Consider the following 49,069-nt stretch of genomic DNA (forward strand, 5'->3'; position numbering starts at 1 on the left):
ACAAACCAAAGGCAAAAGGCTCGTAGGGGCCGCCCTCCGTGGCGGCCCGCCAGCCAGTTCCTGCGGATCCCAAGAGGATTTTAACTGAGCGCCCCGGCCTCACAGAGGCCGGCCACAGTTCCGCGGTACTTCGACTCGGGGTCACTTCGTCAGTTTGGCGACGTCGTCCTTGATCGCGGTGGCCCAGATCTCGTACCCCTCGGGGCTGAGGTGCAGCAGGTCGGGCATCACCTTCTTTTCGAGGCCGCCGTCCTTGTTCAGGAAGCCGGCACCGATGTCCTTGTAGAAGACCGTCTTGTCGTCGGCGAACTTGGCGATGATGTCGTTGATCGCCTTGATCTTCGGGTTCAGCTTCTCGGCCGGGGCGACGGTGTCTTCCTTCTTGATGCCGCCGGCCCGCGGGAACACCCCGAGGAGCAGGACCTTCATGCCGGGCTTCTGCTTCTGCAACTCGGCGATGACGGCCTTGATGCCGCCCGCGATCTGCTCGGGGGTGTGCGAGCCGGTGTTGTTGGTGCCGATCATGATGACCGCGAGTTTCGGCTTGAGGGGCTCGATCTCCTTGCCCTCGGTGAGCCGCCACAGGACGTGGCCGGTCTGGTCGCCGTTGATGCCGAGGTTCACCGGCTTGAACGAGGCGAAGTGCTCGGCCCAGGCCTTCTTCCCGGCCCCTTCCCAGCCCTGGGTGATGCTGTCGCCGATGAAGATCACGTCGCCCTCGCCCTTGGCGACGACCTTGAGGAACTCCTTGTGCCGCGGGTTGTCGCGGACGAGAACCTTCGTCGCGGGGTTGTCCCCGGCGTCCTGCGCGCCGGCGGGCGCGGACGCGGCCAGGGCCAGCACGGCGCTGGCGAGGAGGATACGGCGAACGATCATTGTCACTCCCGGAGTGGGTGATTCGTACCGCGTGCGGTGGGTGCGGGCGGTGAGGATCGGGCCGGGTACGGCGGCCCGCACGGGCAGTATCCGCACGCACCGGACCGGCGGCAAGGACGAACTTCGCGGATGGCGCACCGGGGGTTTGCGCTCTAGGTTGGGGGCATGACAGTTCGCCGCCTCGTCACCGTTCTCGCGCTCGCGGGCGTTGCGCTGGTGCTCGCCGCCCAGGTCCGCGACCTGCTCGCCGACCCGACCGTGTGGCCGCCCGACGACTACATCGAGTACTGGGCCGCCGCCACGCTCGCGGTGCGGGGCCAGAACCCGTACGACGGGGCCCTGCTGCTGCCCCTGGAGCGCGCGGGCGGCCGCGACACCGACGAGCCGGTGATGATGTGGAACCCGCCGTGGACGCTCGCGGTCGTGTTCCCGCTCGGCCTGCTCCCGTCGCGGGCCGGGCAGCTCCTGTGGCTCGCGGTGAACTTCGGGGCGGTCGTGTACTGCGGGGCGCGGATGTGGGCGCTGTTCGGCGGCCGGCCCGAGCGCTGGTGGGTCGGGGTCGCGGTCGCGCTGGCCGCCCTGCCGACCGCGTTCGCGCTCCAGTCCGGCCAGATCAGCCCCTTACTCCTGCTCGGGGCGGTGCTGTTCCTCGACTTCGAGCGCCGCGGCTACCCGGCCCTCGCGGGCGCGGCGACGGTCCTACTCGCGATCAAGCCGCACCTCGCGTACCTCGTGTGGGTCGCGATCCTCTGTGAAGCGGTGCGAACCAACCGCTGGCGGGTGCTCGTCGGCGGGGCGGCCGCGGGGGCGCTGTGCAGCGCGCTCCCGCTGCTGTTCGTGCCCGACGTGTGGAACCAGTTCCGCGACGCGATGGCGAACCGCCCGCCCGAGCAGTGGATGTCGCCGACGCTCGGCACGGTGCTGCGGATGCAACTCGGCGAGGGGATGTTCCGCCTCCAGTTCGTGCCGGTGCTGGCCGGGCTCGCGTGGTTCGCGGTCTACTATCCCCGGTGGGCACGGCGCTGGGACTGGGCCGATCAGGTGCCGCTCCTCGTCCTCGTGTCGTTCGTGACCGCTCCTTACGGCGCGTGGCCGTTCGACATGGTGCTGCTCCTCCCGGCCGTCGTGTGGCTCGTCGTGCGTCGCCGGGCGGGGGTGATCGGAGGGCTAGTCGCGGTGAACGTCGGGTGCCTCGCGTGCAACCTGCTCCAGACCGGGTCGTTCTGGTTCCTGTGGGTGTCGCCGGCCGTTTTGCTGATCTACTCTGCCGAGGTCCGCCGCGGTCCCTCGCCCGCACCGGAGAACACATGACGCTTCCGCGGTGGCTCGCGCCGGGAGCGGTCGCGTTCCTGGTGATCTGGTTGGTGCTGATGGCGTTCGGGCCGACCGGGATGCTCCGCGACCCGGGGACGTTCTGGCACACCCGCACGGGCGAAATCATCCTCGCCGAGGGTTTCATCCGCACCGACCCGTACACGTTCACGCACCCCGCGTACCCGGACCGGTGGTGGGTGCCGTACCAGTGGCTCGGCGAGGTCGGCATGGCGCTGGCGCACCGCGTCGCCGGGTTCGACGCGCAGCTCCTCGGTGCGGTCACGATCATCGCGGCCACGTTCGCGTTCCTCGCCGTGCGGCTGCTGGCGACCGGGCTGAACTTCGTCCTCGTCGGGGCGATCATGGGCGTGGCGCTGGCGGCGGCCGGCGCACACTTCCACGTCCGCCCGCACCTCGTCACCACGGCCGGGATGGCGCTGCTCGCAGCGGTGCTGGTCGAGTGCGACGCGGGCCGCGTGCGGGTGCGGCAGTTGTTCTGGCTGGTGCCGGCGTTCGTGGTGTGGGCGAACGTCCACGGCGGCTACCTCGGCGGGTTCGGGACGCTCGTGATCGCGGCGTGCGGGTGGGTGGTGTTCTGGCGGCTGGGCCGCCCGACGCCGGTGAAGTCGTGGGGCGACGCCGGCCTTCTCGCGCTGCTCGTGGCGCTGAGCGGCGCGGCGGCGCTGGTGAACCCCTACGGCACCGACATGCTGAAGGTGTGGCGCGTCATCATGGGCGAGCCGATCCTCCGCGAGATCATCAAGGAGCACCGGCCGCTCGAACTCGACGACGCGAACACGGTCCCGGTCCTGCTCGTCGGGGCGATCTACCTGCTCACTCTTGCGGGGCTGAACTGGCGCGAGGTCCGCGTGTCGTGGCTGCTGCCGCTCGTGTGGCTGGCGCAGACGGTCGAGCGGTGCCGGCACGCGACGCTGTTCGTTGTGGTCACGCTGGTCGCGGTCGCGGCGATGTGGCCGCACACCCGCTGGGCCGCCCGGCTCGCGAAGGACCGCCCGGACTTCTACGACCCGGCCGCCGCACCCGCCGCTCGGCCGTGGTGGGCATCGGTGTGGCTGCCGGCGCTCGCGGTGCTGCTGACGCTCTCGCTCGAAGCGTCGGGCACGCGCGTCCCGGTGATCGGCGCCGGGTGGGCGACGCACGACGCGGAGCAGTGGCCGGTCGAGGTACTCGACGCGCTGAAGGCGAACGAACCGCACCCGGGCGACCCGCACGACCGGATCTTCAACGACTACGCGAACGGCGCGTTCGTCATCTACCACGCGCCGGGGTACAAGGTGTTCGTCGACGACCGGTGCGAGGTGTTCGGCGGGCAGTGGCTTTACGACTTCGTAAAGGCGTCGCACCCCGACACGCCGTCCGCAGTCCGGGCCGCGATGATGGAGAAGTGGCAGGCCGACTACGGCCGGTTCGACTTCGCGCTGACCCGCACCGGTACGCCGTTCGACGACTACTTCCGCACGGCCCCCGGCTGGGACTGCGTGAAGCGCACCGGCACCGCCGCGTTCTACCGCCGGAAGTGACAATCGGGTGTCACGCGCTTTCCAGGGAGTCCCCGCCCAACGCTCCAATCACTTAACACCGTCCGGCAAAGGTACGGCTCCGTCCCCCGCGTTCGCCCGCTTGTACAGGGGCAGGTGTCGGTAGTAGACCTCCAGGGTCAGCACTGCGAACGCCGTGGTGCCGAGGCGGCCGAGGTGCTTGCCGACCCAGGCGGCGTCCGGGTCGAAGCTCCCGGCCTCGTCCCCGTCCATGTGCTGTAAGCCGACGAGCCAGTCGCGCGTCCCGAGAGTGCGAACGCCGAGCGCCCCCTTCGGCCCGCGGTTCCACGTCTCCCACTCGTCCCCCTCGAAGTACCGAACGACCTGCGTTGCGTGGTACAGGAAGTACACGTCATCGATCCGCTTCGGGGCCGAGCCCGGCCCCGCGGCGGGTGCCCGCGGCATGAGCCCGAAAACGCCCTCCATCATTCCCGCGTTGTCTGGTCCCCAGCCGTCGATCAGGTATCGGCAGAGGAGGCCCGTCGCGGTGCAGGTGGTGCCGGGGAACGCCCACGTCTTGTCGAACGGACCATAGGCAGGCTTCCGACGCCCCGCACCGGCGCTGTTGAGGAAGTCGACGGCTTTCTTGAACGTCGCCGCGGGAACGGTGACGGCCCGACTCATCGCGGCCGCCTTCAGCGCCTGGACCTGCCAGCCGACGAGGGAAATGTCGCCGCGCTGGCCCGGTGCGGCTCCCCAGCTCCCGTTCGGTGCCTGCGACGCCACGATGCGGTTGACCGCGACTTGCGCCGCGGCGAGGAGCCGCTCGCGGTCCCGCGTCATGCCGACTGCCTCGCACAGTGCCATCGTGCCGAGCGCGTGCGCGAACGGGTCGGCAGATAGGGGCGGCGGCCCCCGTCGCGGCAGGGGTTGCTGATCGAGGATGTAGCCCAACCCGGAACTCACCACGGCCTTGTATGTGCCGCGGAGGTGCGTTTCGCCGGCCCCGAGAAACGCGAGCAGCGCGAGGGCGGTCGCGCCGATCCGGTCGGGGTGCTCACCGACATTGAACTGCCAACTCCCGTCCGCCCGCTGCTGCCGCGCCAGCCACGCGAGCCCCCGCCAGACCGCCGACTCGCTCTCGACACTTCCGCCAACGTCTTGAAGGAGCCTGCGGCGGGTCTCCCCACGCCGGCCAACGTAATCGGTCAGGAACAACGCGCGATCGGTCCAGTCAGGCGTCTGCGCCGTCGTCGCAAACACCGGTACTCCGTGTGCCCGCACCCACCGCGGGTAGTGGTCCACGAGGTCGGGTGGGTCTTCGTCAGGAGTGCCCGGGTAGGACTCGATGAGGTACTGTAACAGCAGCTGGTTGTAGCTCGGCACCGGCGGGAGACAGCAGAGGTTGCCACACAGCAGGAGCGGCTCCTCCGGACGGAGTTCGATCGTCGCCCTGAGCGGCGCGCCGCTCAGGTTCTCGTCCAGGCCGGGTTCCTCTTCAGCCGCAGCGGGGTCGCCCGAAACCGGCGGCGCGTCGCCGCCCCGCCGGACGCAGTAGGCCGTCACCGCGACGAGGATCAGCAGCAGGACGAGGACGACGCGCGGCATCACGGGAGACTCCGGGGCACACCTCCTGAGACGCACCGGCGGCCGGAAGAGTTCCCGCTCGGGTCACGCCACCGGGCCGCTCTTCTGGTCCTTCAGCAGGTCGCGGATCTCGGTCAGGAGCTTCTCAGTCGCGGTCGGCTCGGGCGCCGCGACGGCAGCCTCGGCTTTGAGGACGTACCGGTGCAGCGCGTTGATCCCCTTCACCACCAGGAACATGCAGAACCCGATGATGAGGAAGTTCAGCACCGACTGCGCGAACCTCCCCCACCCGATGGACGCGTCGCCGTACAGCGTGAGCCGCATCTGCGACACGTCGATCCCGCCCGTCAGCACGCCGACCACCGGCATGAACAGGTCGGCCACGACCGAGTCGATCACCTTCGTGAACGCCGCGCCGATCACCACGCCGACCGCGAGGTCGACGACGTTGCCGCGCAGGATGAACTTCTTGAACTCTTCCAGTACGGGCATTGGCGGGCCTCCGCGGTTTCGGGTGGGACACGGGTGTTGTAGGCCGGCAAATCCCGCAGCGGCACCCGCGGGCCGCGGCCCGAAAGGCCGCCGGAGCGCTTGACTTCCTCACACGGTCGCGCGAAAACGGACTGGGTCCCCACTCCCTCCGCTCAAGGTGACTCGATGACCCGTGAAGCGATGGCCGCCGGTGTACTCGCGCTCGCCTGCGCCGGCACCGCCGCCGCCGGCCCGTACGACGACCTGCTCAAGCACACGTCGCAGAACACGAACACGCTCGTGCTCATCGACGTGAAGGGGGCGCTGGCGTCGCCGCTGGCCAAGGCCGAGAAGTGGAGCGAGAAGGGGAAGGCCGGGGACCGGGCCGGGCTCGGGTTCCTCCCGGCCGACGCCGAAACCGTGGTCATCTCCGCCGAGGTGAACCTGAACTCGCTCGACCGCGACTTCCAGGTCGGGCTCGTCAAGGTGTCGCACAACGTGCCGGAAATGGCGGAGCTGGCCGCCCAGGAGGGCGGCACCGCCGACGAGATCGCCGGCCGCCTCGCCGTGCTGTCGCCGCGGAACGTGTACTTCACGACGCTGCCCGGCGCGCAGTTCGTCGCGGTGTACCCGGCCGACCGGCAGTACACCGCCCGGTACCTCAAGGCGGTGAAGGCCGGCAAGACCGGCCAGCTCTCGCCGTACCTCGCCGGGGCCGTGGGCAAGACGAGCGGCAACGCGGTCACCGTCGCCGTGGACATGGAGGACGTGATCGACAAGACGATGCTCCGGCTGTCGCTCGGGGCGAGCCCGTCGGTGCGGAAGGTGAAGACCGCGGACGTGAACCTGATCGCCGCGTTCCTCGCCGGCACCAAGGGGCTGACGTTCGCCGCCAAGATCGACACCGAGGTCAAGGCGAGCTTCACCGTGGACTTCGTGGGCGACCCGACCGCGTTCCGCATGACCCTCCCGGACCTGTTCCGCGAACTGCTCGAGGACCAGGGCATCGCGATCGCCGGGTTCGGCACCTGGGCCCCGACGTTCACCAACAACAGCATGACGCTGTCCGGCGTCATGACCACGGCCGACCTGAAGCGGATCATCTCGCTGTTCGCGTTCCCGCAGCTCACCGGCGAGCCCGACCCCAAGGTGAAGGGCAACGAGGCCGGCCCCGACGCCACGCGGCGGTACCTCGCCGCCATCGACGTGATCCTGACCGAGACGCGGGCGATGCAGAAGAGCCCGAACTACGACAAGATGGCGACGTGGCACGACAAGGCCGCCGACCAGATCGACCAGTTGAGCCGGCGGAACGTGGACCAGATCGCGGCCGACGCGGCGTACAAGGTGGCGCAGCAACTGCGGGCCATCGCCCAGAGCCTGCGCGGCGTGCCGATCGACAAGAAGGCGCTGGAGGGCCAGCAGTACTACTACACGTCGGGCGGCGGGTACAACGTCGGCGGGTTCGGGTGGTACGGGCGGCCGTTCCTTTACAACAACCCCGGGTACACCACCACGAACATCCCCGAGATCCAGGCGAAGATCGCGAAGGTGGTCGCCGACGACGAGAAGCAGCGGCTCGAATCGTGGTCCGCGATCGACCGCGCCATCCAGGAGGCCCGCCGCAAGCTCAGCGACAAGTACAAGTCGGAGTTTTGAGTGCAGTTCCTGGCGAGCCGGGAACGTCAGTGACCGGAGTAGCGTTGCTCCGGTCGCTCACGCTCCCGGCTCGCCGGGTGTGTTGGAACCACTACACGGCGACACGTCACCCACCCCGCGACTCAAGCAGTTCAACGACCGAGCCCCAACCAAGGTTCTGCGCGAGTTGCCGGGGTGTCAACCCGTTGTTGGTCACGGCTCTTTGGTCAGCCCCGGCTTCAATCAGCACACGGACGGTCGCGACACTTCCAGCCGACGCCTCCGAATGCAACATGGTCCAGCCGTTGTGCCCCCGGGTTGCCACGTGCGTCGGATTCTCCTTAAGGTGGCTCTTCAATGAGCCCGCCAACTGCTCGCTCAGGGAATCGTGAGCGTGCTGGGTCACGAGACGAACCTTGCTCGGATCGCCGAAATCCAGCCCCCAGGCCGCGTCGTGTTGTCCACGTTCGGTGGCACTCATTCGGGAGCGCAGCAGGTTGACCGTAAAGCCGCCGTAAGACTCACCGCTGATGGCGTACATCCAGTCGCTGATCTGGTCGATGGGCAACCGAGCGGGGTCGCCCTCCTTCACAGACCGAAGCCAGTTTGGGGAGTTCACGAGCACCCCGCTAACGTGCTCACCGTCGAAGTCGATCTCGGAGAGCCACATGTGCTCCACTTCGGGGTTCTTTTCGCCCCCCTTCCGCGGGCCGTCGGTGAACGGCGCTTTGACCGCAGCGAGGCCCAGGGCCGGCACGATCCGCTGGCGGTCGCGTGCGATCTCCCGCCACAGGTAGCGGAACGACTCGCGCGCGGCCGCGTACGCCCGTTGCATCTCCGGGTCACTGTTATCGAACAGCAATACGTTTTGTGAGTCGGACTCGCTCATCTTGCGTCCCCCTGCGGTTGACCAACCTCAGCCGTGAAACATCACTCCGCCTCGCCGGTGGCGAGCGCGAGCGCGAGGCGGCAGCCGAGTTCGAACTCGGCCAGGTCCACGTACTCCTTTACCGTGTGGATCTCGTTCTGCCCGGCCCCGAACGTCACGGTCGGGATGCCGTGCTTCACCATCCAGTTCGCGTCGAGCCCGCCGTTGGTCACTCGAACATTGGGTTCGCGGCCCAGTGCCCGCACCGCGGCGGCCGCACGCTTCACCACCGGCGCGTCGTCCTTGAGCCGGAACGGCAGGTAGTCGAGCCGGGACGTGAACTTGACCTTCGCCATGCGGCCCTCGTGGTCCTTGACCCGGGTCGCGGCGTTGGCGAACGCGGCCTTGTACGCGGCGCTGATCTCGCGGACGAACTTCGCGTCGTGGCTGCGGCTCTCGCCCTTCACGTGCACGAGGTCGGTGACGACGTTCGTCGCGTCGCCGGCGGAGCGGCCGTCGGCCGTGCCGATCGGGCCGATGTTGCTCGTGCCGACCTTGCCGTCCTTGGCGACCTTCCCCCACCACCCGCCGGCGTACACCTCGGCCATCGCCAGCGCGACGACCATGCTCGCCGAGATCCCCTTCTCCGGCGCGACCCCGGCGTGCGACGCCTTGCCCTTGATGTCCACGGTCCACCGGTCGGCCCCGATCGCGCCGGCGACGAGGTCGGTCGCGAGCCGCCCGTCGACGTTGAACCCCATCGCGGGGGCGCCGAGGACCGCCGGGTTCAGGTGCTTCGCGCCGAACAGCCCGCTCTCCTCGCGGACCGTGAACAGCAGCGTCAGCGGCGGGTGCGGGAGCTTCTGCCGGAGCAGCTCGGTGACCATCGTGACGAGCACGGCGCACCCGGTGCGGTTGTCGCCGCCGAGGGCCGTCGCGCCCTCCTTGGCGTTGACCACCCGCTTCCCCTTCACCACCGGCACGGCCCCGGCGCACAGCGGCACCGTGTCCATGTGCGTCATGAACAGCACCGGCTTCGCGGCCCGCTTCGCGGTCCCCGGGAGCTTGACGATGAGGTTCCCGGTCTGCGTCGGCTCGGGGATGCGGGTGTGCGCGTCGTCGAAGGAGATCGCCGCCGCGGGCACGCCGGCCTCCTCCAGCGCCGCCGTGATCTCGCGGGCGATCGCGGCCTCCTGGCCGGTGACCCCCGGCACGGCCAGGAACCGCACGAGCCGGTTGACGGCGGCCGGTGCGTCGAACGTTGCGGGGGCCGGTGCGGTCGTTGGCATGGGAGCGGCTCGCGTGTCGGTCGATGGGACTGAAACAGTCTAGAGAACGGGCGTGCCCCCGCGAAGGCTCCCGGCCCCGCGGTGTGGACGATCCGGCGGCCCGTTCGCACCATGAACACGTCACGCCCGGTGCGCCGACACCTTTCCCCACACACGACGAGACGGTGCCATGCAGCAGACGTTGATCCTTTTGAAGCCCGACGCGGTGCAGCGGCGGCTGGTCGGCGAGGTCGTCGCCCGGTTCGAGCGGAAGGGGCTGCGGCTCGTCGGCCTGAAGCTCGTGAGGGCGACCCGCGACCTGGCCGAGAAGCACTACGCGGTCCACAAGGGCAAGCCGTTCTACGAGAGCCTGCTGTCGTTCCTCACCAGCGGCCCGACGGTCGCGATGGTGCTCGAGGGCCGCGAGGCGGTCGCCGCGTGCCGGCTCCTGATGGGGCTCACCGACGGCGCGAAGTCGCCCCCCGGCACGATCCGCGGCGACTTCGGCCTGAGCGTCCAGAACAACCTCGTCCACGGGAGCGACAGCACCGAGAACGCGGCGCTCGAGATCGGCCTGTGGTTCAAGCCCGACGAACTCGTGTCCTTCGCCCCGACCGACGGCACCTGGGTCGGGTAAGCGGCACGCACGTTCGAGGCACGACACCCGAGCCCCGCGCTATGGTCCGGGTTCCGTTTCGGATTTCGTGCTTCGAACTTCGGATTTGTAGGCGAACCCATGACGGTCCGCGAACTCACCCGGTTCGCCGTCGGCGGGCTGTGGCGGCAGAAGGTGCGGACGGCCCTGACGCTCGTCGGGGTCACCGTCGGCACCTGTGCGATGGCGTTCAGCCTGGCCCTCGGGCTCGGGATGCGGGCCTTCATCGACACCGAGTTCCAGAGCCGCGACGACTTCTGGCGGGTCGTCGTCCACGTCGACGAGCCGCCCGCCGACCCGAAGGACGCGCCGCCCGAGAAGATCGCCGTCCGCGGTGACGTGTCCGACGCCCGCAAGGAGCGGCTGAGCGAGGCGCTCCTCGACCGGTACGCCGCGACCCGGCAGCGGAAGCCCCCGGTCCCGCTGACGCCCGAGAAGGTCGCCGCGATCGCCGCCCTGCCCGACGTCGCCGAGGTTCGCACCTACCGCAGCGCCGACGGCCGCGTCACCGCACCCGGGTCCGACAAGCCCGCGTCGGCGTTCACCGTCAGCGGCGCCCTCACCGACGTTCAGTCGCGCCTCCTCGCCGGCCGGCTCCCCGAACCGGGTGCGAAAGAAATCGTCGTCTCCGAACTCGTGCTGTACGACCTCGGTCGCGGGGACGACTCCGACCTCGAGCGCGCCATCGGTCTGCCCGTGCGCCTCGAAGTCGGCGGCATCCGCAACGCGCCGCCGCTCGCGCTCGCCCGTGCCCTCACCGGGCACCTCCCGGGCGACGACCTCACCGCTGCACAACTCGCCGTGCTGGAGAAGGTCGTCGGCTCGCTCCCGGCCAAGCTCGACGCCTTCGACCTCACGCCGGCCGAGCGGCTCGAACTCCAGAAGCTGTTCACCGCGAAGCGCGACGACGACGAGCGGCCCGCGGCGTCCGGCGCGACGGTCGCCGACGAGTTCCGCGTGTGCGGGGTGGTGCGGGTGCTGACCCGCGAGGACCGCAAGAAGCTCGGCCCGCTCACGCCGTGGGAGGTGACCCGGGCGAACGTGTTCCTCGCCCCGGACACCGGCGGCGCGCTGTTCGCGAAACTCCCGTGGACGAAGGAGGGCGCGTACTACGCCGCCGACGTGCGCGTCCGGCCGGGCGGCGACCTCCCCGCGGCCGTTGCCGCGATCGAGGGCATGGGGTTCCGCACGTTCTCCGCCGCGAAGTGGTTCACCAGTGCCAAGCGCGAGGTCACGCTGATCGCAATGGGGCTGAACCTGTTCGCACTCATCGCGCTGTTCGTCGCGGCGGTCGGCATCACGAACACGCTCGTAACCAGCGTCGTCGAGCGTACCGCCGAGATCGGCATCCTGCGGGCGATCGGCGCGACCCGCGCCCAGATCCAGGGGATGTTCCTCACCGAGGGGACGTTCATCGGCCTGCTGGGCAGCGCTCTCGGCCTCGCACTCGCCCGCGCTTTGGCGGTCCCGGCCGACGTGTGGGTTCAGGGGATCATGCAGTCGCAGATGGAAGGGGAGACGCTGCACAGCACGACGATCTTCGTGTTCCCACTGTGGCTGTGGCTCGCGTCGGTGGCGTTCGCGGTGCTGCTGACGACCGCCGCCGCGTACTACCCCGCCCGCCGCGCCGCCCGCATCCACCCCATCGAAGCGCTACGGTACGGGTGATTACGCCGCCTTCGAAGTGGGCAGCGGCAGAACCGCGGGCCGCGTCGCCACCTCGCGCGTCCGAGTCCCGGCGGCGAGCAGGCTCAGCACCGCCGGCAGGAACACCAGCGCCGCGACCATGCAGAACGTCACGCCGAGCGTGAGCGCCAGGCCGAGGCTCGCCATCCCCTCGTGCCGGGCGGTCATCAGCGTGCCGAACCCCAGCACGGTCGTGAGTGCCGCGACCAGCACCCCGCGGCCGGTCGCGGAGCCGAGGCGGTACGCGCGCTTGCGGTCGCGGCCCCGGAAGTCGTGCAGGACGTGGACCCCGTTGTCCACCCCGACGCCGACGATGAGCGGCAGCGCGACCATGTTCGCCGGGTTCAGCGCCACCCCGCACAGCCCCATCACGCCGAGCGTCAGCACCACGCCGACCGCCAGCGGGAACAGGCCCAGGAGCAACTCGCGCGCGCTGCGGAGGTCGAGCAGCAGGACCAGCACGATCGCGGCGAGCGCGTACCCGGCCGCGTGCTCGAACCCGACCCGCATCTGCTCCAGCCCTTCGAGCGTGCGGTACGCCTTGCCGGTCGCCCCGGCGTCGACGGTGCCCGCCGCCTTGGTGAACCGCACCAGCGCGTCGTGGTCCCACAGGCTCTCGCGGGCGAACGCCCGCACCAGGAACTCGCCGTTCACCCCGACGTACCGCTCGCGGAGTTGGGGCGGGATGTCGGCCATCGTGATCGGGGCCGGGGTCGAGACCCCCTTGAGTTGGTGCAGGTCGACGGCGAGGTCGGCCCCGAGCCGGCGGTCGAACGCCTTGAGCCGCTCGCCGGACCGGTCCGGGGCGGTCGCGTCGAGCGCGTCCCGCAGGGACGCCGCGGCGAGTGACAGCGGGGTGTCACTCCCGGCGAGTTGCGCCACGCGGTTGGCGAGGTCGCGGACCGCGGCCGGGTGCGACCCCATCGGCGTCGGCAGTCGGTCGATCGGCGGCAACTCCGAGAGGCGGTCGCTGATCGCCTTGAGAATCGGCAGCTTGCGCCCTTGGTCGCCGGGCACCAAAGACGCGACCTCGACCACCCGGCCGACCTCGGGGAGCGCCTCGTACTTCGCCTTCAGCGCGAGCGCCTCGTCGCGGTTCGGGGCGATGCTGATCGCGTCCCACGTCGCCCCGGCGGCGCGGGCGATGAGCTTGTGTTCCCACACGACCGAGTCGATTCCCCGCGGTTGCAGGTGCAGCAGGTTGTGGTCGTACTTCACCCGCGTGGCGAACCCGCCGCACACCAAGAGCAACGCCGCACCGGCCGCGAGCACGAGTCGCGGGTGGCGAGCCAGCAGCGGCACGAACGCCCGCGGGGCCAGCGCCGCAATCGGAAGCAGAACGGGCTCGTTCCCGCTCTGCGGCACCGCGGCCCCGTGCGTGCGGGTCCGGCCCAGGCGCTCGGCGACCACGATCAGCGCCGGCATCACCACGATGCAACTCGCGGCGCACAGCAGCACGCCCGAGCCGGCGATCCACCCGAGTTCCACCACCGCCCGGAAGTCCGCGAGCATGACCGCGAAGAACGCCAGCCCGGTCGTGGCGGCGGCCGTGACGATGCTCGGGCCGGCGTGCAGCGCCGTGCCGCGGAGCGCCTCCTCGACCGACGCGCCGCGCGTGCGCGCCTCGTCGTACCGCGCCACCCACAGCACCCCGTAGTCCCCGAGGCCGATGAGCATGACCGCGAACGCCGACGACAGGATGTTCAGGTGCCCGACCGTGACCGTCGCCCAGCCCAGCGCCCACGCCGTGCCGACGAGGAGGCTCGCGAGCGTCAGCACCGGGTAGCGCGGCCCGCGGTACACGACGAGGTACAGCGCCGCGACCCCGAGCAGCGCCCACACCGACGCCCGCCGCGTGTCGGCGTCGGACAGTTCCATCTCGTCGGTTTCGAGCACCGGGAGCCCGGTCAGGCCGAGCGCGACGCCCGGGAACCGCGGCCCGAGGTCCGCGAGGGCCGCGCGCAGCGCCGCGTTCGCCTCCTTAGCGGGGGTGAACGAATCGGCCGCCTTCTTCGGGCGGCAGGTGAGCAGCGCGAGCGAGCCGTCCGGCGTGAAGAGGTACTGCGGCTCGGTGAGTCGGGCGTCGCTGCGGTCGGTCCGCTCGGCGTCGAGCACCCACGGGTTGCGGTACGCGGTCGGGTTCCGCAGCGTGCCCGCGGCCGACGAGGCGATCGCCGGGAGTTGCACGAGCAGGTCCTGGTCGGCCGCGGTGATCGCCCCGCCGCCGTGCCGGGCCTCCAGCGCGAGCGCCGCGTTCCCGAGCAGCGACTCGATGGAGAGCATCCGCCACGCGACCGGGCCGACCGAACTGAGCAGCGGGGCCATGCGGTCGAGCCGGGTCACGATCCCGTCGAGCTTTTCTGGGGGAAGGTACAGCAGCGCCCGGTTGCGGAGGTGCCGGGTGTCCACCTTGTAGAAGACCCGGTCGAACAGATCGGGCCGCTCGGCGACCTTCTCGGCCACTGCGTCGAGCGCCGCCCTCATCGCCGCGGGGTCGCTCCCCTCCGCGACCACCACCATGTCGTCCTCGTCGCCGAACGCATCGAGGTACTTCTGCCACCGCTGCTGGCACGGCTTGTCCGGGCTCAGGAGGTCGTTCCGCTGCGTGTGGTAGCCGAGGCGGGTCGCGGCGAGGTAAATCGAACCGGCGGTGACGGCGGCCACGACCGCGAGCACGGCGACCGGGCGGCGGGCGACCCAGGAGACGGTTGCGGCCACGGACCGGGCGAGGATGTCGGGGCGGGGGTCGGCGGTCATGGCGGTCCTTCGCCCGGGACGGTGTCCGAATGCGACCGGGGTATAGGTAAGTCGGGCGGCCCACACAAGACCGATCCGCGGGCCGCGGACGATCGACGATTTGGGCGAACCCTGAGCGCCAGCGAGAGGTGGGCACACGACCCAAACCACCCAACGTGACACACGGAATTTCCCTGCGCGGGCCGCGGACGATCGACGATTTGGGCGAACCCTGAGCGCCAGCGAGGGGTGAGGCACACCCCCTCGCTGGCGCTCAGGGTTCGCCGTCTCACCTGTCCAGACCCACAGCCGCACTCCGGCCGCGGACGCTCCCGGCCCGCCAGAACCGGCACGACCCGCACGCGCCCCGAAGTCGAAATTGCCCGGCTTTCTCATCCCGCCCGGGTTCCGGGGTCGAATAATACCCCCATCGATGTCCCGTAGGCGGTTCCCATGTTCGAGTTCGTCGTGCGGGTGCCGGGCGACACCCCACAATCCCAACCCGTGTTCCTCGCCGGCGACGGTCCCTACCTCGGGAACTGGTCGGCGGACCGGGTGCGGATGGACAACTGGGACGACGGCACCCGCTACCTGCGGCTCGACCTGCCCCGCGGCTGGCGCGGGCGGTTCCTGGTGACGCTCGGGCGGTGGCGGACCGCCGAGGCCGACGGCCGGGGCCGCGAGGTCCACCCGCACGAGTTCGAGGTCGGCGGCGACGGGGTCGCCGAGGTGACCGTCGCCGAGTGGGGCCGGCGGAGCATCCACTACCACCACGACTCCGAGTCGCGGTTGCTCCCGCACCACCAGCGCACGGTGTCCGTGTGGCTCCCGCCCGGGTACGACCGCGAGCCGCGCCGCCGGTTCCCCGTGCTGTACATGCACGACGGCCAGAACCTGTTCGACCCCGAGACCGCGTTCGCCGGGAACCCGTGGTGGGCCGACGAGGTCGCCGAGCGCGTCATGCGCCAGGGGCGGGCCGAGCCGGCCATCATCGTCGGCGTCGCGAACACCCCGGACCGGATCCGCGAGTACGGCCCGCGGCGGTGCGACGCGGACCGGGCCACCGACCTGTCCCGCGACTACGGCCGCATGCTCGTCGAGGAGGTGAAGCCGTTCGTCGACGCCTGCTACCGCACCCTGCCCGACCAGGAGCACACCGGGGTCGCCGGGTCGTCGATGGGCGGGCTCATTTCCCTGCACCTGTGCAAGTGGTACCCCGGCGTGTTCGGGCGGTGCGCCGCACTGTCGCCGTCGGTGTGGTGGGACGACGAGTACTTCCTCCAGACGCTCGACGTGTGGCCGCACTGGACGAAGACGTGCCGCGTGTGGCTCGACATGGGCACCCGCGAGGGGGCGTCGGACGCGGGGATGGCCGCGGCGCTGAACCGCACCCGCCGACTCGCGACCCACCTCGACCGCGCCGGGGCCGACTTCCGCTACGAGGAGGTCGAGGGCGGGGCGCACAACGAGGCGGCCTGGGGCCACCGGTTCGACCGCGTCCTGGCGTTCCTGTTCCCGCCCGACCGCTGAAATCGCACCGCCCCGCGGGCGTCGTCTCGGTGCCGGCCACCTCCCGGGGACTCGCAATGCGCCGCGGCATCACCGTCATCAAGCTGCTCGTCGTGAGCGTCGGCTTGCTCGGCCTGCTCTCGCTGATCCTGCCCGCCGTCGCCAACACGCGACGGGCGGCCACCCGCATGACATGCTCCAACAACCTCAGACAACTCGGGAGCGGATTCGGCAACTACCACGACACCCACCATCAGTACCCATCCGGCACCGTCCCGGGCACCACGCTGCCATCCGACCAGCGGTTGAATTTCTACGTCGAGTTGCTGCCCTACATGGAGTTCAACAACCTCTACAGGAGCCTGAGGTTGTCGGAACATTGGGATTCTCCCACGAACCTGAAGCACGCGCCGTCGGGTGGAGGCTGCTACGGTATGTACCGGTGTCCAGACTGGAGGCACGAGCGGGTGGACGGGAAAGCTGGGTACGCAGCCGGTGACATCAGCGTGACAAACTACGTCGGCATGGCGGGGGTCGGGGCCGACGCCGCGGCGCGAACGGCCGATGCGCCGGGCATCGGGATGTTCGGCTACGACCGCGCCCTGAAGAGCGAGGACGTGAAGGACGGGCTCGGAAGCACGATCATGCTCATCGAGACTGGCACGGACCTCGGCCCGTGGCTGCGGGGCGGGCCGAGTACCGTGCGGGCGCTGGAACTCACGGGCGGTCCCGTCACCGGCGAGGGGCTGGCGTTCGGCGGCACGCACTTCCGCAACACGCTGCCGTTCCGCGAGCCGAGGCCGGTCGCGTTCCACGTCCTGCTCGGTGATGCGTCCGTCCGCGAGTTGAAGGACGCCGTGAGCCCCGAGGTCCTCGCCGCACTCGCGACCGTCGCCGGCGGGGAGGAACTGCCCGCGGCGTGGTGAGGCCCCGTGCGGTGCGCTTACAATTTTCCGCGGCCATTCCCCAAGACATCCCGCGTGCCCGGCGGGACAATTTGGTTTACACTCAAATGTAAACTGCCCGTTCCGCCCTTCCGCCCGGTCGAGGTTCCCCCGATGCCACTCCGGTCGCTGACGCTCGCGGCTCGCGCCCTCCCCGTCGCCGCCCTGCTCGCGCTGGTCCTCGCGCCGGTCGCCGCCGCGCCGCAGGCCAAGGTCGACCCCGACCACGCTGCGAAGATGGTGAAGGGGACGGAGCTGTTCAAGACGTCGGTCCGCGCCGTGCTGCAAGCGAAGTGCGTGAAGTGCCACAGCGGGGACCGCGTCGAGGGCGAGTTCGACATGGGCACCCGCGAGGCGCTCCTCAAGGGCGGTGCCCGCGGGCCGGGGCTGGTTCCCGGCGACTCGAAGAAGAGCCTGTTGTGGCAGATGACGGCCCACCTGAAGGAGCCGCACATGCCGCACGAGCGGGCAAAGCTCCCGGACGCCGACATCGCGAAGATCGCCGAGTGGATCGACCTCGGCGCGCCCTACGACAAGCCGTTCGTTGAGCAGACCGACGCCTGGACCAAGAAGGTCGTCACCGCGGACCTCAAGAAGCACTGGGCGTACCTGCCGCTCGCGCAGGCGAAGCCGCCGGCCGCCGGCCACCCGGTCGATGCGTTCCTGCGGGCGAAGCTCGACGCGGCCGGGCTCAAGCCGAACCCGCCCGCAGACCGGCGCACCCTGCTCCGCCGCGCTCACCTCGACCTGATCGGCCTGCCGCCGACGCCCGAGCAACTGGAGGCGTTCCTGAAGGACGAGTCGCCCGAGGCGTTCGAGAAGGTGGTCGATTCGCTCCTCGCGTCGCAGCACTTCGGTGAGAAGTGGGCACGCCACTGGCTCGACCTCGTGCGGTTCGCCGAGAGCCACGGGTTCGAGCACGACTACGACCGGCCCACCGCGTACCACTACCGCGACTTCGTCATCAAGGCGCTGAACCAGGACCTGCCGTTCGACACGTTCACCAGGTGGCAGATCGCCGGCGACGAGCTGGCCCCGACCGACCCGCTGGCGATGATGGCGACCGGCTACCTCGCGGCCGGCGTCCACAGCACGCAGATCACCAAGAACGAGGTCGAGAAGCACCGGTACGACGAGCTCGACGACATCGTCGGCAACATCGGCACCACGTTCCTCGGCCTGACGGTCGGGTGCGCCCGGTGCCACGACCACAAGTATGATGCGTTCCCGGCCCGCGACTACTACCGCATGGTGTCGGCGTTCACCACCGTCGTGCGGACGGAGGTGGACCTCGACCTCGACCCCGCCGGGTACGCGAAGCTCAAGCAGGCGTTCGACGCCGAGCACGCCGCGTTCACCGACGCGGTCGCGAAGTACGAGAAGGACCACCTCCCCGCGAAGTTCGCCGCGTGGGAGCAGGCCCGCGGGGACAAGCCGCTGCCGCTCGACTGGATCAGCCCGGCCGCCGGCGCGATGAAGTCCGCGGGCGGGGCGACGCTCGCCGCACAGCCCGACGGCAGCGTCCTCGTGACCGGGAAGAACCCGACCACCGAGACGCTCACGCTCGAGTTCACCACCGAGGAACAGGGGCTCCGCTCGCTCCGCGTCGAGGCGCTGGCGCACCCGGCGCTCGTGAAGGGCGGCCCCGGCCGGGCGGCCAACGGCAACTTCGCGCTGTCCGACCTGCGCGTCACGGTCCGCCCGAAGGAGTCGAAGGACGCGGCCGGCGTGGCGGTCAAGCTCACCAACCCGCGGGCGACGTTCGAGCAGAAGGGGCTCCCGGTCGCGGCGGCCATCGACGGCGACAAGAACACGGCGTGGGCCGTCGACCCTCAGTTCGGCAAGGCCCACGCGGCCGCGTTCAACTTCGAGAAGCCGGTCGGGTTCCCGGGCGGCACCGCGGTCACCGTCACGCTGGCGTTCAACACCAACACCGGCCACGGCATCGGCCGCCCGCGGGTGTCGTTCTCGACCGCCGAGACGCCCGACCTCGCCGCCGCGCCCGTGTCCGAGGGCGTGCGGGCCGCCCTGGCGGCCGCTCCCGGGAACCGCACCGCGGAGCAACGCGCCGCGGCCGTGAAGTGGTTCGCCCCGCAGGACGCCGAGTACGCCAAGCTCAAGAAGGCCGAGCAGGACCACCTCGCGAAGGCCCCGAAGCCGAACCGCGTGAAGGCGCTCGTGTCCAGTGAGGGGCTGCCGGCGATCAAGCTCCACACGCAGGGGGCCGACTTCCTGCCCGACACCCACTTCCTCCGCCGCGGCGACCCGAACCAGAAGGAGGGCGTCGCCGCCGTCGGGTTCCTCCAGGTGCTGATGCCGGACGCCGAGGCGCAGTCGAAGTGGCTCAAGTCTCCCCCCGCCGGGAGCCGCACCACGCACAAGCGGGCCGCGCTGGCCGAGTGGCTCACCGACACCCGCGACGGGGCCGGCCAGCTCCTCGCGCGGGTGGTCGTGAACCGGCTCTGGGCGCAGCACTTCGGCCGCGGGCTCGTCGCCACCGTCAGCGACTTCGGCACCCGCGGCGACCCGCCCTCGCACCCGGAGTTGCTCGACTTCCTCGCGAACGAACTGGTCCGCAACGGCTGGAAGCTGAAGCCGGTCCACAAGCTGATCGTCACGAGTGCGGCGTACCGGCAGGGCTCGACCCGCGACGAGGCGAAGGTGAAGGCCGACCCGGACAACAAGCTCGTGTGGCGGCAGCCGGTCCGGCGGCTGAGCGCCGAGGTGATCCGCGACGCGATCCTGGCCGTCGGCGGGAAGCTGAACACGACCATGTACGGCCCCGGCCACCTGAGCGAGGAGAGCCCGCGGCGGAGCATCTACTTCACGATGAAGCGGAGCAAGCTGATCCCGGCGCTGATCGTGTTCGACGCGCCCGACGGCACCACCGGGGTCGGCGACCGGCCGAGCACGACCATCGCCCCGCAGGCGCTGCACCTGATGAACAACCCGCACGTCCGCGGCGCGGCCCACGGGTTCGCCCGCCGGGTGCTGGCCGACCCGAAGGTGACCGACGAGGCGGCCGTGAAGCTCGCGTACACGCTCGCGCTGAGCCGCGAGCCGACCGCCGCCGAACTCGCCGACGCCCTGCCGTTCCTCAAGGGCAAGACCGGGGGGGACCGCGAGACCGGAATGGCCGACTTCTGCCAGGTGCTGTTCTGCCTGAACGAGTTCCTCTACGCGGACTGAAGCGTGAGCGACCCCGCCGCCGAGTTCGACGGCCCGTGGAAGGAGGCGCTCGACCTCTACTTCCGCCCGTTCGTCGAGCTGTTCTTCCCGGACATCCACGGCGAGGTGGACTGGGACCGCGAGATCGACTGGCAGGACAAGGAGCTGCCGAAGCTGTTCCCGGACGCCGCGGCGGGCACCGGGGTGGTGGACAAGCTCGCCGGGGTGTGGACCCGGGCCGGCGAGCAGGAGCGGGTGTTCGTCCACGTCGAGGTGCAAACCCAGAGCGACCCCGACCTCGCCCGCCGGATGTACCGGTACAATCACCGACTGGAGGACCGGTACGGTGCGATGCCGGTGAGCCTCGCGGTGCTGGGCGACGCGGGCCGGTCGTGGCGGCCGAACGAGTACCGGGCGGGCCGGTGGGGCTGCGAGGTGGCCTTCACCTTCCGCACGGCCAAGCTCGCCGACTGGCGGGGCCGGGAAGCCGCTCTGGAGCAGTCGCCGAACCCGTTCGCGGTGTTCGTGCTGGCGCACCTGAAGACCGTCGAGACGGACCGCACGCCCGAGGACCGGCTCGCGTGGAAGTCGCGGATCGTGAAGGGGCTGTACGACCGCGGACTGGACCGGGCCGAGATGTTGAAGGTGTTCCGGCTCATCGACTGGATGATGACGCTGCCCCCGGTGCTGACGAACCTGTTCGCACGCGACCTGACTGCCTTCGAGGAGGAGCGGAAGATGCCGTTCATCACCGGAACCGAACAGATGTGGCTCGACCAGGGGATCGCGCGCGGCCTCGTCCAAGGGCGGACCGAGGGCGAAACCCGGGGCCGCACCGAGGGCCGCACCGAGGGGCTCTTGGCCGGCATCGAGACGGTCCTTGACCTGCGCTTTGGGGCCGCTGGTTCTGCCCTCATGCCCCGGCTCCGGCAGATCACCGACCCCGCCGCACTGGAGTGGTTGCTCCGCGAGAGCAAGTCCGCCCCCGACATCCCCGCGTTCGCCGCGCTCCTCCCCGCACCACCCACCGCCTAACCTCGATCCCACGGGGCTCCCATGCTCGACCTCCCCCGCTACTTCGCGTCGCCGGCCGAGAGCGCCGCGTACCGCTCGCGCCGCGAGTTCCTGGCCCGCGCCGGCGGCGGGTTCGGCATGCTCGCGCTCGCCGACCTGCTCCGCGCCGACGAGCCCAAGGCGGCCGCCCCCCCCGGGCCGCTGAGCCCGCACGAGCCGCACTTCCCCGCGAAGGCGAAGCGCGTCATCTGGCTGTTCATGAACGGCGGCCCCTCGCAGGTGGACACCTGGGACTACAAGCCCGAGCTGGAGAAGCGCGACGGCAAGGAGCTGGAGGGGTTCGACCCGAACACCGGGTTCTTCACCGGCCAGGTCGGGCCGCTCATGAAGTCGCCGTTCAAGTTCGCCAAGCAGGGCCAGTGCGGGAAGATGGTGTCGGAGTTGTTCCCCCACCTGGGCAAGCACGTCGACAAGATGGCGTTCGTCCACTCGCTGTGGAGCGACTCGAACAACCACTCGCCCGCCCTGTTCAAGATGAACACCGGCATGGCCCGCATGGGGTTCCCGTGCGTCGGGAGCTGGGTCACCTACGGGCTCGGCACCGAGAGCCAGAGCCTGCCGGCGTTCTGCGTCATGTACGACACGCTCGGCCGCGGCATCCCCAAGGGGCACTCCGTGAACTGGGGCGCGGGGTTCCTCCCGACCGTGTTCCAGGGCACCGCGTTCAAGCCGCAGGGCGACCCGATCGACAACCTCACCCGCCCCGCCGACCTGCCCGCCGACCGCCAGCGGCAGCAGCTCGACCTGCTCGCCCGGCTCAACAAGCAGGCGGCGGCGCGGACGCCCAACGAGCCCGAACTCGCCGCCCGCGTCGAGACGTTCGAGCTGGCGTACCGCATGCAGATGGCCGCGCCCGAGGCGCTCGACCTCGCGAAGGAGACCGCCGAGACGAAGAAGATGTACGGCCTCGACAACCCGAAGGCGACGCACTTCGCCAAGCAGTGCCTCATCGCCCGGCGGCTCGTCGAGCGGGGCGTGCGGTTCGTGCAGATCTACAGCGGGGGCATGGAGAACGACCTGAGCTGGGACGGGCACAACAACATCGCCAAGAACCACGGCGGGTTCGCGCAGGAGACCGACCAGCCCATCGCGGGCCTGCTCGAGGACCTGAGCCGCCGCGGGCTGCTCGACGACACGCTCGTGATCTGGGGCGGCGAATTCGGGCGGCTCCCGATCGTGCAGAAGGGGAACGCCGGCCGCGACCACAACCCGCACGCCATGACCTACTGGCTCGCGGGCGGCGGGGTCAAGGGCGGGGTCAGCTACGGCGCGTCCGACGAGATCGGGTTCAAGGCCGTCGAGAACCGGGTCAGCGTGAACGACTTCCACGCCACGGTGCTGCACCTCATGGGGCTCGACCACAAGAAGCTCACCTACCGCTACAACGGCCGCGACTTCCGCCTCACCGACGTCGCCGGCACCGTCGTGAAGGACATCCTGGTGTAGCGCGCGGGCCGTGACCGGCACGTCGGTCCCCTTCGTGCCCTCCCTCCTTGTGGGGGAGGGTGTCGACGCATCCGGGGCCGGGCTGTCGAGATCGTGAGGCGCGCACGCGTCACCCGGCCGCGCCGCGTCGGTCGTCGGCGCGCTGGGGTCGGTCGGCGCGTTCGGCACGAGGTCGCCGGTCGCGTCGGGGTCGTCGGGCGGGAGGTCGCCGGGGTAGATCAGCTCGCCGGCGAGCCGGCGCTTCCACACGACCATGCTCGCGTAGGTCCGGTCCCAGAAGTCGTTCGGGTCCACCTTCTCGTACACCTCGCCCAGCCGCGCCAGCTCCTCGTCGACCTGCTTGGCGAACCACCGCTGGCGGGCGATCCGTGCGTCGTCCAGCGTCGCGAGCCGCGGGTCCGGCGGGGGCCGCTTCGCGCGCTCCTTCGCCCGCGCGTTCCGGTGCCGGGTGAACGTGTTCTCGATCCGGCACAGGGCCTCGGCCGCCTTCTGCCCCTCCGACGGGTTCCCGGTGCGGAGCTGCACGCGGAGCACGAGCATCGACTCGGTCAGCGTGTCCTGCATCAACTCCCGCCGCGCGGCGGCGAGTCGGCGTCGATAGACCGGGTTGCCGCGGCACAGCGCCTTCAGCTCCTCGGGGTCGATGTCGAGGGTGCGGGCGGTGGCGGTCCAGGTCCACCCGTCGGCGCGGAGGTCCGCGGCGCGGGCGTACACGGTCTCCATGTCGAGGGTGGCGGTGGGCATCGGAGCACTCGGGGGGGAAGGAGATGCGTGGGTCGGACGCGGACCCAGAGTTCGCACCCAGGGCTACGCACTGCCGCCCCCTTCGGGGGCTAAATCCCTTGAGTCACGGAGGGACGACCGTGCGTCGCCCAGAAGCCCCAGGGTTCGCACCCTGGGCTACGCACTGCCGCCCCCTTCGGGGGCTCAGGCAATTGGTTGGTTTTGAGTCCCGGAGGGACGACAGTGCGTCGCCCAGGGTGCAAACCCTGGGCCTTCTTGTACATGCCGAACGACCGGGGCCGCGTCAAAGGGATGTGCGCGGAATTTCGCGGCCCCGGTCCGGGGTCACTTCCCCTCGGGGCGGTACAGGAACGGGCGGCGGAACATGCCCCCGAAGTGGTGCGGGTTGTTCACCCGCACCGCAATCGCGTTCGTTCCGGGCTTCAGGTGCTCGGTGACGTCCACGTCCCACTCGAACTTGTAGTCCGACAGCCACCACGGCTCCGCGTACGGGCGGTGCTTCACGAGGTTCCCGTTCACGTACAGCCACGCCTCGTTGAACATCCCCGGGAACCGGACGTGGACCTTCCCCTTCTCCGCACCGGCGGGCAGGTCGAAGTCGGTGCGGTACCACGCGACCCCGGTGTAGCTGTGGTAGTCCGGGCTCACGACGCCCTGCGCCTGCATGTACACGTCGGTCCGCAGCAGCGCCCAGTGGCCGGGGTTCTCCCGGTGGCTGTCCACCGAGCCGGCGTCCTTGCGGGCCTTCCACCACGTCAGGTCGGCGGGCTTCGTCGCCCACCGGCTCACGACGCCGGTGTCGTGCGGGTCGCGGCGGAACGCCCACTCGAGCGGCAACTTCGCGACGAGGGTGCCCTTCGTGCCGTCGGTGAACGCGGCCAGCGCCCGGTACTGCTCGACCTCGCCGGGGAACCACGCCGGGCCGTTGTCCTTGGTCTCGGCCGCCACCCCGACGACGCGGGTGGTGAACGTCGGGTTCATCTTCGCCAGCTCGATCCGGGCCGCGAGCCCCTTCTCGCCGGCCGCCACCGCCGCCTTGTAGTCGACGTCGGTCGCGGCGGCCCGCACCATCGCGGTGTACTGCTCGAGCACGTTGAACCCGAGCCGGGCGAACCGCACGCGGTCGGCGAACTGCTTCTCCTGCCGCCCGCCCTTCCCCTTCGCGCCTTCAACGGCCTTCTCGGCCTCGGCGAGGCTGGCCCGTAGCTTCGCCACGAGTTCGGGCGTGTAGATCGCGGGGATCACGAAGTGCTCGTGCTCGGTGACGACGCTGTCCTCCCACGCCTTGAGGATCGCGGTCCAGTACGCGGCCATCGGCCCCGCGGCTGGGCCGTAGAACGCCGGGTAGAACTCGGCGAGCAGGGCGTCGACGTCGGCGTCCGGGTTCCAGTACAGTTGCCCGCGGACGTGCAGGTTCAGGAACACGCTGGCGATCGCGTTGCGGCTCTCGGTCGAGACGCCGAGGATGCCGGCCTTCCGATAGTGCTTCACGTCCTGGCGGATCGAGGCGATGGCCGGGTTCGGCACGTCACGCCACACGAGCATGCCCTGGTCGTAGTCGTAGATCACGACGCGGCCCTGCATCACCTCGGACCAGCGGTACAGCATGTCGCGGTACTCGCCGCGGGCCGGCGACTTCGGGTCGTCCATCCCGTGGATCGGGTCCACGTCGATCGCCGCGAGGTATGCGACGAGCGGCTTGGCGGCGACGATCTTGCGCTGCGGGGGAATGGTAAGGTTGCCGTACGCGAGGAACCCGATGCGCGACTTGCTGTCCGGGTGCTGCTTGACGAGCCGCTCGGCGACCTTGTTGTACAGCGCCAGGAACGGGTCGGTGAGCGACGCGCTCATGAAGTACTTGTCCTTCAGCCCGGCCTGGAGCTCCTTGTCGAGCGGGGACTCGGACCGGTACACGCCGTCCTCCATGCCGAGCGAGAACGCCTCGCCCTTGGCGAACCGCGGGGCCACCTTCTTGACGATGTGGTCCGCGGTCGCGTCCTCGGCGATGGGGATGTCGAACAGCGTCTTGCCCTTGGGGATGAGTTCCTGGACGTACGCGCCGATCGCGTGCCCGTTCGGGACGCCGACGCCGGTGTTCATGAAGTTGCGGCGCATGAACTCGTCCTGCCCGTCGTTGCTCCCGTTCCACGAGACCCAGTAGTTGCGGACCTCGAACGGCGGGGCGTAGGCGTGCTCCAGCGCGCCGACGGCGAGCGTCTTCGCCTCGGGCACGACCTCGCCGATGTCGGTGGGCAGGTACCACCGGCAGCCCCAGCGGCGGAGCAGTTCGGCGGCGGCGTAGTAGTGGCTGTCGTCGTTGGTGCCGGCGAGCAGCACGCGGTTCCCGGCGCGGCGCAGCGCGATCGCGTCGGCCCGGAGCGTCGGCTCCTTCTTGGCGACCTTGTCCAGCGCCGCCTGGAGCGTGGGGTCGGCCTTCAGCGCCGCGGAGCCGACGACGATCTGCGGCGCGTCGGGCTTGAGTGCGGCGATCGCGGCGTCCGTGTCGGCGAGCGCGAGCTTCGCCCCGCTCATCAGCTCGACGTACTTTACGATGTCGGTCGCGGCCTGCTTCTCCCACTTCCCGGCCTTGGGGTCGACGACGACCACGGCGGCCGTCTTGCCGTCGTCCACGATCTTGAGGGCGTCCTGCGCCGCGGCGTGCGCCGCGGTCAGGGAGAAGAGTGCGAGTATCAACGAGAAACGCATCGAGTGCTCCAGGATGTAAGACGTGCGAACCGGCAGCGTATGCTTTGAAAGCACGAACCTCGAAGTACGAAGCACGAAAGGAAAACCGGGCACGGGGTCCGAGTTCGGGTTTCGAATTTCGTGCTTCGGGTTTCGTGCTTTCCGTTCGGGCAGGAGTGACAGTGTCGTGCGGGTGGTGGCCGGGTGCAAGCGCCATTCACCGCGAATACGATGAGCGGGGCGGGGCCGCGTTCGGCCCGCGGCGGTTCGGAACACCCAGGGGGTAGCGCGATGGGCAAGGTTCTCAACGACGTGGGGCGGAACGTCATCTTCCGCGACGGGCGGACGCACACCGCGTGGCTCGACAAGCCGGTCGACGACGCGCTGCTCCGCGAGCTCTACGACCTCGCGAAGCTCGGGCCGACGTCGGCGAACATGAGCCCGATGCGGGTGGTGTTCGTGAAGTCGAAGGCGGCCAAGGAGAAGCTCAAGCCGTTCCTCGACGCGGGCAACGTGGACAAGACGATGGCCGCCCCGGTCACGGCGATCATCGGCATGGACGTCCGGTTCTACGAGCAGCTCCCGAAGCTGTACCCGTTCACCGACGCGAAGGCGTGGTTCAAGGACCTGCCCGAGAACATCCTCGAGTACCTCGCGCTGCGGAACAGCTCGCTCCAGGGCGCGTACTTCATGCTCGCGGCGCGGTCGGTGGGGCTCGACTGCGGGCCGATGTCGGGGTTCGACAACGCGAAGGTGGACGCGGCGTTCTTCGCGGGCACCACGGTGAAGTCGAACTTCGTGTGCAACCTCGGGTACGGCGACGCGAGCAAGCTCCACCCCCGCGCCCCGCGGCTCACCTTCGAGGAAGCGTGCCGGGTGGAGTGACGGGAGGTTGTGTTTGGTGGGGCAGGCATTCTTGCCTGCCTCCCGATGCCTCCCGGGGCAGGCAAGAATGCCTGCCCCACCAAAATTCATCCACAAGGGCTCGCTTACTTCAGCAAGTCCTTCACCCGCGCCTTGAGGCGGGCGAGGTTGTTGTCGAAGTCGGCCTGCGAGTCGGGGATGCGCTCGTCGGGCATCCCCGCGTAGAGCCCGCGGACCACACCGGTGCGGTCCACGACCATCAGCCGCGTGCTGTGGGCGAACTCGTCGCCGGGCTTCACGTCGGGGCCGTCCTTGCGGCCCACCGCCTGCTTGAACGACTCCTTCATCAGCTTGTGAATCGCGGTCTCGTCGCCCGTGAGGAACAGCCACTTCTCGGGGTCGGCCCCGCGGGCGGTCGCGTACTCCTTGAGCGTCGCGAGGTCGTCGCGGGTCGGGTCCACGGTGAACGTCACGAACTTCACGCCCGGCTCGCCGGTCAGCTCCTTCTGGAGCCGCGTCACGGTCGAGCTGACGCTCGGGCACGGGCCGGTGCAGCGGGTGAAGATGAACGACGCGACCCACACGGTGCCGCGGAGGTCCTTGTCGGTGACCGTGCGGCCGCTCCGCTCGGTCAGCGCAAACGGCTCGACCTGCCAGCCCGGGTCCGGGTCGGCCTGTGCGGTCTTGTGCGAGACGGCGCTCGGCCGAGCGAACCCGCAGCCCGTGAGACAGCCGATCGCGAGGAGCAGGAAGAGGCGGGTCATGGGAGGTGTCCGGTCACGGCTTCTTGCCCTCTCCCCTTGCGGGAGAGGGTGGTCGCGAGTCTTCGAGCGGCCGGGTGAGGGGTAAACCTGTAGCGCTTGTCGAGCTTCACCCCTCACCCGCTCGCAGAGCCTCGCTGCCCTCTCCCGCAAGGGGAGAGGGCGAAACAGTGTGTCGCTCACTTCAGCAGGAGCGCGTCGATCAGCAGCAGGGCGAGGACGCCGGGGAGGTACACGAGCGAGGCGCGGAGCACACGCTTCGCCTGCCGGTCCGAGCGGTCGCGGGCGAACCCGAGCGTCTTGCGGACGAACATCACGCCCAGCAGCGTCGCGCCGACCGCGTACACCCAGCCGGCGAGCCCGACCCACACCGCCATCAGCCCCACGGGGAGCAGCGCGGCGGCGGTCAGCACCATGACGGCGGCGGTGCGGCGGCCGGTCGGGTCGGTGCCGGGGAGCATCTGGAGCCCGGCCCCGGCGTAGTCGGCCCGGTACATCCACGCGATCGCGAGGAAGTGCGGGAGCTGCCAGACGAACAGCACGAGGAACAGGGCGGTCGCGCCCTCGGCCCCGTCCCACCCGCGGGCGGCGCACCACCCGATCACCGGCGGCAGCGCGCCCGGCACCGCACCGACCACCGTGTTCCACGCGGTCACGGTCTTGAGCGGCGTGTAGATGAGGACGTAGGAGACGAGGGTGACCGCGGCGGCGAGCGTGGCGGCCGGCGACACGGTGCCCATCAGGTACGCGAGGCCGATGCCGCTCGTGACCGCCCCGAACACCGCGGCCTGCTCGACCGTGATGCGGCCGGCCGGCAGCGGCCGCTTCGCGGTGCGCTTCATGCGGGCGTCGGTGCGGCGCTCGTAGACCTGGTTCAGCGCGCTGCCGCCGGCCGCGACGAGCCCGGCCCCGAGGAGCGTGTGGAACAGCACCCGCGCGTCCGACCCGGCCCCGGCCCCGAGCCAGTACCCGGCGGCGACCGTGAACAGCGCCATCACCGCGATCCGCGGCTTGGTGAGGACGACGAGGTCGGCGACCCGGGTCCGCATGGCGACCGGGGCCGCGGCGCGGCCGCCCGAGGCGTAGTGTTGCAGGTCCGCGTCGGCGGTCATCGTGATCCTCAGCATGTCGGGTCTCCCGGTTGCGACGCACCTGCACCAACGAGCACCGGCCGCTCGGCCCCGGCCGCGGCCTCTGTTTCACCGTCGTCCGCTTGCGGGGCCGGCACCGCGCCGCGCTGCCGCACCCGCACCGCGAGCCCCACGGCGGTCGCGAGCAGCGCGCTGCCCACGAGCGCGTGCAGCGTGCGGATCGCGGCGTTCTCCTTCGTCACCGGCACAAGGTCCGACGGCACCCCCTGCCCGAACTTCTCCATCCACGCTTCGACGCCGAGGTACACCTGGAACAGCAGCAGCGCGCTGAGCAGGTGGACGGCGACCCGCACGCGGGCCTTCGCCGCGGGGTCCGAGACCACCCGCAACACGAGCCACACCGCGAACCCGGTCGCGAGGAACGCCGTGAGGAAGTGCAACTTCTGCGTGAGGACCGTCGGCGCGTGCCGCACGAGCGCGCCCCACACCACCTGGACGAACAGCGTGACCGCGACCACCACCGCACCGACCCGCACCAGGCTACTCGCACGCGCGAGCGCCGGCGACCGGGCCGTCAGCACAGCAATACTTACGAGCAGCGCGAACACGATCTGTGCGAACACGCCGTGGATCAGCGCGAGGTCGGGACCGACGAGGGCGTGCAGTTGGACCCGGAACCCACCGAGGAGCCCCTGCACCATCACCGCCGCGAGCGCTACCACGCCCAGCAGCCGGATGCGTGCCCCGCACGACCGCGTGACCAGTGCGTAACCAGTTGCGGACAGCGCGAGGGCCAGTCCCGCGAGTGTCACGGCCGTCGCCGCGACGGGGAGCTTCACCTCCGCGACCGGCACCTCGCGTTGAGCGATGAGCCCGCGGTGGAACTCGCCGTACCCGACCAGCAGGATCACCAGCCCGAGCAGGCCCGCCCACTTCGTCTTCGCGCACCGCTCGCCGGCCATCAGGGCGACCGCGAGAACAACGATGAGTGGCGCAATGACGGTGAACCCGAAGATGCGGTGCCCGTGCTCGATGAGGTAGCCGAGGTCGAGCTTGAAGTTCGAGGCGAGGTACCACGGCTCGGTCGGCCAGATCGGGTCGGCCATGCCGGCGCGGAAGCTCGTGACCATCTGTCCGATGGCGAGCATCAGAAACGTGGCGGCGACGGACAGCACGGCCCAGACGTGCAGCCAGCGCGGGACGGGGCGGGCGGTTGCGACCGGCTCACTCATCGGTGCGGAACTCGGCATTGCGGGTCACGGTAACTTAGAACTTCGAACGGAACGAGACAACGCTTCCGGGGTGCGGTTCGGGTGCGGCCTGCTGCTTCGAACGTCTTGGCGAGCGGGGGGGACGTGAGTCCCCCGGTAGAACCGCGGTTCTCACGCCACCGGGGGACTCACGGCCCCCGCTCGCCAAATTCCACAGGGGCCGACGAGCGATGTTGGGCCGACGCCCCGCGTAGCGCGAACCGAACCGTGCTTTCACTGTTCCGGGTACACGGCGGCACGCACGTCGGGCGGCAACTCGCGGGGGTACGGGAGCGAGCGCACGAGGCGCACGAGGTCCCACACCTGCCGGTCGGTCAACTCGGGGTGGGCCGGCATGCCGACCGCAGGGATGCCGCCGCGGACGCGGGCGAACACGTCGGCCGGGTTCTTGCCGCCCTTGAACACGTTCGGCGTCGTCAGGTCGGCCGGCCTCGCCACGGTGCCCCACACGTCGTACCGCAGCGCCGGCTTGCGGCCGAAGTCGCCGTGGCAGGTGATACAGGCGTTGTCGGCCTTCGCGGTGAACAGCACGAACCCGCGGCGCACCGCGGCGGCGTGCGTGGGCGACTCGGGATCGCCGTCGTCGGGTTCGGGGGCCACGCCGGGCAGCGGCGGCGCGTTCTCGGCCTTCTCCCACTCACCGACGATCGCCTTCGCGCGGCCGGTGGCGAACCCCGGAACGTCCGGCACCTCGCCGGCCCCGAGCGCCGCGAGCGTCTCGAATTCGGTCTGCCCGCGGACCGCGAGGTACGTCGCGAACCGGGCCAGCAGGTCGCGCTCGGCCTCGGGGAGCAGCGAGAACGACGGCATCGCCGTGCCCTTCAGCCCGTCGTGGAGGGTTCGCACCAGGTCGCCGCGCCGCGGCTTCACGCCGCCCGTGGTGGTGAACTTGAACGCCCCGCGGCGCATGTCCCGCGGCGGCGGGACGACGTTCGCGGCGGTGCCCTGACCGTCGCCGGTCAGGTTGTGGCACTGGAGGCAGTGCCGGCGGAACAGGCGGCCCGCCTCGGGCAACTTGTCGGCGGTCAGCCCGAGCCGGTCGGCCGCCGCGGCGGTGTCCGCGTCGCCCTTCACGTGCGGCGCGGCGGGCGTGCCGAACAGGTCGCGGAGCGTCGTGTCGAGCGCCGTGCGGCCCGCCGGGGCAATAGTAGTCGGGTCGAGCGTCTTGCCGCCAGCGGCGTCGAGTGCGGCCAGTTCTTTTGCGATCTCACCGGCGAGCGACGGCCCCGGCGGCGGCGCCTCGGGCACCTTCAGCACGAGCCGGTCGGTCCGCGACGGGAACGAGAGGTTCGGCGGGTAGTCGGGGGTGGAACTGCACCCGCCGACGAGCAGGAGTGCGGACGCAGCGCCACAAACGGCGAGCAGGGCCGCCCCGGACGACACCGGAAGGCGACCCTGCCCCGTGTTGCTGTGCTGCGTCATTCTCTCACTCGCGGCCCGGAGCCGCACGTCACGTTCGCTTCGTAGGGCCGGCTGTGCCGGCCGATCGGGACACGCGCCACTCAGTGGCGTCGGCCGGCACAGCCGGCCCTACTTGGCGGGGGCCGCTCACCCCATCACGCGGTTGCGGGTCATGTAGTCGGACATGAACAGGACGAACAGGATGCCCATCCAGAAGACCGAGGCGAGGGCGGTCAGGACCACCACCTTGTCGCCGTGCCGCAGGTGCATGAAGTACAGCCCGACGAGCGTGGCCTGCACCGTGCCGATGGCGAGCTGGGCGAACAGGGTGTAGCCCCCGAGCCGGCCCGTGGAGGACATCCACACGGTCAGGGCGAACAGGCCGAGGACGCCAAGGAACACGAGGATCAGCGTAGCGGGGCTGTCGACGTGCCCGGTGACGCCGTGGTCGGTGTGGCCTGCGGGCGGGGTCGTGGTCGCCGTCGTCGTCGCGTGCGTGTGGTTGGCCATGGTCGCTCAGCTCCGGTTCTCGGCCTTGTCTTCGTGGCACAGGCCCCGGGCCTGTGGGGGCGGCACGGGCCCTCGGCCCGTGCCACCAGGTCGGTCAGTGGGCGTGCTTGATGTGCGCGCCGGCCAGGTACAGCATCGGCATCAGGAACAGCCAGATCGCGTCCACCAGGTGCCAGTAGAGGCTGACCACCTCGACGGTGGAGTAGTTCTCCGGCGGGATCTTGTTGGCGTAGGTCTGCTGCACCAGCCACAGGATGCACCCGAGGCCGATGACGATGTGGACCCCGTGGATCCCGGTCATGATGTAGTAGAAGCACAGGAACAGCCGGACCTTGCCGGTGTCCAGGCCCCGCTCGAGCGCCTGGGTGTTCATCTCGCTGTGGACGAACGTCGCCGTCCCCGGCAGGTAGGACTCGTGGAAGTCGTGGGCGTACTCGAACCCCTTGAGCACCATGAACCCCGCCCCAAGGGCGAACGTGAGCAGCAGGTGCGTGTACAGGCCGTTCTTGTTCCCGAGCTTCGCGGCCCGGATCGCCAGCGTCATCGTGAGGCTGCTGGTGACCAGGAGCACCGTGTTGGCGCTCGCGATCGTCAGGTTCATGAACGAGCTGGCGAACTCGAACTCGGCCGCGTACCACAGGCGGTAGCAGGCGTACGCGGCGAACAGACCGGCGAAGAACAGCACTTCGGTCGCCAGGAACATCCACATGCCCAGGCGTTCGGAGGCGTGCTGCTGTCCGAGGTCCCCGAAGTGGTGCTTGAGCACCGGGGAATGGGTGCTAGCCGACAACTTCGGTCTCCTTCTTCATGGGGCCGGGGGCGGCCGGTTGGTCGTGGGTCGAGGACGGGTCGCCGGCCGTGCCCAGGCCCGGCCCCTCCGGGAGCCCGCGGCCCAGTTGGTCCACGCCCAGGGAGTACTCGTACGGGCCGCACACGACGACCGGCATGTTCGCCTCGTCGAAGTTGAACAGCGGGGGCGGGCTCGGGCTCACCCACTCCAGGCCGGTCGCGCTCCACGGGTTGGAGCCGGCCTTCCGGCCGTACACCAGCGACAGCGGGAGGTAGAACGCCGGGAGCAGGTAGCCCAGGCCGAGGATGCTCGCCCCGGCGGTGGACATCACGTTGTACACCTGGAACTCGGCCGGGTAGTTCGGGTACCGCCGCGGCATCCCGTGGTACCCCAGGATGAACTGGGGCACGAACGTCAGGAAGAACCCGACGATGATGATCGCGGCCGCGACCCGGCTCCACCAGTCGCTGTACATGCGGCCGAACATCTTGGGCCACCAGAAGTGAAGGCCGGCGAAGTACCCGAGCACCATCCCGCCCACCATCACGAAGTGGAAGTGGGCCACGACGAAGTACGTGTCGTGCAGGTGGATGTCGGTGCCGAGGGTCGCCAGGAACAGGCCCGTGAGCCCGCCGATGACGAACAGCACCACGAACCCGAGCCCGAACAGCATCGGGGCCTGGAACGTGATCGACCCCCGGTACAGCGTCCCGGTCCAGTTGAACACCTTGATGGCCGAGGGCACCGCCACGAGCATGCTCAGGAAGCTGAACAGCAGCGCCGAGTAGAAGCTGATGCCGGCCACGAACATGTGGTGCGCCCACAGCAGGAACCCGACCACCGCGATGCCCATGCTCGACCACGCGACCGCGTGGTACCCGAAGATGTTCTTGCGGCTGAAGCAGGTGAGCACCTCGCTGATCACGCCCATCCCGGGCAGGATCATGATGTACACGGCCGGGTGCGAGTAGAACCAGAACAGGTGCTGGAACAGCACCGGGTCGCCGCCGATCATCGGGTCGAAGATGCCGATGCCCGCGATCCGCTCGACCATGAGCAGGGTGGTCGTGATGGCGATCACCGGGGTGCCCAGGAGCTGGATCAGGCTCGTGGCGTACAGGGACCATACGAACAGCGGGAGCCGGCCCCAGGTCATGCCGGGGGCGCGCATCTTGTGGACCGTGACCATGATGTTCAGGCCGGTCATGATCGAGCTGAAGCCCGAGATGAACACGCCGAACACGCCGGGGATCACGTTCGAGGTCGACGACCGCGAGCTGTACGGCGGGTACAGGGTCCAGCCCGTGTCGATGCCGCCGGCGAGCAGCCCCCACACGCCGAACCCGGCCCCGACCATGAACACGTACCAGCTCGCGAGGTTCAGCTTCGGGAACGCGAGGTCCTTGGCCCCGATCATCATCGGGATCAGGAAGTTCCCCAGCACCCCGGGCACGGCCGGGATGAGGAAGAAGAACAGCATCAGGACCCCGTGGCCGGTGAACGCCCGGTTGTACGTGTCCTCGTTGACGATGGCCCCGTCGGGCGAGAGCAGGTTGAGCCGGACGATCCCGGCCGCGACCCCGCCCGCGACGAAGAACACGCTGATCGAGATCAGGTACAGCAGGCCGATCCGCTTGTGGTCGACCGTGGTGAGCCACGACCACAGGCTGTAGTCGACGTTCAGGTAGTTGGGCACCGCCGGGGGCGGCTCGGGCGGCACCGGGGCGATCCTCGGGCCGGCGTTGGTGGCGGCGGTTGTCATTCCTTCTTCTCCGATCGCACCGTCGGGGCACCCACCGGGGGACTCATGCGGTCCGTGCGGTTGGGGGTGGTCCCGAGCTTCAGGCTGCGGATGTAGGCGACCAGGTCGTCGAGGTCGTCGGGCGTCACCTGCCCCTCGTAGGAGGGCATGATCGGCTCCCACCCCTGCGCGACCTTGAGCCGCGGCTTCAGGATGGACTGCTTGATGTACTCGGCGTCGGCGTACTCGGCCCCGCCGCCCTTGATCGGCACCCGGCGGCCGTACAGGCCCTCGAGGACCGGGGCGGCCGCGTTCGGGTCGGCGCTGTGGCACTTGATGCACTGGAGCTTCAGGAACAGTTGCCGGCCGGAGAACGCCCGCGAGCCGTCCACGGGCTGCTCGCTGCCCTGGTACGAGCCCAGGCCCCCGAGCCACTCGTCGAACTCCTGCTGGCCCACGACGGCGATCTTCCCGACCATCAGCGAGTGCCACGTCCCGCAGTACTGGTCGCAGAAGATGTGGAACTCACCGGTCTTGGTCGGGTGGTACCACGCCGTGGTGTACCGGCCCGGGAGCACGTCCATCTTCATGCGGAACGCGGGCACGCCGAAGTCGTGGATCACGTCCTCGGAGATCATCGTGACGCGGACCGGGCGGTCCACCGGGAGCACCAGCTTGCCGATCGACTTGCGCTCGCCCTCGGTCATGTTCCGCGGGTTCCCGCCGATGATGACCCGCTGCCCGTTGGGGTACTGGGCCTTCCACATCCACTGCTTGCCGATGACGAAGATCTCCATTGCGTCCTGCGGCGGGTGGACGGCCTTCGTGTAGACCACCGCGCCCCAGCCGAAGAACGTGAAGAAGATGATCGTCGGGATGATGGTCCACGCCAGCTCGAGCCGGTGCGACCCGAGGATCCGGGGGGTCGAGCCGGTCGTGGTCCCGCGGCGGTACGCGACGCAGAAGTACAGCAGCGCCCCGTACACCGCCAGGCCGCCCAGGGTGGTGACGACCATGAGGTACCAGAACAGCGCCTCGAAGTGGTACCCGATCGTGGACGCGACCACGGGGATCAAAGGCGGTAGCGAGTTCATGCGGGCACCCCCGTCTGTCCGTTGGGACCGTGGGCCGGTCCGTGTTCTGTTCCCGGTTCCGTTGCCGCCGCCGCGGCGGCCGACTTGCGGCGGTCGCGGCGCAGGGCCAGGGCGACCCACCCGCCCATCAGGAGCAGCGTCAGCACGCCGCCCGCCTTCACCACGACCATGATCGACAGGGCGTAGCCCTGCTTCAGGTGGTCGAACCGCGAGCACGCGAGCGTCAACTGCTCGACCAGCGTCCCGATCTTCCCGCCCGACGCCTCGACGAGTGACAGCCGCAGCGTCTTCCAGGTCGGCGGCGGGAGCGGCTGGCCGTCGACGGGCTGCACCTTGTCGTCGAACTGCATGCCCATGAAGTACCGCGAGATCTTCCCCTCGGGGGTCAGGATCATGACGCCGCTGGGGTGCTTGTACTCCTTGAACGCCTTGTCGAATTCATAGCGGAACCCGACGCTCTTCAGCAACTCGCCGACCGGTTCCTTCTTCCCGGTCAGGAACCGCCACCCGCTCGGGTCCGCCGGGAACCCGTACTCGCCCAGGTACGCCTTCTGCTTGGCCGAGCCCAGGTCCGCGTGCTCCTTCGGGTCCATGCTCACGGTGACGACCGTGAACTGGTCGCCGACGCGGAACCCGCTCAGGGCCAGGGCCCGGAGCGAGACCGTCAACTCGTTCAGCACCTTGTTGCACAGGTCCGGGCACCGGAAGTAGACCGGCACCAGGATCGTGACCTTGCCGTTCATCGCCTCGCGGAGCGTGACGGGCCGCTCGGACTCGTCGCGGAAGACGAGGTCGAGGTTCACCTGCGCGCCGAGGTTCTGGTCGATCCCGATGTTGCTGATGTCGGCCTGCACGGTCGGCTGCTCGTTGCCGCCGGGCACGAGCCCGTCGGGGCCGGCCGCGGTACCCACGGACGGGGCCGCGAGCAGCGCCGCGAGGCACGCAACGGACACCAGGGGCGAGGTCCGGGGGAGCCTCACTTCTTGACCTCCCCCTTCTCGGGAGCCTTCGGCGGCTCCGGGGCCTTGGGCGCGTCGGGGGCCTTCGCGTCCTTCTTGGGCTCGTCCTTCTTCGCCTCGTCCTTCTTGGGCTCGTCCTTCTTCGCCTCGGGCGCGGTCGCGGGCACCTGGTGCACCCTGGGCATCACGGCCTCGGCGTGCTCGGCCCCGCGGCCGGCGTTGGACGCGGTCGGCAGGTGCGTCGAGGCCGTCGGCCGCGAGCCGTGGTCCTGGAACGGGAACAGCTTCGGGGCCGCCCCGTCGAGGACCGCCGCGAGCGGCACCTGGGCCACCGTCCGGCCGCCGTCGGCCCACCCGGTGCGGAACAGCTCCGGGGTGCGGTCCGCGTCGGCCCGGCTGTCCTCCGGGTACACGTACGGCGGGTTGTTCCCGTTCGGGTCCGTGGGCCGGGTGATCGCCCGGCTGTTGCCGGTGCGGACCACGAGCGGCTCGAGCCGCGGCTGGTCGACCTCGGCGCCGCGGCCGATCCGCTTGAGCCGGTCGCCGAGTTCGACCTGGTTCCGCTCCCGGGCCATCGGGTGCGCCGCCGGGTCGTTCGGGGCCTTGCTGAAGTACATGAACAGGGCCGTCGTGCTGCCGAAGGCGAGCACGAAGAACACCACCACGAGCACCGGCACGCTCACGACGCTGCCGGTGTGGTACCCGTCGGGCTCGTACCCGAGCCGCAGGGACTCGGCGCTGGGCCGGGCGAACCCGTCGTGGTCGTCGGGCTTGGACCCGCCCTTCGAGCCGCCGGGGTTGTTAGTGAGACTCATGGTGGTGCCCCTCCGGCAGCAGGAACGTCTCGTCGACCGGGAGGATGTTCCGCTTCTTCAGCTCGTGGAAGAAGTACAGCCCCCACACGCCGCCGATGGCGAGAATGGCCCCGGCGTCCATCAGCCACGCTGGCACGCCCCCGAACGGGACCGACGCGGGCGCGAGCCACCAGGTCACGTCGATCGCGCACATCACCAGCAGGAACAGCGCCACGGCCCGGAGCCGCTTCGGGTGCAGCTTGATGTCGCGGAACAGCAGCAGCAGGAACGGCAGCGCGAAGTGCAGCGCCGCCAGCCCGGCCGACACGTACCACCACCCGCCGGTCGACCGCTTCAGGTAGAACGGGATCTCCTCGGGCAGGTTGCCGACCCAGATCAGCATGAACTGCGAGAACGAGGTGTACGTCCAGAACAGGGTGAACACCAGGAGCAGCGTCGCCATGTCGAGCTGGAACTTGGGCCGCATCACCTTCGCGAACGGCTCGCGGCTGACGATGCACAGGAACAGCGCCAGGCACAGGGCCATCGTCGTGAGGAACTGGTTCACCGCGAAGATGACCGGGAACATCGTCGAGGCCCAGCCCGGCTCGACCGACATCACCCACTGGGTGGCGGCCGCGGTCAGGGTGATCGCGTACACGATCATCCCGGGCCCGGAGAAGTTGCTGAGCTTCAGCAGCGCGGCCTCGACCTGGACGGGGGTGCCCTCGGCCCGGCGGCTCCACCGGTTCAGGTACGCGATCATGAGCCCCCAGATCGTGAACAGCACGGCCCCGACGCCGATGAACGACGGCACGGACAGGAACCCGTAGGTGCCCACCTCGCGGGCGTGCTGCTGGTGCTGGGTCGCCTTGGCGATCATGTACTTGCCGTACTCGATCGCGAGGTCGCGCTTGTTGCCGGCCTCTGCGTCGGCGCCCGGGTTGGCCATGTTCACGGACGGGTCGGGCGGGACCACCTCGGGGTTGGTCCACCAGTACGGCGAGTAGTGGCCGTGGTCGAACGCGACGGCCGCGGCGAGCCCCGCGAACAGCACCGCGAGGAGCGGCATCGTGCGGGTCGCGGCCTCGAGCGGGCGGCGGAGCAGCAGGCCCCACGACGTCTTCGCGAGGTAGCCGATCATCAGCAGCGCCATCGCCCCGATCGGCAGGCTGAGCCAGTACGTGAACCCGGTGAGGTACGCGGACATGAACCGCGCGCCGGCCAGGTGCCGCTCGTGGTCGTCGTGCGCGTTGGTCAGGTTGACCACGCCCACGGCCGCGTAGAGGGCGACGCCCGCGACGGCGGCGACCATGGCGACCCGGGTGAACGGGGCCCAGTCGAGCGCGTTCGGGTTGTTCACGACCGCGGCGGGCGACGCCGGCGCGGCCGCTGTGGGATCACTACTCACGGATGACCTCCCGCCTTCTTCGTGTCGGTCGCCGCGCCGGTGCCGGCCGCGTTCACCTTGTCCGCCAGTGCGGGCGGCAGGTCGGTCGCGTGCTGGCTGTACTGCAGGGCGCGGACGTAGGCGATGATCCGCCAGCGGTCGGCCGGCGCGATCTGGGCGGAGTAACTGGGCATGCCCCCGTACCCCTTGGTGATGACTTCGAAGTAGTACCCGACCGGGGCCTCCCGCAGCGGGATCTTGATGTCCCAGAGCGAGTACCCGCGGGAGTACCCGAGCGGCGTGGCCGGGACCTCCTGGGTCGGCAGCTCGTGCGCGCCGACCGGGGCGGTGTGGAACGACGTCGGCTTCAGGTAGCCGCGCTCCCAGATCTTCCCCTGCCCGTTGCCGAGCGCCCCGTGGCACACCGCGCAGTAGATCGTGTACCGCTCCTGGCCGCGGTCCAGGTCCTCGCCGGTGATCGCGAACGGGAACCCCTCGACGTACACCTTGGGGTTGCCGGCGGCCCGCTGGTCGTACCGCGGGAGCGTGACGGCCGCCTCGCGGTTCTCGATCGGGGTCGGGGTCGCGAGGTCGACCTTGTTGTTCGCCTGGCGGGCGTACACGCGGGTCCACTCGTCCGGGGTCAGGCCGGTCGCGAGCGGGTCGGTGTCGAGGTACTGCGCCCGGTGGACGACGCCGTTCTCCAGCGGCCGCGAGGCGCGGCCGTCGGCGAAGAAGTCGGACCCCTCCTGGGGCCGGTGGTACGGCTGGTCGGACATCTGCTGGCGGCACCCGGCGGCGGGCGCCGCGCACAGGAGGGCCAGGGTCAGGAGTCGCATGCGGCCGATCGGGCCGCGGTCGCGTTGGGCACTCATTCCGGCACCTCCTCGACCGACACCGGGTGCAGGTCGCTCAGGAACGCCCGGGTGGCGGCGGCGTCGTACTTCGGGTCGATCGCCTCGATGCACAGGAAGAACCGGTCGCGGGTGGCCCGGTCGAACGCCTTCGAGTTGAACAGCGGGTGGTGGTACCGCGGCAGCCCGCACAGCGCCATCAGCCCGAACAGGCCCGTGAGCGCGGCGGTCAGCACCATCATCTCGAAGGTGATGGGGATGAACGACGGCCAGCTCAGGTACGGGCGGCCGCCCACGTTCAGGGCGTACCCGTAGGCGTTCAGGTAGTACTGCATGAAGAACCCGGTGCAGGCCCCGGTGAGCCCGCCGACGAACATCACCGCGCCCATTTCGGACTTGGGGAAGTTCATCGCGTCGGCCGCGTCGCCGACGGGGTACGGGCTGTAGCAGTCGTACCGGGTGAACCCGGCCCCCTGCACCTTGTGCGCGGCGGCGACCATGCCGTCGGCCGTCTCGAACTCCGCGAGGAGCCCGAACACGGTCGGCTCGGGCCGCGGCCCGTGGTGCGTGTCGTCGTGCGGGGTGTGCACGGCGCCGGGGGTGAGGATCGGGGTGGTCGGGGTCATGGCGCGTTCTCCATGATCGAGTGGCCGCCGCCGCCGCCCTGCTTCCGGGGCAACAGTTCGCGCATCTCGGTGATCGAGATCATCGGCAGGTACCGGAGGAACAAGAAGAACAGGGTGAGGAACAGGCCCATGGACCCGATCATGGTCCCGTAGTCCCAGATGGTCGGGGCGTACCGGCCCCACTGGGCCGGGATGTACTCGCGGGCCAGGGTGATCACGATCACGTACCGCTCGAACCACATCCCGATGAGCACCGAGATGCAGATCATCTCCATCCAGAAGAAGCTCCGGCGGATCCGCTTCGACCACAGGAACGTCAGCGGGAACGCGCAGTTGGTGATGATGAGCGCCCAGTACGACCACCCGTACGGGCCGAACATGCGCTCCATCGTGGTGCCCCACTCGTAGAGCGTGTGGCCGTACCACGCCATCCAGGCCTCGCTGAAGTACCCGTAGGTCACGAGGAACCCGGTCGCCAGCATGACCTTCCCCATGATGTCCACGTGGTGGTCGGTGAAGAAGTCCTCGAGCTTGTACCACCGCCGCACCGGCAGCGCGATCGCCACCACCATCGCGAAGCCCGAGTAGATGGCCCCGGCGACGAAGAACGGCGGGAAGATCGTGGCGTGCCACAGCGGGACGATGGACACGGCGAAGTCGAACGACACGACCGTGTGGACCGAGAGCACGAGCGGGGTGCTGATCCCGCCGAGGATCAGGTACACCTTCTCGTACCGCCGCCAGTGGATGGCCGACCCGCGCCAGCCCAGGGCCAGCACGCCGTACAGGAGCCGCTGCCACCGGGTCCGGGCCTGGTCGCGGAGCGACGCGAGGTCCGGGATGAGCCCGATGTACCAGAACACCAGCGACACGGTGAAGTACGTGGTGACCGCGAACACGTCCCAGGTGAGCGGGCTGCGGAACTGGGGCCACACGCCGGCGACGTTGGGGAACGGGTACAGCCAGTAGAAGAACCACGGCCGGCCCATGTGCAGGAGCGGGAACAGGCCGGCGCACATGACGGCGAAGATGGTCATCGCCTCGGAGAACCGGTTGATGCTCGTGCGCCACTTCTGGTGCATGAGCAGCAGCACGGCGGAGATCAGCGTGCCGGCGTGGCCGATGCCGATCCACCACACGAAGTTGACGATCGCGAAGCCCCAGGCGACCGGGACGTTGATGCCCCAGACCCCGACGCCCATGTAGAACAGCCACGCGACCGAGACCGCGAGGATCTGCAGCATCGCCAGCCCGGCCAGGAACCCGAGCCACCACCCGCGGGGGTGCTTGGTGTTGAGCACCACCCCGCCGATGGCGTCCCCGATCGAGACAAGCCCGTGCTTGTTCAGGACCAGGGGGTGCATCTCCGGCTCGGGCGGCAGCCCGCCCCGGTGGGCGTTGTTAAGTTCCGCTGTCGCCACGTCAGGCCCCCTTCGGCGTGTTCGGCATCCTCGTGTTCTCGCGTGTCAACTGGCCCCGGGTCACGCCTTCGGCATGGCGGGGTTCGGGTTCCGGACGATCGCCAGGTGGGTCAGGCGGGGCCGGGTGTTGAGTTCGGCGAGGAGCCCGTAGTTGGCCGGCTCCTCCTTCCACCGCGCCACCGCGCTGTGGTCGTCGTTCAGGTCGCCGAACACGATCGCGCCCGACGGGCACGCCGACTGGCACGCGGTCAGGATCTCGCCGTCGCGGATCTTGCGGTGCTCCCGCTCGGCGACGATCTCGGCCCCGCGGATCCGCTGCACGCAGAACGTGCACTTCTCCATCACCCCGCGGCTCCGGACCGACACGTCCGGGTTGCGGCCCAGCTTGAGCGTGTTCGAGTCCCAGTCCACGTACGTCAGGAAGTTGAACCGGCGGACCTTGTACGGGCAGTTGTTCGAGCAGTACCGGGTGCCGACGCACCGGTTGTACGTCATGTCGTTGAGGCCGTCGGCCGAGTGGACCGTCGCGCCGACCGGGCACACGATCTCGCACGGGGCGTTCTCGCACTGCACGCACATGCGGGGCTGGAACAGGGTCTTGAGCCCCGCGTCGCCCGGGTTCCCCTCGTAGTACCGGTCGATGTTGATCCAGTGCATCAACCGGCCCTTGGTCACCTGGTCCTTGCCGACGACCGGGATGTTGTTCTCGCTCACGCACGCGACCACGCACGCCGAGCACCCGGTGCAGGCGTTCAGGTCGATGGCCATGGCCCAGCGGCGCTGCTGCTCGGGCTTGAGCCCCGGGGTGAACCGCTTGAACTTGTCCTCGTCGTAGTACATCGTGAGCGAGTGCAAGCGGCCGTCGTGGCCGTGGCCGCCGTCGCCGTGGTCGGCGCCCGGGCTGTGGGCCGGGTGCTCGCCCGGGGTGTCGCCGCCGCTGCCGTGCGGCTTGGGCGCCGGGACGTTGCGGTTGATCGGGGCGGTCTCGCCCGCGGCCATCGGCGGGATCTTGGCGAACGCCGGGTTCTTCTTGTACAGCTCGACGTCGCCGTGGCGGACCGGCTTGCGGTTCCACTCGTAGTCGATGAACAGGTCCTTCTGGCTCATCGACGTCTGGCCCTGCACCTGGGCCAGCAGGTAGACCTTCTTGGTCTTGGTGATCACCAGGTCGGAGTTGCCGGCCGCGTCCTTGCCGGTCGCCGCGGTCCACGGCGCGTCGGACGTCTGGAGCGCGTAGGCGTTGAACCCGCGGACGTCCTTGCCGGCGGCGTTCGGCTCGCCCTGCGTCGAGCAGACCCGGCCGGCCCGCTCGCGGCCGTGGCCGAGGTGGACCGTGATCGAGTCGTCGGCGTGGTTCGGCAGCACCCACACCGGGGCCAGCACTGTGACGCCGCGGTACTTGAGCTGGACGACGTTCACCTGCGCCCGGCCGTGCTCGCCGGCGGTCCACCGGAAGAACGCGGGGTCGAGCTTGAGCTTGTTGGCGGTGACCTCGCTCATGTAGACGGCGTTGTCCCAGCACACCTTGGTGACGGGCTTGGGCAGCTCCTGGAGCCACCCGTTGTTGGCGAACCGGCCGTCGTACAGCGTCGGGTCGGGGCGGAAGTTGATTTCGAGCTGCTCGGCGGCGTTGAACGCCGGGGCGGCCGGCGCGTCGGCGGCCCAGTTCGCCGCGAGGGCGACCGCGACCGGGGCGGCCGCGGTGCCGGCGATCACGCCCGCGCGGACCGCCTGCTGCCAGAACACCTCGAACTGCTCGACCTTCGGCAGGCCCGGGTAGCTCTTGCGGACCTCGTCGGGGTTCCGCCACGTCGCCCGGACGATGTCGTACCCGTCGCGGGCCGAGTTCTGGAACACGTTGGCGAAGAACTCGATCGCCGAGCTGCCGGAGAACAGCGGGGCGATGAGCGGCTGCTGGAGCGCGACCGTGCCGTCGTGGCCGCGGATGTCGCCCCAGGCTTCGAGGTAGTGGGCGGCGTTGGCGTGCCAGTGGCACAGCACCGCGGTCTCGTCCTGGTACAGCCCGTGGTGGAACGTGAACGGGACGTTCTTGATCGCCTTCTCGAACGGCACGTCGGCCGGGGCGGTGTACGCCGCGTTGACGTCGAGGACGATGAGGGCGTCGACCTGGCGGGCCGCCATCTCGGCGGTGAGCGCCTTGAGGTCGATCACCTTCTCGGCCGGCCGGACCGAGATCGCCTCGGTGTAGATCACGGTCGTCCCGGCGTTGCCGAGCTTCACGTTGATCGCCGCGACGAGCGCGTGGGCCGTCGCCGACAGGTGCGGGCCGGCGACGACGACCGACTTCCCGGCCTTGGCCCTCAGGTCGTCGGCGAGCGGCTTGATCCAGGCCTTTGCGGCGTCCGGCAGGGGGGCGGCCCCGGGGACCCCGGCGACGCCGAGTTCGACCGCCAGCGTGCGGACGAGCGACTCGATCAGCGTGACCGGCAGCGCGAGCCGGTGGTCCGCGACGGACCCGACCGTGCTCGGCATCGCCTCGACCGCGTACAGCCGGTTCAGCGCCTCGGGCTTGATCCCGTCCTTGTGCTCGTGCTCGTGGTCGTCGCCCTCGCCCTCGGCGTGAACGTGCGGCTTGGCGTGGACCTCGGCGAGCGTCTTGCCGTTCTTGCGGATCTTGCGGCGCTCGGCGAAGTCGCGGGCGTACCGGACGCTGCCGGGGCACCCTTCGAGGAACTCGGCGTCGAGCGCCAGGACGACGTCGGCCCGGGTGAAGTCGTAGGTGACGTTGAGCGGCCGCCCGAACGCCTTCGTGAGCCCGTCGCGGGCGCCGGAGCCGACGGCCGGGTCGTGCTGGACCCAGCGGGCCTCGGGGAAGTCGGCGAGGAGCTTGAGGACCTGCGCGCCGAGCGTCGGCGACGTCACGGTCTCGGTGAGCAGGCGGAGCCGGAGGTTCTTCTTCGGCTGGCCGGCGGCGTCGTACAGCGCCTTGCGGACGGCGACGATCGCCTCGTCGGGCGACGACGCGAGCCCGCGGTGGGTCACGCGCTGCGAGCGGTCCGGGTCGTACAGGTCGAGGATGCTGGCCTGGGTGAACGAGTCGGTGCCGCCGTTGGGGCTCGACGGGTGGCTCGGGTTGCCCTCGATCTTGGTCGGCCGGCCCTCGTTGCTGCGGACCAGCACGCCGACGCCGAACCCGCTCAGCGGCGCGGCCGAGGCGAAGAACAGGGGCACGCCCGGGGTGAGCTGGTCGGGCTGCGTGGCGTACGGCAGGATCTTCCGCGGCGGGGCGGGCCGGACGTAGCACCCGGCCCCGGTGGCCAGGGCGACGGACGCGCCCATGAGCCCGACGAACCGCCGCCGGCTGACCTCGTCGGTGAACTCGGACGCCCCCTCGGGGAACTCGTCCTGGACCGCCTTCTGGAACTCTGCGCTGCCCACGTACTCGTCGAGCCCCTGCCACTGCTTGGCGGGCTGCGCGACGGGCGGCGTGTCCGTGCTGTCGGGCTTCATCGGAACCTCAGCAGAAGTCGGGAGTCGGGGGTCCGGGTTCACGGGTCGGGGCTCGGGTGTCGTGCGTCGCGGGGGAGTCGCTCGTGACTCCTGCCCCCGACTCCCGACCCCGGGTCCGGGGCCCGAACTACCGGTGGCACATCGAGCAGTTGGTCAGCGTGACGGGGTCGCGGACCTTGTACTCTTCCTTCAGCAGCAGCCCCATTTCCCGCTGGTCGGTCGGGCGGGCGGTGCCGATGAGCGGGTTGTCCTTGCCGTCGGGGAGCTTGCCGAAGTTCGGAAGGTCGGCCCGCTTCCACTTCGGCGCGCTGCCGTCGGCGGTCAGCGTCGCGGGGCTGTAGAGCATGCTCGTCGCCTCGCTCCGCGGGCGGAGGTGCTTCTCGGGCTCGCGGTGGCAGTTGATGCACCACTCCATGAGCAGCGTCGAGCTCTGGACCGTCAGGTTCTGCTGGTCGAGCCGCCCGTGGCAGCTCACGCACCCGACCCCCTTGGCGACGTGGATCGAGTGGTTGAAGTAGGCGTAGTGCGGGAGGTTGTAGACCTTGTTCCACTCGATCGGCTTGCCGGTGCGGTAGCTGTCGCGGACCGGCTCGAGCATGTCGGCCCCCTGCCAGATCTGCTGGTGGCAGTTCATGCAGGTCTTGGTGGGCGGCACGTTGGCGGACCCGGAGATCTCGACCGACGTGTGGCAATACCGGCAGTCGATGCCGAGTTGCCCGACGTGGTGGGCGTGGCTGAACGCGACCGGCTGCGGGGGGGCCTCGCCGACGCCCGTCGCGTAGGTCGACCGGAAGAACGCGGCCAGCCCGACGCCCGTGGTCGCGGCCAGGACCGGCAGGCTCAGCACGATCACCCGGGCGATCGGGTTCAGCGCCTTCGGGAAAATCTGGGGCATCGCGTCACCACCTCGGCTCGAACTGACGGACCGCACCACCGACAAACCGCAACCCACCCATCAACCGCAACCCACCGGCCCGCGCCACCGCGGGTCTCACAGCAGCGAGTCCCACTGCAGGTACCGCAGGGCGAAGTTGAGCGTGAGCGTCATTGACAGGCTGGTCGCGCACAGGGCGACGCCGCCGAACGCGAAGTTCTCGCCCCGCGGCCCGCGCGCCCCGCGGGCCAGGCCGATGAGGCCCAGCACCAGCCCCACGGCCGAGAGGATCGGGCTGAACGGGTACCACCAGAAGACGCACATGCTGAAGAAGCCGAGGCCGATCGACGCGCCCGAGAGCCCGCCCCCGATGGGGGCGACGATCGGCTTCGTCGGGGTCGTGGTCGCGGCGTGCGAGGTCGCGTGTTCCAAACTTGGCCCTCCGCCCAGAACCGTGGCACAGCCAGATTGATCGTGATGCGGACCTTGTGTGACTCTAGCGATACGAGTCGCCGGGAGCCGCGTCCACCTACTTTGTCGCATCCTTCACTAAGTCGAGATGGTAGCCCGCTGTACCTCGGATACAAGCTGCAAATCGGAAAAATCCCGACGCTAGCGGCATGTCTTCGTGGTGAGGAAGTTGGAGTGAGACGAGGTCTCAGAGAAGTGGCCAGGCTCCGACCGGGGTGCTAACGAACGAGGCGCCCGGGTCGGACCGGCGACGGGTGCGCGTCACAGGAGCTCGCGGACCGGCTGCGCGTTGTCTTCCACGAGGAACTGCGGCCGGCCGGTGAGGTCCGGGAGCGTGACCTGGTTCACGTCGATGCCGAGGTTGTGATACAGCGTCGCAAAAAGCTCGGCGAACGACACCGGCCGCGACACCGCCTCGCCCGCGATCTTGTCGGTCGCGCCGATCACCTGCCCGGTCCGCATTCCGCCCCCCGCGAGCAGCGCGCAGTTCACCGCCGGCCAGTGGTCGCGGCCGACCTGCGCGCTGATCTTCGGCGTGCGGCCGAACTCGCCCATCACGACGACGGTGCAGTCCCGGTCGAGCCCGCGGGCGTGGAGGTCCTCGACGAGCGCGCTGACGCACTGGTCGAACACCGGGAAGTCCTCCTTCTCGCGGAGGAAGATGGAGTTGTTCGGGCGGCCCTCGGCGTTCAGCCCGCCGTGCCAGTCCCACTTGCTGTAGTTGAGGGTGACGACCCGCGCCCCGGCCTCGACGAGCCGCCGGGCCATGAGCAGGCTCTGGGGCACCCGCGGCGCGCCGTTGGCGTCCACGAACACCTTCGGGTCGCCGGTGCCGTACCGCTCGCGGACGGCGAGCGGCTCGCGGGAGACGTCGAGCGCCTCGGCCATCCGCGACGACGTCAGGAGCCCGAACGCCTGCCGGGTGAAGGCGTCCATCCCCTTCATGCCGCCGGTCGCGTCGATGTCGCGGCGGAGGTCGTCGAACCCGGCGAGCAGCGCCTTGCGCTCGGCGAGTTGGTTCACCGTGATCCCGCGGAGCACCATGTCCTCGCGGGTCTGGCCCATCGCCCGGAACGGCGACGCCGCGGGGCCGACGAACCCCGGCCCCGGCTCGTTGTACGGCCCGTGGGTGCAGGTGTAACAGAGGCTCACGAACGGCGGCACCGACGGGCCGACGGCCCCCTGCACCTTCGCGACCGCGGACCCGAGTTGCGGCCACCCGCCGGCCGGCGCGGGCTTCCGCGGGTGGTGCCCGTGGTACGACTGCGCCGCGTCGTGGTCGGCCTGGTTGCCGACGAGGGACCGCACGATCGCGAGCTTGTCCATGTTCCGGGCGAGCTTCGGGAACGCCTCGCAGATCTGGACGCCGGTGACGTTCGTGGCGGTCGGCTTCCACGGCCCGGCGACCTCCTTCGGCGCGTCGGGCTTCAGGTCGAACATGTCCTGGTGCGGCGGCCCGCCGACGAGGTAGATGAGGATCACCGACTTGTGCGACGAGCGGACGCCGGCGGCGGACTCGGCCCGCAGCAGGTTGGGCAGCGTGAGCCCGCCGAGGCCGAGCGAGCCGATCTTGAGGAAGCCGCGGCGGGACGGTCGCGTGGGGCGGGGGGTCATGGCAGCGACTCCGGCAGAAGTGGGACGGGGCGGGGCGAGGCGGGGAGCCGATCCGGGGGGCGGGGGACTTGAGTGTCACCGCTCCCGCGTGCCGGGTCAACCGGATTCCCGGCAGCAACTCACTCCCAGAACGCTTCCCACTTCGTGCCGAACGACGCCTTGAGGCGGTCGAGGTACGCGAGCGTCTTCGCCTTCACCATCCACACGTCGGCCCCGTGGCCGCCCTTGCACACCACGCCCTCGGCCACGTCGTACTTGCCCCGCCGCACCGCCTCCAGGAACGCGCCGGTGAGCTTCCCGCGGTAGACGACCCGCGGCGTCGGCAGGTGGCCGAACATCGCCACGAACGCCCCCGGGCCGACGAACCCGGAGTCCTCGACCCACACGTCGATGAGGACGGTTTCCTTCGGCTCGTCGCGGTGGTGCCGGCCGGCGAACGAGTTCGGCCCGAGGTACTCGGTGAACGCCCGGACCTCGCCGCGGCCCGAGAACTCGGGGTGGTGGCGCAGCGCCGCGTCGAGCGGGTCGGCGAGGGCGTCGAGGAACGCCGCGGGCGCGTCTTCGAGGCCGGGGTGCGCGGCGGCGAACGCGGCCGTGCCGGTCGGCGTGAGGTCGAACCGGTCGCGCCGCGTGCCGAAGGCGTGCCAGCCGCTGTCGCGGCCCCAGCACCAGTGGAGGTTGGTGCCGTCGAGCTTCTCGAACGCGACGCAGTGCCCGGCCGGCGCGTCCCTCGGGCCGGGGATCTTGGGGTAGTACAGCATGGTGCCGGGGAGACACCGTGTGCGGGGGGGAGGTTCGAGGCGATCATTGCGAGGGTGGGCGTGATTCTCGCGCCCAACCACCCTGGCGAGCCGGGAGCGTCAGCGACCGGAGGTGGGCGCTCCACCAGAACTCCGGTCGCTGA

The 49,069-nt window shown here is 70.1% G+C and carries 37 protein-coding genes; 11 read left to right on the top strand and 26 right to left on the bottom strand.

Annotation, left to right across the window (positions count from 1 at the left end):
- Positions 1-141: 141 nt before the first annotated feature.
- Complete coding sequence (locus ACTIGN_RS22605; RefSeq protein WP_439628066.1) at positions 142-876, bottom strand: GDSL-type esterase/lipase family protein; 735 nt, start codon at positions 874-876, stop codon at positions 142-144.
- 165 nt (positions 877-1,041) lie between these two features.
- On the opposite strand from ACTIGN_RS22605, the gene ACTIGN_RS22610 reads away from it, so the two are divergent.
- Positions 1,042-2,187, top strand: coding sequence for a glycosyltransferase family 87 protein (locus tag ACTIGN_RS22610; protein WP_439628068.1), 1,146 nt, complete (start codon positions 1,042-1,044; stop codon positions 2,185-2,187).
- Complete coding sequence (locus ACTIGN_RS22615) at positions 2,184-3,731, top strand: hypothetical protein (RefSeq protein ID WP_439628070.1); 1,548 nt, start codon at positions 2,184-2,186, stop codon at positions 3,729-3,731. The genes ACTIGN_RS22610 and ACTIGN_RS22615 overlap by 4 nt, the downstream gene beginning before the upstream one ends.
- Before the next feature lie 48 nt (positions 3,732-3,779).
- Here ACTIGN_RS22615 and ACTIGN_RS22620 read toward each other — a convergent pair whose 3' ends face one another.
- Entirely contained in the window at positions 3,780-5,297 is a 1,518-nt protein-coding gene (locus ACTIGN_RS22620; RefSeq protein ID WP_439628072.1) for a hypothetical protein, read from the bottom strand.
- 63 nt (positions 5,298-5,360) lie between these two features.
- Positions 5,361-5,768, bottom strand: coding sequence for a large conductance mechanosensitive channel protein MscL (gene mscL / locus ACTIGN_RS22625; RefSeq protein ID WP_439628074.1), 408 nt, complete (start codon positions 5,766-5,768; stop codon positions 5,361-5,363).
- Between the two features lie 165 nt (positions 5,769-5,933).
- On the opposite strand from mscL, the gene ACTIGN_RS22630 reads away from it, so the two are divergent.
- A complete protein-coding gene (locus ACTIGN_RS22630; protein ID WP_439628076.1) occupies positions 5,934-7,406 on the top strand; it encodes a hypothetical protein in 1,473 nt (490 codons plus the stop codon).
- Positions 7,407-7,512: 106 nt separating this feature from the next.
- Here the strand turns inward: ACTIGN_RS22630 and ACTIGN_RS22635 are convergent, their stop codons facing one another.
- A complete protein-coding gene (locus tag ACTIGN_RS22635) occupies positions 7,513-8,274 on the bottom strand; it encodes a DUF2314 domain-containing protein (RefSeq protein WP_439628078.1) in 762 nt (253 codons plus the stop codon).
- 41 nt (positions 8,275-8,315) lie between these two features.
- Positions 8,316-9,542: a M20/M25/M40 family metallo-hydrolase gene (locus tag ACTIGN_RS22640; RefSeq protein ID WP_439628080.1), complete on the bottom strand. Its 1,227-nt coding sequence runs from the start codon at positions 9,540-9,542 to the stop codon at positions 8,316-8,318.
- 169 nt (positions 9,543-9,711) lie between these two features.
- Here ACTIGN_RS22640 and ndk point away from each other — a divergent pair, with 169 nt between their 5' ends.
- Positions 9,712-10,158 carry a nucleoside-diphosphate kinase gene (ndk, locus tag ACTIGN_RS22645; protein ID WP_439628082.1) on the top strand — a complete coding sequence of 149 codons (447 nt, stop codon included), beginning with the start codon at positions 9,712-9,714 and terminating at the stop codon, positions 10,156-10,158.
- Between the two features lie 99 nt (positions 10,159-10,257).
- The gene (locus tag ACTIGN_RS22650) at positions 10,258-11,844 is read left to right on the top strand and encodes an ABC transporter permease (RefSeq protein ID WP_439628084.1); all 1,587 of its coding nucleotides are present in this window, start codon (positions 10,258-10,260) and stop codon (positions 11,842-11,844) included.
- Here ACTIGN_RS22650 and ACTIGN_RS22655 read toward each other — a convergent pair whose 3' ends face one another.
- Positions 11,845-14,619 (bottom strand): MMPL family transporter, encoded by a 2,775-nt coding sequence (locus tag ACTIGN_RS22655; RefSeq protein ID WP_439628086.1) that lies wholly within the window; start codon positions 14,617-14,619, stop codon positions 11,845-11,847.
- A 432-nt stretch (positions 14,620-15,051) separates the two neighbouring features.
- On the opposite strand from ACTIGN_RS22655, the gene ACTIGN_RS22660 reads away from it, so the two are divergent.
- From ACTIGN_RS22660 to ACTIGN_RS22680, 5 genes are all read left to right on the top strand, one after another.
- Positions 15,052-16,128: an alpha/beta hydrolase gene (locus ACTIGN_RS22660; RefSeq protein ID WP_439628088.1), complete on the top strand. Its 1,077-nt coding sequence runs from the start codon at positions 15,052-15,054 to the stop codon at positions 16,126-16,128.
- A gap of 56 nt (positions 16,129-16,184) precedes the next feature.
- Positions 16,185-17,033, top strand: coding sequence for a DUF1559 family PulG-like putative transporter (locus ACTIGN_RS22665; protein WP_439628090.1), 849 nt, complete (start codon positions 16,185-16,187; stop codon positions 17,031-17,033).
- A gap of 132 nt (positions 17,034-17,165) precedes the next feature.
- On the top strand, positions 17,166-20,240 hold the full coding sequence (locus ACTIGN_RS22670; protein ID WP_439628092.1) for a PSD1 and planctomycete cytochrome C domain-containing protein: 3,075 nt from the start codon (positions 17,166-17,168) through the stop codon (positions 20,238-20,240).
- 3 nt (positions 20,241-20,243) lie between these two features.
- Complete coding sequence (locus tag ACTIGN_RS22675) at positions 20,244-21,254, top strand: hypothetical protein (RefSeq protein ID WP_439628094.1); 1,011 nt, start codon at positions 20,244-20,246, stop codon at positions 21,252-21,254.
- Positions 21,255-21,275: 21 nt separating this feature from the next.
- Positions 21,276-22,739, top strand: coding sequence for a DUF1501 domain-containing protein (locus tag ACTIGN_RS22680; RefSeq protein ID WP_439628096.1), 1,464 nt, complete (start codon positions 21,276-21,278; stop codon positions 22,737-22,739).
- Positions 22,740-23,807: 1,068 nt separating this feature from the next.
- Here ACTIGN_RS22680 and ACTIGN_RS22685 read toward each other — a convergent pair.
- Positions 23,808-26,189, bottom strand: a complete 2,382-nt coding sequence (locus ACTIGN_RS22685; RefSeq protein WP_439628098.1) for a DUF4838 domain-containing protein — start codon at positions 26,187-26,189, stop codon at positions 23,808-23,810.
- Positions 26,190-26,459: 270 nt separating this feature from the next.
- On the opposite strand from ACTIGN_RS22685, the gene ACTIGN_RS22690 reads away from it, so the two are divergent.
- A complete protein-coding gene (locus tag ACTIGN_RS22690; protein WP_439628100.1) occupies positions 26,460-27,053 on the top strand; it encodes a malonic semialdehyde reductase in 594 nt (197 codons plus the stop codon).
- A 104-nt stretch (positions 27,054-27,157) separates the two neighbouring features.
- Here the strand turns inward: ACTIGN_RS22690 and ACTIGN_RS22695 are convergent, their stop codons facing one another.
- The 19 genes from ACTIGN_RS22695 to ACTIGN_RS22785 all read right to left on the bottom strand — a co-directional run bounded on the left by ACTIGN_RS22695 (position 27,158) and on the right by ACTIGN_RS22785 (position 48,926).
- Positions 27,158-27,796 (bottom strand): SCO family protein, encoded by a 639-nt coding sequence (locus tag ACTIGN_RS22695; RefSeq protein WP_439628101.1) that lies wholly within the window; start codon positions 27,794-27,796, stop codon positions 27,158-27,160.
- A gap of 176 nt (positions 27,797-27,972) precedes the next feature.
- Entirely contained in the window at positions 27,973-28,920 is a 948-nt protein-coding gene (gene cyoE / locus ACTIGN_RS22700; protein ID WP_439628103.1) for a heme o synthase, read from the bottom strand.
- Positions 28,914-30,116, bottom strand: a complete 1,203-nt coding sequence (locus tag ACTIGN_RS22705) for a hypothetical protein (RefSeq protein ID WP_439628105.1) — start codon at positions 30,114-30,116, stop codon at positions 28,914-28,916. The genes cyoE and ACTIGN_RS22705 overlap by 7 nt, the downstream gene beginning before the upstream one ends.
- Positions 30,117-30,368: 252 nt before the next feature.
- On the bottom strand, positions 30,369-31,577 hold the full coding sequence (locus ACTIGN_RS22710) for a c-type cytochrome (RefSeq protein WP_439628107.1): 1,209 nt from the start codon (positions 31,575-31,577) through the stop codon (positions 30,369-30,371).
- 126 nt (positions 31,578-31,703) lie between these two features.
- Entirely contained in the window at positions 31,704-32,066 is a 363-nt protein-coding gene (locus tag ACTIGN_RS22715; RefSeq protein ID WP_439628109.1) for a cytochrome C oxidase subunit IV family protein, read from the bottom strand.
- A gap of 94 nt (positions 32,067-32,160) precedes the next feature.
- Positions 32,161-32,856 (bottom strand): cytochrome c oxidase subunit 3, encoded by a 696-nt coding sequence (locus ACTIGN_RS22720; protein ID WP_439628111.1) that lies wholly within the window; start codon positions 32,854-32,856, stop codon positions 32,161-32,163.
- Positions 32,846-34,618: a cytochrome c oxidase subunit I gene (locus ACTIGN_RS22725; protein ID WP_439628113.1), complete on the bottom strand. Its 1,773-nt coding sequence runs from the start codon at positions 34,616-34,618 to the stop codon at positions 32,846-32,848. The genes ACTIGN_RS22720 and ACTIGN_RS22725 overlap by 11 nt, the downstream gene beginning before the upstream one ends.
- Positions 34,615-35,691, bottom strand: a complete 1,077-nt coding sequence (coxB, locus tag ACTIGN_RS22730; protein ID WP_439628115.1) for a cytochrome c oxidase subunit II — start codon at positions 35,689-35,691, stop codon at positions 34,615-34,617. Before coxB ends, ACTIGN_RS22725 begins: the two co-directional genes overlap by 4 nt.
- Positions 35,688-36,671, bottom strand: a complete 984-nt coding sequence (locus tag ACTIGN_RS22735) for an SCO family protein (RefSeq protein ID WP_439628117.1) — start codon at positions 36,669-36,671, stop codon at positions 35,688-35,690. The genes coxB and ACTIGN_RS22735 overlap by 4 nt, the downstream gene beginning before the upstream one ends.
- Entirely contained in the window at positions 36,668-37,465 is a 798-nt protein-coding gene (locus ACTIGN_RS22740; protein WP_439628119.1) for a hypothetical protein, read from the bottom strand. Before ACTIGN_RS22740 ends, ACTIGN_RS22735 begins: the two co-directional genes overlap by 4 nt.
- On the bottom strand, positions 37,452-38,855 hold the full coding sequence (locus ACTIGN_RS22745; RefSeq protein ID WP_439628121.1) for a hypothetical protein: 1,404 nt from the start codon (positions 38,853-38,855) through the stop codon (positions 37,452-37,454). Before ACTIGN_RS22745 ends, ACTIGN_RS22740 begins: the two co-directional genes overlap by 14 nt.
- Positions 38,852-39,709 (bottom strand): c-type cytochrome, encoded by an 858-nt coding sequence (locus ACTIGN_RS22750; protein ID WP_439628123.1) that lies wholly within the window; start codon positions 39,707-39,709, stop codon positions 38,852-38,854. The genes ACTIGN_RS22745 and ACTIGN_RS22750 overlap by 4 nt, the downstream gene beginning before the upstream one ends.
- Positions 39,706-40,314, bottom strand: a complete 609-nt coding sequence (locus tag ACTIGN_RS22755; RefSeq protein WP_439628125.1) for a DUF3341 domain-containing protein — start codon at positions 40,312-40,314, stop codon at positions 39,706-39,708. Before ACTIGN_RS22755 ends, ACTIGN_RS22750 begins: the two co-directional genes overlap by 4 nt.
- The gene (nrfD, locus tag ACTIGN_RS22760; RefSeq protein ID WP_439628127.1) at positions 40,311-41,678 is read right to left on the bottom strand and encodes an NrfD/PsrC family molybdoenzyme membrane anchor subunit; all 1,368 of its coding nucleotides are present in this window, start codon (positions 41,676-41,678) and stop codon (positions 40,311-40,313) included. Before nrfD ends, ACTIGN_RS22755 begins: the two co-directional genes overlap by 4 nt.
- A gap of 117 nt (positions 41,679-41,795) precedes the next feature.
- Entirely contained in the window at positions 41,796-45,206 is a 3,411-nt protein-coding gene (locus ACTIGN_RS22765; RefSeq protein ID WP_439628129.1) for a TAT-variant-translocated molybdopterin oxidoreductase, read from the bottom strand.
- Positions 45,207-45,333: 127 nt separating this feature from the next.
- Entirely contained in the window at positions 45,334-46,101 is a 768-nt protein-coding gene (locus ACTIGN_RS22770; RefSeq protein WP_439628131.1) for a cytochrome c3 family protein, read from the bottom strand.
- A 96-nt stretch (positions 46,102-46,197) separates the two neighbouring features.
- Positions 46,198-46,512, bottom strand: coding sequence for a hypothetical protein (locus tag ACTIGN_RS22775; protein WP_439628133.1), 315 nt, complete (start codon positions 46,510-46,512; stop codon positions 46,198-46,200).
- Positions 46,513-46,812: 300 nt separating this feature from the next.
- Positions 46,813-48,165 carry a DUF1501 domain-containing protein gene (locus ACTIGN_RS22780; protein ID WP_439628135.1) on the bottom strand — a complete coding sequence of 451 codons (1,353 nt, stop codon included), beginning with the start codon at positions 48,163-48,165 and terminating at the stop codon, positions 46,813-46,815.
- 119 nt (positions 48,166-48,284) lie between these two features.
- Positions 48,285-48,926 carry a hypothetical protein gene (locus ACTIGN_RS22785; protein ID WP_439628137.1) on the bottom strand — a complete coding sequence of 214 codons (642 nt, stop codon included), beginning with the start codon at positions 48,924-48,926 and terminating at the stop codon, positions 48,285-48,287.
- Positions 48,927-49,069: the final 143 nt, after the last annotated feature.

The organism is Gemmata sp. (assembly GCF_051859125.1).
Lineage (GTDB): Bacteria > Planctomycetota > Planctomycetia > Gemmatales > Gemmataceae > Gemmata.

Bases quoted from the DNA above. Each gene is read 5' to 3' on its own strand.
- nrfD (WP_439628127.1), bottom strand. From the start codon at position 41,678: ATGCACCCCCTGGTCCTGAACAAGCACGGGCTTGTCTCGATCGGGGAC.
- ACTIGN_RS22785 (WP_439628137.1), bottom strand. From the start codon at position 48,926: ATGCTGTACTACCCCAAGATCCCCGGCCCGAGGGACGCGCCGGCCGGG.
- ACTIGN_RS22725 (WP_439628113.1), bottom strand. From the start codon at position 34,618: ATGACAACCGCCGCCACCAACGCCGGCCCGAGGATCGCCCCGGTGCCG.
- ACTIGN_RS22605 (WP_439628066.1), bottom strand. From the start codon at position 876: ATGATCGTTCGCCGTATCCTCCTCGCCAGCGCCGTGCTGGCCCTGGCC.
- ACTIGN_RS22615 (WP_439628070.1), top strand. From the start codon at position 2,184: ATGACGCTTCCGCGGTGGCTCGCGCCGGGAGCGGTCGCGTTCCTGGTG.
- ACTIGN_RS22780 (WP_439628135.1), bottom strand. From the start codon at position 48,165: ATGACCCCCCGCCCCACGCGACCGTCCCGCCGCGGCTTCCTCAAGATC.
- cyoE (WP_439628103.1), bottom strand. From the start codon at position 28,920: ATGCTGAGGATCACGATGACCGCCGACGCGGACCTGCAACACTACGCC.
- ACTIGN_RS22670 (WP_439628092.1), top strand. From the start codon at position 17,166: ATGCCACTCCGGTCGCTGACGCTCGCGGCTCGCGCCCTCCCCGTCGCC.
- ACTIGN_RS22750 (WP_439628123.1), bottom strand. From the start codon at position 39,709: ATGAGTGCCCAACGCGACCGCGGCCCGATCGGCCGCATGCGACTCCTG.
- ACTIGN_RS22685 (WP_439628098.1), bottom strand. From the start codon at position 26,189: ATGCGTTTCTCGTTGATACTCGCACTCTTCTCCCTGACCGCGGCGCAC.
- ACTIGN_RS22610 (WP_439628068.1), top strand. From the start codon at position 1,042: ATGACAGTTCGCCGCCTCGTCACCGTTCTCGCGCTCGCGGGCGTTGCG.
- ACTIGN_RS22715 (WP_439628109.1), bottom strand. From the start codon at position 32,066: ATGGCCAACCACACGCACGCGACGACGACGGCGACCACGACCCCGCCC.
- ACTIGN_RS22655 (WP_439628086.1), bottom strand. From the start codon at position 14,619: ATGACCGCCGACCCCCGCCCCGACATCCTCGCCCGGTCCGTGGCCGCA.
- ACTIGN_RS22630 (WP_439628076.1), top strand. From the start codon at position 5,934: ATGACCCGTGAAGCGATGGCCGCCGGTGTACTCGCGCTCGCCTGCGCC.
- ACTIGN_RS22770 (WP_439628131.1), bottom strand. From the start codon at position 46,101: ATGCCCCAGATTTTCCCGAAGGCGCTGAACCCGATCGCCCGGGTGATC.
- ACTIGN_RS22705 (WP_439628105.1), bottom strand. From the start codon at position 30,116: ATGAGTGAGCCGGTCGCAACCGCCCGCCCCGTCCCGCGCTGGCTGCAC.
- ACTIGN_RS22680 (WP_439628096.1), top strand. From the start codon at position 21,276: ATGCTCGACCTCCCCCGCTACTTCGCGTCGCCGGCCGAGAGCGCCGCG.
- ACTIGN_RS22710 (WP_439628107.1), bottom strand. From the start codon at position 31,577: ATGACGCAGCACAGCAACACGGGGCAGGGTCGCCTTCCGGTGTCGTCC.
- ACTIGN_RS22660 (WP_439628088.1), top strand. From the start codon at position 15,052: ATGTTCGAGTTCGTCGTGCGGGTGCCGGGCGACACCCCACAATCCCAA.
- coxB (WP_439628115.1), bottom strand. From the start codon at position 35,691: ATGAACTCGCTACCGCCTTTGATCCCCGTGGTCGCGTCCACGATCGGG.
- ACTIGN_RS22650 (WP_439628084.1), top strand. From the start codon at position 10,258: ATGACGGTCCGCGAACTCACCCGGTTCGCCGTCGGCGGGCTGTGGCGG.
- ACTIGN_RS22740 (WP_439628119.1), bottom strand. From the start codon at position 37,465: ATGAGTCTCACTAACAACCCCGGCGGCTCGAAGGGCGGGTCCAAGCCC.
- mscL (WP_439628074.1), bottom strand. From the start codon at position 5,768: ATGCCCGTACTGGAAGAGTTCAAGAAGTTCATCCTGCGCGGCAACGTC.
- ACTIGN_RS22665 (WP_439628090.1), top strand. From the start codon at position 16,185: ATGCGCCGCGGCATCACCGTCATCAAGCTGCTCGTCGTGAGCGTCGGC.
- ACTIGN_RS22765 (WP_439628129.1), bottom strand. From the start codon at position 45,206: ATGAAGCCCGACAGCACGGACACGCCGCCCGTCGCGCAGCCCGCCAAG.
- ACTIGN_RS22695 (WP_439628101.1), bottom strand. From the start codon at position 27,796: ATGACCCGCCTCTTCCTGCTCCTCGCGATCGGCTGTCTCACGGGCTGC.
- ndk (WP_439628082.1), top strand. From the start codon at position 9,712: ATGCAGCAGACGTTGATCCTTTTGAAGCCCGACGCGGTGCAGCGGCGG.
- ACTIGN_RS22620 (WP_439628072.1), bottom strand. From the start codon at position 5,297: ATGCCGCGCGTCGTCCTCGTCCTGCTGCTGATCCTCGTCGCGGTGACG.
- ACTIGN_RS22635 (WP_439628078.1), bottom strand. From the start codon at position 8,274: ATGAGCGAGTCCGACTCACAAAACGTATTGCTGTTCGATAACAGTGAC.
- ACTIGN_RS22755 (WP_439628125.1), bottom strand. From the start codon at position 40,314: ATGACCCCGACCACCCCGATCCTCACCCCCGGCGCCGTGCACACCCCG.
- ACTIGN_RS22690 (WP_439628100.1), top strand. From the start codon at position 26,460: ATGGGCAAGGTTCTCAACGACGTGGGGCGGAACGTCATCTTCCGCGAC.
- ACTIGN_RS22640 (WP_439628080.1), bottom strand. From the start codon at position 9,542: ATGCCAACGACCGCACCGGCCCCCGCAACGTTCGACGCACCGGCCGCC.